At 71.4% G+C, this 57,362-nt stretch carries 50 protein-coding genes (1 of these 50 cut by a window edge); 20 read left to right on the top strand and 30 right to left on the bottom strand.

Annotated elements, in window-relative coordinates; all coding sequences use genetic code 11:
• Positions 1-1,397: the 3' portion of a site-specific recombinase gene (locus tag ABD249_RS00775; protein WP_344339329.1), read on the top strand. The gene continues 4 nt to the left of window position 1, outside the view; only the last 1,397 of its 1,401 coding nucleotides appear in the window; its start codon lies beyond the left edge, outside the window; it ends in the stop codon at positions 1,395-1,397.
• 4 nt (positions 1,398-1,401) lie between these two features.
• Here ABD249_RS00775 and ABD249_RS00770 read toward each other — a convergent pair whose 3' ends face one another.
• The 3 genes from ABD249_RS00770 to ABD249_RS00760 all read right to left on the bottom strand — a co-directional run bounded on the left by ABD249_RS00770 (position 1,402) and on the right by ABD249_RS00760 (position 3,511).
• Entirely contained in the window at positions 1,402-2,313 is a 912-nt protein-coding gene (locus ABD249_RS00770; protein ID WP_344339327.1) for a hypothetical protein, read from the bottom strand.
• A 1-nt stretch (position 2,314) separates the two neighbouring features.
• Positions 2,315-2,890: a recombinase family protein gene (locus tag ABD249_RS00765; RefSeq protein ID WP_344339326.1), complete on the bottom strand. Its 576-nt coding sequence runs from the start codon at positions 2,888-2,890 to the stop codon at positions 2,315-2,317.
• A 135-nt stretch (positions 2,891-3,025) separates the two neighbouring features.
• Complete coding sequence (locus tag ABD249_RS00760) at positions 3,026-3,511, bottom strand: GNAT family N-acetyltransferase (protein ID WP_344339324.1); 486 nt, start codon at positions 3,509-3,511, stop codon at positions 3,026-3,028.
• Positions 3,512-3,639: 128 nt separating this feature from the next.
• On the opposite strand from ABD249_RS00760, the gene ABD249_RS00755 reads away from it, so the two are divergent.
• Together ABD249_RS00755 and ABD249_RS00750 are read left to right on the top strand one after the other, a co-directional pair.
• Positions 3,640-4,233: an SLATT domain-containing protein gene (locus tag ABD249_RS00755; RefSeq protein ID WP_344339323.1), complete on the top strand. Its 594-nt coding sequence runs from the start codon at positions 3,640-3,642 to the stop codon at positions 4,231-4,233.
• Complete coding sequence (locus ABD249_RS00750; RefSeq protein ID WP_344339322.1) at positions 4,217-5,506, top strand: nucleotide-binding domain-containing protein; 1,290 nt, start codon at positions 4,217-4,219, stop codon at positions 5,504-5,506. The genes ABD249_RS00755 and ABD249_RS00750 overlap by 17 nt, the downstream gene beginning before the upstream one ends.
• Positions 5,507-5,689: 183 nt before the next feature.
• Here the strand turns inward: ABD249_RS00750 and ABD249_RS00745 are convergent, their stop codons facing one another.
• The 3 genes from ABD249_RS00745 to ABD249_RS00735 are packed head-to-tail and all read right to left on the bottom strand — an operon-like array spanning position 5,690 to position 8,600.
• On the bottom strand, positions 5,690-7,045 hold the full coding sequence (locus ABD249_RS00745; protein WP_344339320.1) for an MFS transporter: 1,356 nt from the start codon (positions 7,043-7,045) through the stop codon (positions 5,690-5,692).
• Positions 7,042-7,971, bottom strand: coding sequence for an NADP-dependent oxidoreductase (locus tag ABD249_RS00740; RefSeq protein ID WP_344339319.1), 930 nt, complete (start codon positions 7,969-7,971; stop codon positions 7,042-7,044). Before ABD249_RS00740 ends, ABD249_RS00745 begins: the two co-directional genes overlap by 4 nt.
• Complete coding sequence (locus tag ABD249_RS00735; RefSeq protein WP_344339317.1) at positions 7,968-8,600, bottom strand: DsbA family oxidoreductase; 633 nt, start codon at positions 8,598-8,600, stop codon at positions 7,968-7,970. Before ABD249_RS00735 ends, ABD249_RS00740 begins: the two co-directional genes overlap by 4 nt.
• 79 nt (positions 8,601-8,679) lie before the next feature.
• Between ABD249_RS00735 and soxR the strand changes: the two genes are divergently transcribed.
• From soxR to ABD249_RS00720, 3 genes are all read left to right on the top strand, one after another.
• Positions 8,680-9,129: a redox-sensitive transcriptional activator SoxR gene (gene soxR / locus ABD249_RS00730; RefSeq protein ID WP_344339316.1), complete on the top strand. Its 450-nt coding sequence runs from the start codon at positions 8,680-8,682 to the stop codon at positions 9,127-9,129.
• A gap of 220 nt (positions 9,130-9,349) precedes the next feature.
• Complete coding sequence (locus ABD249_RS00725; RefSeq protein WP_344339315.1) at positions 9,350-10,810, top strand: aldehyde dehydrogenase family protein; 1,461 nt, start codon at positions 9,350-9,352, stop codon at positions 10,808-10,810.
• Between the two features lie 117 nt (positions 10,811-10,927).
• The gene (locus tag ABD249_RS00720) at positions 10,928-12,184 is read left to right on the top strand and encodes an MFS transporter (RefSeq protein ID WP_344339312.1); all 1,257 of its coding nucleotides are present in this window, start codon (positions 10,928-10,930) and stop codon (positions 12,182-12,184) included.
• Between the two features lie 73 nt (positions 12,185-12,257).
• Here the strand turns inward: ABD249_RS00720 and ABD249_RS00715 are convergent, their stop codons facing one another.
• Both ABD249_RS00715 and ABD249_RS00710 read right to left on the bottom strand, forming a co-directional pair.
• A complete protein-coding gene (locus tag ABD249_RS00715) occupies positions 12,258-12,995 on the bottom strand; it encodes an SDR family oxidoreductase (RefSeq protein WP_344339311.1) in 738 nt (245 codons plus the stop codon).
• 73 nt (positions 12,996-13,068) lie between these two features.
• A complete protein-coding gene (locus tag ABD249_RS00710) occupies positions 13,069-13,800 on the bottom strand; it encodes an SDR family NAD(P)-dependent oxidoreductase (RefSeq protein WP_344339308.1) in 732 nt (243 codons plus the stop codon).
• 150 nt (positions 13,801-13,950) lie between these two features.
• On the opposite strand from ABD249_RS00710, the gene ABD249_RS00705 reads away from it, so the two are divergent.
• Complete coding sequence (locus tag ABD249_RS00705) at positions 13,951-14,577, top strand: TetR/AcrR family transcriptional regulator (RefSeq protein ID WP_344339307.1); 627 nt, start codon at positions 13,951-13,953, stop codon at positions 14,575-14,577.
• Positions 14,578-14,920: 343 nt separating this feature from the next.
• Here the strand turns inward: ABD249_RS00705 and ABD249_RS00700 are convergent, their stop codons facing one another.
• Positions 14,921-15,607, bottom strand: a complete 687-nt coding sequence (locus ABD249_RS00700; RefSeq protein WP_344339304.1) for a TetR family transcriptional regulator — start codon at positions 15,605-15,607, stop codon at positions 14,921-14,923.
• A gap of 18 nt (positions 15,608-15,625) precedes the next feature.
• Between ABD249_RS00700 and ABD249_RS00695 the strand changes: the two genes are divergently transcribed.
• Together ABD249_RS00695 and ABD249_RS00690 are read left to right on the top strand one after the other, a co-directional pair.
• Complete coding sequence (locus tag ABD249_RS00695; RefSeq protein WP_344339302.1) at positions 15,626-17,293, top strand: amidohydrolase; 1,668 nt, start codon at positions 15,626-15,628, stop codon at positions 17,291-17,293.
• A 48-nt stretch (positions 17,294-17,341) separates the two neighbouring features.
• Positions 17,342-18,793: a Na+/H+ antiporter NhaC family protein gene (locus ABD249_RS00690; RefSeq protein ID WP_344339300.1), complete on the top strand. Its 1,452-nt coding sequence runs from the start codon at positions 17,342-17,344 to the stop codon at positions 18,791-18,793.
• 110 nt (positions 18,794-18,903) lie between these two features.
• On the opposite strand, the gene ABD249_RS00685 is transcribed toward ABD249_RS00690, so the two are convergent.
• The 4 genes from ABD249_RS00685 to ABD249_RS00670 all read right to left on the bottom strand — a co-directional run bounded on the left by ABD249_RS00685 (position 18,904) and on the right by ABD249_RS00670 (position 23,125).
• Entirely contained in the window at positions 18,904-20,043 is a 1,140-nt protein-coding gene (locus ABD249_RS00685) for an MFS transporter (protein ID WP_344339299.1), read from the bottom strand.
• Between the two features lie 366 nt (positions 20,044-20,409).
• The gene (locus ABD249_RS00680; RefSeq protein WP_344339297.1) at positions 20,410-20,817 is read right to left on the bottom strand and encodes a DUF4913 domain-containing protein; all 408 of its coding nucleotides are present in this window, start codon (positions 20,815-20,817) and stop codon (positions 20,410-20,412) included.
• Positions 20,814-22,598, bottom strand: coding sequence for a type IV secretory system conjugative DNA transfer family protein (locus tag ABD249_RS00675; RefSeq protein ID WP_344339295.1), 1,785 nt, complete (start codon positions 22,596-22,598; stop codon positions 20,814-20,816). The genes ABD249_RS00680 and ABD249_RS00675 overlap by 4 nt, the downstream gene beginning before the upstream one ends.
• Complete coding sequence (locus tag ABD249_RS00670) at positions 22,595-23,125, bottom strand: hypothetical protein (protein ID WP_344339293.1); 531 nt, start codon at positions 23,123-23,125, stop codon at positions 22,595-22,597. The genes ABD249_RS00675 and ABD249_RS00670 overlap by 4 nt, the downstream gene beginning before the upstream one ends.
• A 339-nt stretch (positions 23,126-23,464) precedes the next feature.
• On the opposite strand from ABD249_RS00670, the gene ABD249_RS00665 reads away from it, so the two are divergent.
• Entirely contained in the window at positions 23,465-24,817 is a 1,353-nt protein-coding gene (locus tag ABD249_RS00665; RefSeq protein WP_344339292.1) for an MATE family efflux transporter, read from the top strand.
• Positions 24,818-24,857: 40 nt separating this feature from the next.
• Here the strand turns inward: ABD249_RS00665 and ABD249_RS00660 are convergent, their stop codons facing one another.
• Positions 24,858-25,163 carry a hypothetical protein gene (locus ABD249_RS00660; protein ID WP_344339290.1) on the bottom strand — a complete coding sequence of 102 codons (306 nt, stop codon included), beginning with the start codon at positions 25,161-25,163 and terminating at the stop codon, positions 24,858-24,860.
• Between the two features lie 39 nt (positions 25,164-25,202).
• Here ABD249_RS00660 and ABD249_RS00655 point away from each other — a divergent pair, with 39 nt between their 5' ends.
• Positions 25,203-26,399, top strand: a complete 1,197-nt coding sequence (locus tag ABD249_RS00655; RefSeq protein ID WP_344339287.1) for an MFS transporter — start codon at positions 25,203-25,205, stop codon at positions 26,397-26,399.
• The gene (gene nucS / locus ABD249_RS00650; RefSeq protein WP_344339284.1) at positions 26,396-27,091 is read left to right on the top strand and encodes an endonuclease NucS; all 696 of its coding nucleotides are present in this window, start codon (positions 26,396-26,398) and stop codon (positions 27,089-27,091) included. Before ABD249_RS00655 ends, nucS begins: the two co-directional genes overlap by 4 nt.
• 78 nt (positions 27,092-27,169) lie before the next feature.
• On the opposite strand, the gene ABD249_RS00645 is transcribed toward nucS, so the two are convergent.
• The 3 genes from ABD249_RS00645 to hemB form a co-directional block, all read right to left on the bottom strand.
• Positions 27,170-27,502, bottom strand: a complete 333-nt coding sequence (locus ABD249_RS00645) for a hypothetical protein (protein ID WP_344339282.1) — start codon at positions 27,500-27,502, stop codon at positions 27,170-27,172.
• 145 nt (positions 27,503-27,647) lie between these two features.
• The gene (gene hemL / locus ABD249_RS00640) at positions 27,648-28,964 is read right to left on the bottom strand and encodes a glutamate-1-semialdehyde 2,1-aminomutase (RefSeq protein ID WP_344339280.1); all 1,317 of its coding nucleotides are present in this window, start codon (positions 28,962-28,964) and stop codon (positions 27,648-27,650) included.
• Between the two features lie 124 nt (positions 28,965-29,088).
• The gene (hemB, locus tag ABD249_RS00635; RefSeq protein ID WP_344339278.1) at positions 29,089-30,066 is read right to left on the bottom strand and encodes a porphobilinogen synthase; all 978 of its coding nucleotides are present in this window, start codon (positions 30,064-30,066) and stop codon (positions 29,089-29,091) included.
• A gap of 470 nt (positions 30,067-30,536) precedes the next feature.
• On the opposite strand from hemB, the gene ABD249_RS00630 reads away from it, so the two are divergent.
• Both ABD249_RS00630 and ABD249_RS00625 read left to right on the top strand, forming a co-directional pair.
• Positions 30,537-31,601 (top strand): winged helix DNA-binding domain-containing protein, encoded by a 1,065-nt coding sequence (locus tag ABD249_RS00630; RefSeq protein WP_344339275.1) that lies wholly within the window; start codon positions 30,537-30,539, stop codon positions 31,599-31,601.
• A 185-nt stretch (positions 31,602-31,786) separates the two neighbouring features.
• Positions 31,787-32,542 carry a fructosamine kinase family protein gene (locus ABD249_RS00625; RefSeq protein ID WP_344339273.1) on the top strand — a complete coding sequence of 252 codons (756 nt, stop codon included), beginning with the start codon at positions 31,787-31,789 and terminating at the stop codon, positions 32,540-32,542.
• A 126-nt stretch (positions 32,543-32,668) separates the two neighbouring features.
• On the opposite strand, the gene ABD249_RS00620 is transcribed toward ABD249_RS00625, so the two are convergent.
• The 7 genes from ABD249_RS00620 to ABD249_RS00590 all read right to left on the bottom strand — a co-directional run bounded on the left by ABD249_RS00620 (position 32,669) and on the right by ABD249_RS00590 (position 44,523).
• Complete coding sequence (locus ABD249_RS00620; RefSeq protein ID WP_344339272.1) at positions 32,669-39,520, bottom strand: Ig-like domain-containing protein; 6,852 nt, start codon at positions 39,518-39,520, stop codon at positions 32,669-32,671.
• Between the two features lie 304 nt (positions 39,521-39,824).
• Positions 39,825-40,154 (bottom strand): DUF7882 family protein, encoded by a 330-nt coding sequence (locus tag ABD249_RS00615; RefSeq protein ID WP_344339270.1) that lies wholly within the window; start codon positions 40,152-40,154, stop codon positions 39,825-39,827.
• A gap of 72 nt (positions 40,155-40,226) precedes the next feature.
• On the bottom strand, positions 40,227-40,508 hold the full coding sequence (locus ABD249_RS00610; protein WP_344339268.1) for a hypothetical protein: 282 nt from the start codon (positions 40,506-40,508) through the stop codon (positions 40,227-40,229).
• Positions 40,509-40,633: 125 nt separating this feature from the next.
• Positions 40,634-41,971, bottom strand: coding sequence for an MFS transporter (locus tag ABD249_RS00605; protein WP_344339267.1), 1,338 nt, complete (start codon positions 41,969-41,971; stop codon positions 40,634-40,636).
• 71 nt (positions 41,972-42,042) lie between these two features.
• Positions 42,043-42,528 carry a MarR family winged helix-turn-helix transcriptional regulator gene (locus tag ABD249_RS00600; protein WP_344339264.1) on the bottom strand — a complete coding sequence of 162 codons (486 nt, stop codon included), beginning with the start codon at positions 42,526-42,528 and terminating at the stop codon, positions 42,043-42,045.
• Between the two features lie 77 nt (positions 42,529-42,605).
• Positions 42,606-43,493 carry an NAD(+)/NADH kinase gene (locus ABD249_RS00595; RefSeq protein WP_344339261.1) on the bottom strand — a complete coding sequence of 296 codons (888 nt, stop codon included), beginning with the start codon at positions 43,491-43,493 and terminating at the stop codon, positions 42,606-42,608.
• 1 nt (position 43,494) lies between these two features.
• Positions 43,495-44,523 carry an SPFH domain-containing protein gene (locus tag ABD249_RS00590; RefSeq protein ID WP_344339259.1) on the bottom strand — a complete coding sequence of 343 codons (1,029 nt, stop codon included), beginning with the start codon at positions 44,521-44,523 and terminating at the stop codon, positions 43,495-43,497.
• Positions 44,524-44,611: 88 nt separating this feature from the next.
• On the opposite strand from ABD249_RS00590, the gene ABD249_RS00585 reads away from it, so the two are divergent.
• The gene (locus tag ABD249_RS00585) at positions 44,612-45,298 is read left to right on the top strand and encodes an NUDIX hydrolase (protein WP_344339256.1); all 687 of its coding nucleotides are present in this window, start codon (positions 44,612-44,614) and stop codon (positions 45,296-45,298) included.
• 614 nt (positions 45,299-45,912) lie between these two features.
• Here the strand turns inward: ABD249_RS00585 and ABD249_RS00580 are convergent.
• From ABD249_RS00580 to ABD249_RS00565, 4 genes are all read right to left on the bottom strand, one after another.
• Positions 45,913-47,562, bottom strand: coding sequence for a class I SAM-dependent methyltransferase (locus ABD249_RS00580; RefSeq protein WP_344339254.1), 1,650 nt, complete (start codon positions 47,560-47,562; stop codon positions 45,913-45,915).
• Complete coding sequence (locus ABD249_RS00575) at positions 47,559-48,149, bottom strand: HhH-GPD-type base excision DNA repair protein (RefSeq protein ID WP_344339252.1); 591 nt, start codon at positions 48,147-48,149, stop codon at positions 47,559-47,561. Before ABD249_RS00575 ends, ABD249_RS00580 begins: the two co-directional genes overlap by 4 nt.
• Positions 48,150-48,267: 118 nt before the next feature.
• Positions 48,268-48,492, bottom strand: coding sequence for a hypothetical protein (locus ABD249_RS00570; RefSeq protein WP_344339250.1), 225 nt, complete (start codon positions 48,490-48,492; stop codon positions 48,268-48,270).
• The gene (locus tag ABD249_RS00565) at positions 48,492-49,745 is read right to left on the bottom strand and encodes an inorganic phosphate transporter (RefSeq protein ID WP_344339249.1); all 1,254 of its coding nucleotides are present in this window, start codon (positions 49,743-49,745) and stop codon (positions 48,492-48,494) included. Before ABD249_RS00565 ends, ABD249_RS00570 begins: the two co-directional genes overlap by 1 nt.
• Positions 49,746-49,875: 130 nt before the next feature.
• Here ABD249_RS00565 and ABD249_RS00560 point away from each other — a divergent pair, with 130 nt between their 5' ends.
• From ABD249_RS00560 to ABD249_RS00540, 5 genes are all read left to right on the top strand, one after another.
• Positions 49,876-50,580 (top strand): GOLPH3/VPS74 family protein, encoded by a 705-nt coding sequence (locus ABD249_RS00560; protein WP_344339247.1) that lies wholly within the window; start codon positions 49,876-49,878, stop codon positions 50,578-50,580.
• Between the two features lie 86 nt (positions 50,581-50,666).
• On the top strand, positions 50,667-50,936 hold the full coding sequence (locus tag ABD249_RS00555; protein WP_344339246.1) for a hypothetical protein: 270 nt from the start codon (positions 50,667-50,669) through the stop codon (positions 50,934-50,936).
• Positions 50,937-51,038: 102 nt separating this feature from the next.
• The gene (locus ABD249_RS00550) at positions 51,039-51,755 is read left to right on the top strand and encodes a VIT1/CCC1 transporter family protein (protein ID WP_344339243.1); all 717 of its coding nucleotides are present in this window, start codon (positions 51,039-51,041) and stop codon (positions 51,753-51,755) included.
• A 135-nt stretch (positions 51,756-51,890) separates the two neighbouring features.
• Entirely contained in the window at positions 51,891-53,573 is a 1,683-nt protein-coding gene (locus ABD249_RS00545) for a thiamine pyrophosphate-binding protein (protein ID WP_344339242.1), read from the top strand.
• Between the two features lie 237 nt (positions 53,574-53,810).
• Positions 53,811-54,557, top strand: a complete 747-nt coding sequence (locus ABD249_RS00540; protein WP_344339240.1) for a GntR family transcriptional regulator — start codon at positions 53,811-53,813, stop codon at positions 54,555-54,557.
• 573 nt (positions 54,558-55,130) lie between these two features.
• Here the strand turns inward: ABD249_RS00540 and ABD249_RS00535 are convergent.
• Complete coding sequence (locus tag ABD249_RS00535) at positions 55,131-55,832, bottom strand: sugar isomerase domain-containing protein (RefSeq protein WP_344339238.1); 702 nt, start codon at positions 55,830-55,832, stop codon at positions 55,131-55,133.
• Positions 55,829-57,362, bottom strand: a 1,534-nt coding sequence (locus tag ABD249_RS00530) for a PTS transporter subunit IIC (protein ID WP_344339236.1), incomplete at its 5' end; no start/stop codon positions are given. The genes ABD249_RS00535 and ABD249_RS00530, both read right to left, overlap by 4 nt.

Below are 57,362 nucleotides of genomic sequence, written 5' to 3'. Positions count from 1 at the left end.
CCTGGCCCGACGGTCGCATCTGCACGCCCTGCTTCGTCCGGGCGGTCGAGACGTACGGCGCCTGCGCATGGTGCGAAGACGAACGGATGCTGCCGGGTCGCGACGAGCACGACCGTCCGATCTGCCGGATCTGCGCCCGCATCACGACCGACCTCGATTGTCGCCGTTGCGGCGCCGAGGCTGAACTGATCCGCCGGAAGCTCTGCGTCCGATGCGTGCTGCGCGAGGACCTCGAACCACTCCTCGCACCGAACGACCCACCCGACCTACGGCTCAAGCGCCTCGTCAACGTCCTCTGCGCCGTCGACCGACCAGCCAGCATCCGCACCTGGATGCGTGGCGCCGCCGCCAACGCGCTCCTCACCGCGATCGGCCGCCGGGAGCTGGATCTCGAACACGCCGCCCTCGACGCACTCCCCCAGTCGACTGCCGTCGACCACCTGCGCAGCCTCCTCGTCGCCCGCCACATGCTCCCCGACCGCGGGAACGAAGACCTCGCGCGGTTCGATCGCTGGCTCGACCATCGCCTCACCGAGCTCGCACCACGCCCGCGCATCGCCTCGGCGCTCGAACCCTTCGCCCGCTGGCACCACGCGCGGCGACTGCACGACGACGCCGACATCATCCGCAACCTCAACTACGCGACCCGTGGCGCGAAGCAGGAGATCACCGAGGCAGGACGCTTCCTCGCCTGGCTCGACGACACCCACGACGTCGCCTTCATCGACGTCGATCAGCGCCTCATCGACGAGTACCTCGCAGACGGCCCATCCACGAGGAAGACCGCGCGCAACTTCATCAACTGGCACCGATCGATCGGAACGGTGCGCGTGCACGCGGGCCGACGCCGCGATGGACTCTCGACGCCGATGGCCAAAGACATCGAGCGCATCGAACAACTCGGACGACTCATGCGCGTCACCGACATGCCCCTCGCACCACGCGTGATCGGCCTCCTCATGCTGCTCTACGGCACCCCGATCGGGCGCCTCGTGCAGCTGCAGCGCGACGCCGTGACCGAAGCGCCAGACGGGATACGCATCGACCTCGGCGGATCGCAACCTGCCCTCGTGCCTGGCCCCATCTCGCAGCTCATGTACGAGATGACGACGACCACCGCCGCTACTCGGACCGCGACCGTCGACGCCGGCTGGCTCATTCCCGGCGTGCGCATCGGCCGCCACGTCCACCCCGACAGCGTCCGCGAACGTCTACGCGCCATCGGCATCACGGTGCTTGCCGGCAGGAACGCGACGCTTGCCGATCTGACGCAGCAGCTGCACCCAGCCGTCCTGGCCGACGTCCTCGGCATCGGAACACCGACGCTCACCAACCACGCCCTTCGGGCGGGTATGGCGTTCGCGAGTTACCCCAACGCTCCGCGCGCAAGTCGATGATCGGCTACTCGAGACCCAATCGCCTACCGAGCTCCGAGAGGTACGTGCCGTCGTCGCGCTGCGGCGTGACCTGGGCTGCGCGCCAGAGGCCTTCGCGGAGCAGCACCGGGATGCTCGACGTCGACGTCCGCTGGAGATAGCGAATCAAGGCGCGAGAGCCTAGGTCGAGCACGTCCTCGAGCATCGACGTCCAACGTTCGGGATCGAGATGACCCCTGGTCAAGAACTGCCCCGGCCTCCACTCGTTTGCGGTGGACTCGAACACCTGCAACTCGAGGATGGGCCAGTCCTTCCCGTGCGCGGCAGCGGAGCACGCTCGCCAGTGGCCTTCGAACAGATCGGGGTCTAGCTCGAATGAACTGGCAGCCGCCCTGATGAGATCGACCATCGCCGGCAGTTGCTTCACTGCCGACGGGTCCGGGGAGTCCGCCGCATCAGCGTCGAGACGGCTCAGTCGCGCACGGACTTCGGCCGGGTCCCGCCCCATCGCTCTCCAGGCCTTCGCCTGCTCTCCGACATCGCTCCGTGCTATTCGCAGAAGACGTGCCAGTGCCTCAGCTCTGTTCCCGCTCGATGAGAGCCAAGCCGACTGAGCGAAGCCTTCAATCGCTCCACGCAACAGCGTGAAGTACCAGCGGAATCCGCGCGAGTGCACCACCTGGCCCTTGTACTGCACCAACGGAACGGCGTGATCTGCCCAGACCATCAAATGGTCTGACGCCGATCGAAGCCCCTCTCGGCACCACTGGCTGATGGACTCGCGGTCGTAAGCGATCTCGAGCGCGCCGAACGCTGTGTCGACATCGGGAATGGCCGAAGCGAGGAGGACCTCTTCGTGGCCACGAATCTTCAGCGCGCTTTCTGCCCACCTCTGCATGACAGCTGGGTCCACTGGACCGCCAAACTCCTGCTCCACTTCAACGCTCCCGGGTTGTGGCACGTTCGATCGCCCGATAGACGGTCGAGCGAGCAACGCCGAAGAGTTCCGCCAGTTCACCCGACGTGTGGGAACCGGCACGGTGCAGTGAGACGAGGTGCGCCTCCTGGGTCGGCGACAGCTTCGGCTTCTTGCCCCGCAACCGTCCCTTGGCGCGAGCGACGGCCATACCCTCGCGCGTGCGAGCGCGGATCAGGTCGGCCTCGAACTCGGCGACCATCCCGAGCACGTTGAAGAGCAGCCGACCGACGGGGTCGGTCGGGTCGTAGACGCTGCCGCCGAGGCTGAGCCTGACGCCCTTGCTCGCGAGCTCGTCCGCGATGTCTCGGGCATCCGGCAGCGAGCGGGCGAGCCGGTCGAGCTTCGCGACGACGAGGGTGTCACCCTCCCGGCACGCGGCGAGCGCTTCGCGAAGACCCGGGCGAGCACGATTCGTGCCGGTGAGCCCGTGGTCGACATGGACGTTGCGAGGTTCGACGCCGAGCGCGACGAGCGCTTCGCGTTGCGCGGTGAGGTCTTGCGCGACGGTCGAGACGCGCGCGTAGCCGATGAGCATGCCGCGACTGTAGCGTTTGACGCCCCATGACCGGGCACTTCATCGGGCAGGTCTACTGGGACGCCACTCCCCTAGCGGCGAGCAGGATCGACCAACGTCGGATGTGTCGGGTCAGGTGTCCCAGTGAGGGATCGACTACCGGACGCCCGTATCGAGAACCTTGAGGTACCAGCGATCGGAATAGGGTTCGTCGTTGAATGGCCCTACGCGCTCGAAGCCGTTCCGCTCATAGAGGGCGCACGCCTCCCGCAACTCGGCTCGAGTGTCCAAGCGCAGGGTGGTTATGCCCCTGTCCACACACGCCTGCTCAGCCGCCTCGAGCAACCGGCCCCCCAGGCCCTGGCCCCGATGGTCGGGCCGGGTGAATACCTTCGTCAGTTCGGCAAATCCGTCCCCGAAACGCACCCCCGCACAGCCCACCGCTCTGCCGTCCTCCACACCCACGAGGAAGATGCCACCGGTTCCCTGGAGTTCGTCGTAGGGCTCGCTGCGAAAGGCTTCTTCGAGTTCGCCTGGGGTCGCCTGCCGCCCGTACCACCGCGAAGCGACGTCTGACATGTACGCCCGGACGATCTCGTCGGCCAGGGGCGTCCCAGGAAGGACGACTTGAAGTTCGGTCACGTGAGAAGCGTAAAGGGATCGGCTTGCGGGAGTGGCGCGACCGCACTCACCGTCGGTGGTGACACCTACAGTCTCAATTGGAGACATGGCTCCGGCGACCAATTTTGACTCGAGGAGCGCGCACGACGATGGGGACTTCGACTCCCGGCGAACGGGACTTCCTGCTGGCTCAGGCCCGCGAGCTCTACGGCCGGGTCGTGTACTCGCACAAGGCTCATGAGAAGCAAGCCGACATCTACGACGCGCGGCACCGACGCTTTCAGTGGTGCAAGGTGATCCTCGCTGCCGCAAGCTCCGGGACCTTCTTGGCGGCCTTGGCTGGCGTTTTCCTCGAGGCTCAGATCTCCTCGCTGGTGATCTCATTCGTCGCGCTTCTCCTCTCAGCTGCAACCCTCGCCGGGGACACCTTCAAGTACGGCGAGGCGACGCAAAGGCACCGGGACTGTGCCGCGCGCCTGTGGAGCGTGCGGGAGTCCTATCTCTCACTTATCGTGACTCTGCAGTCGAGCGGCGCCGATCTTCCTGCGGCCCGCCAGAGGAGAGACGATCTTCAGGCCGAGCTCGAGGAGGCGTACGGCAACGCGCCGCGCACCTCCCCTCGCGCGTATCGCAAGGCGCAGCAAGGCTTGCAGGATCAGGGAGACATCAGCTTCGATCCAGGCGAACTCGACCGTCTTCTGCCAGAGCAGCTTCGACAGGGCCGTAATGACGCAGACGTCTGAGATCTTTGACGGCTTCTTGACGAACCTGGGCGTCGACAACGGAGCCACGATCGCGGTGCGACGCGACGAGATCACCAAGGCGCTGAACAAGGACTTCCGCGGCATCGAGAGTTCGACCGATCACAAGTTGATGGTCGGCTCCTACGGCCGTTGGACCGCCATCCGGGGCGTGTCCGATCTTGACCTGCTTTTCATCGCGCCCGCTTCGCTCCGAAGCGACTACGACAAGGACGGCGGGGCGGCGCGCATCCTGCAACGGACAAAACGAGCGATCCAGAACCGCTACCCCGCGACGACCGTCCGCGTCGACCGACTCGTCGTCGTCGTCGAGTTCACCTCGTTCTCCTTCGACGTGCAGCCCGCGTTCGCGAATGACGACGACTCCTACTCGTACCCGGACACCTACTCCGACGCCTGGAAGGTGACGAAGCCCCGTGCCGAGATCAAAGCCATTCGGGAGGAAAACGAGACAGCGCGCGGCAACCTTCGCAGGCTGTGCCGAATGACCCGTTCCTGGAAGAACAAGCACGGCGTCGTCATGGGCGGGCTGCTGATCGACACCCTCGCGTCACGATTCTTCAAGGCGGAGCCAGACTGGGCCGCGGAGGGCTCCGACGGATTCGGCCTCATGTGCGAGGCGTTCTTCGACTTCCTCGCGCAGGAACCCGACCACGAGTTCTACGCAGCAATCGGCAGCGGCCAGCGCGTCAAGGTCAAGAAGCGCTTCCAGCCGGCGGCAGCCCACGCGCGCGATCTTGCGAACATCGCTATCGGAGCTCGTGACCAGAGGAACGAGTACGCCAAGTGGCGAGCAGTCTTTGGCCGCTCCGTACCGAAGATCCAGCACGCTGGCGAGGAAGCTTCGTTCTCAAAGTTTCGCGACACCGAGGAGTTCGTCGAGGATCGGTTCCCCGTCGACATCCGTGCGTCGCTCGAGATCGATTGCACCGTCACGCAGGACGGATTTCGGCCACAGTTTCTGCGGACGCTACTCCGGAAGGCCCTACCTCTGCGCCCGCAGAAGAAGTTGCAGTTCACCATCGTGGAATGCACGGTGGTGGAGCCGTATGACGTTCGATGGAAGGTCCTCAACCGCGGCGCCGAGGCGGAACGACGAGACTGCATCCGCGGCACGCTCGTCGAAGCCAACGAGGGGCGTGATCGTACGGAGTACACCGTGTTCAGAGGCGAGCACGTCGTCGAGTGCTACATCATCAAGAACGGTGTGGTCGTCGCGCGCTCCTCAATCGAGGTACCGATCTCTGGCAGCTAGCCGCGCCGCGGTCGGGAGCTGCGCGAGGTGGAGGCTGTAGTTCTAGGCTCACGACCTACGTTGATATCCCCGATTTCCAGTCGAAGCGGGTGGTACCCCCTACCCGCACGTCCGATATCCAAGTCGCCGGCCGCAACTCTGTAGCGAAATGGGCGCTGATGAGTGTTTCAGCACGACGGACCCTTACCGTCGCAGACGGACCGATACTAAGGCCGCAGCGCAGCCGGTGATCGTCAACGCGGCGTAGACGATCGGGAACGACTGTCCAGGAGGTGTCGCGGCAAGAACGGCGGCAACGACGGCGAGCATTCCTGCAGACGCCATGCCTTCTCCGGCCTGCAGGGCGGAGCTGTAGGCGCCCTGCTCATCAGATCGCGCGAGCGTCAAGGTCGCAGCAGAGATCCGCGGGTAGGCCATCCCCATCCCAACACCCATCACGACGCATCCGGCAACGGTCATCGCCACCGGTGCGTGACCGAGCGTCAGGAACAACACGCTCGTCGGACCGACCAGCACAAGGATTGCTGCGATTCGTATGAGGCGGACCTGCATGTGAGCCGATTCGCCAACGCGCGCCTGCAGCCAGGCTCCCAACGCCCAGCCGACGGCTCCGATTGCGATGACGAGCCCCGCCGTGGTCGGCGCGAAGCCACGCTCGCTCTGCAGGTACAGAGTGAGGTACACGTCGGTTGCGGTGACAGTCGCGCCGAGCATCGCTCGGAGCGCGACGAGCCGCTGTGGTGCTCCCCGCAACCGGAGCGTGCCAGGCGGCAGCACGCGGCCGATGATGACCACGATGACCAGCGCGATGACGGCAGTGGCGACAGCGAGCGCGACGTACGGCATCGGCAGCTGACTTCCAAGGTGCAACGCGAGTAGCAGGAGCGCCGCGACGGTCGTGAACGCGCCGCGCCGGCCAAGCACGGTGCGTGTCGATCCGCCCTGTTCTGGAGTGCCCGTCCTAGTGGCGAGAAGCAGGCCGGCGAGCGCTGCAGCTGCGCCGACAAGGACGAGGCCGAAGACGGCCCGCCAATCCGCGAGCTGGGTCAGGATGCCAGCGATGACGGGGCCGACCATCGATGGCAACAGCCAGGCGGTAGTGAGGAGGCCGAACATCTTCGCTCGGGGCCCCGGGGGGACGCGTTGTGCGATGAGGACATAGAGCACGACGGAGTCGATGCCTCCGCCGATGCCCTGGAGCAGGCGCCCGACGATGAACGTGGCGGCGCTCGGGGCAAGCGCGCAGAGCGCGAGTCCGAAGACGAAGAGGGCGCCGCCCACGATCAATGGTCGACGGGTTCCGGATCGGTCGGCCCAGTTCCCCCCGACCACCATGCCCACCAGTGCGGTCGTGATGGTTGCGGCGTAGGCGAGCGAGTACCACTCTGAGCCGGCGAGATCGCGCATCGCGGTGGGGAGCACGGTGGAGATGGCGAAGGACTCGAACGCGATGCACGTCATGAGCGCCAGGACGCTGACGACGAACGCTCCCCTCGCCCGAGTCCACAAGCGCACCGCGTCGTCGTGCCCGACGCTCACCGAGCGTCCCCGATGCTGAGGACGACCTTGCCCCGCCCGTGCCCGGTTTCGACCTCACGGTGAGCGTCTGCGACCTCGTCGAGCGCGTAGATACGACGAACGTGCACGCGCAACCGAGCGGCGCCCGTCAGCGCGGCGAGGGTGGCAAGTCGTTCCGCCGAGCGCTGACTGCGGATCACCCGGCACCTCAACTCCCCCGCGAGCTGCATATCGACAATCGTCGCGACGCGGCGACGGTCTTCCACGAGATGGATGGCGTCTCGCAGGTTGTCGTGGCCGGCCGCATCGAACGCGACGTCGACCGCTGGAGCGAGAGCCCGGATGCGGTCGAGCTGACCGTCGCCGTAGACGACGGGATCGGCGCCGAGCGCTCGAACGTAGTCCTGGTTGGCGGCACCGGCGGTTCCAACGACCCGCGCTCCTGCCCATACAGCCAGCTGGGTGAAGATCGTGCCGACACCTCCGGCCGCTCCATGGACGAGAACCGTGTCACCCTCGCCGATCCCCAGCGCCTCGATGGCGGTGTGCGCCGTCTGCCCGGAGGCCGACAGGGCGCCCGCCTCCTCCCACGGCATGCCCCCAGGCTTCGGCACAATCTGCGACGCCGGCACTGCGACGTACTCCGCGTAGCAATCGAGCACGCGGAAGCCGAGCACCGCATCACCCGACGCGAAGCCGGTGATTCCAGCGCCGACCTTCTCGATGACGCCCGCGAACTCATTGCCAAGGATCTGCGGGAACTGGATGGTCGCGCCCGGCGGGGTCCATCCCGAACGGATCGCCGCATCGGTGCGCTGCACTCCCGCTGCCATCACCCGCACAAGCACCTCGTCCTCCTGCGGATCGGGACGGCGCATCGAACGAACCGTCAACACCTCGGGAAGGCCGAACGCGTCGATCGCCGCAGCACGCATCGACACGCTCACGCCGCAGCCAACGAGAAGTGCGCGGCAAGATCAGCCACGGAATGGCTGCCAGCGAGTAGACGACCTCCGGACCGTACCGTCGGAACAGACTGGATACCGAGATCGCGCGCCACTGCCAGGTCGTCGACGACACTCGCGGCGAAGTCATCGCCCGCGAACATGTCCCGCACCGCGGCCACCTCGAGGCCGAGATTGGCAGCGAGCTCAGCGACCCCCTCGGTCGACGAGAGGTCGACGTTGCGCCGGAAGTGCGCATCGAACGCCACCTCCCAGGCGTCACCAGCACCCTCCGGTTGCAGCGACGTGGCGAGCTTGAGGATGCGGTGCACAGGTCGAGAGTCGAAGGTCACCGCCGTGTCGACGTTGATCTCGAGACCCTCCGCCGCACCTGCGGCCCGGATCGATGCACTTTTCGCACTCCACTGCGCCGGCGTCATCCCCCACTCCTCGACGGCCACCTCAGCCATCGGTCGACCAGACCTCGGCGGACCATCGGGTTCGAGGAGGAACGCTCGGTACCGAACCGTCGGCTGCCGAACGGCGCCCCTGGGCGCCTCCCTCAGTCGCTGGAGCCCGATCCAGCACCACGGGCACCGGACATCAGCCCACACATCAACAACGGCCGTCATAACACTCCCCTTCGTCGACCTCACTTGACGTAGTCGACTTCATCAAGTGCACTTGACGTCAAGAGACGAGAGGATCCTGATGCCGCAGATCCACGAGGACGTCGTCTGGCTGCGACCAGGCGAGGTCGCCGACCGTGCCGGGCTCAAAGTGTCGGCGCTGCACTTCTACGAGAGCATCGGTCTCATCCGCAGCCGACGAACCGCCGGCAACCGCCGCGAGTACCGGAGAGACACGCTGCGAGTCCTGGCCTTCATCCGCGCCTCCCAGCGAGTCGGCATCTCGCTCGAACGGATCAAGGACGCTCTCGACGGCCTACCCCGCGACGGCGTCCCGACGACACGAGATTGGGCTCGCATCTCGCGACAGTGGAGCGATGACCTGACGCAGCGCATCGAGTACCTCACCGCACTGCGCGATCGCTTCTCGACCTGCATCGGCTGCGGCTGTCTGTCGCTGAAGTCATGCCCATACTCCAACCCAGACGACGTCATGGGCGCTCAAGGGCAGGGCGCGATGCGGTTCCCGTGATCTGAAGCCAGCACACCGCCGAGCGGGGAGCTGACGTCGAGCAATCCCGAGCTGCTGGAATCCGCCGACGGTCGATATCGACTCAGTAGCCGGTGTAGGTCAACGAGCGTCCAGCAGCAGAAGGGGCCACAGCAAGGCGAGGGCCCCGCTGTAAACGCGAAGCCGCAATAGAACGCAACGTACAGTACACTCTAGGTTCGCACCTTTTGAAGGAGATGTCATGACGGATCGAACGATCCCCGAATATGGCGCGTTCATCGACGGTCGGTTCCGCGAGCTAGGGCCAGTGTGGTTCGAGGCGCGGGAGGCCGCTACAGGTGAGATCCTCGCCCGCCTGACGCGCTCTGGACCCGCCGAAGTCGATGACGCCGTTGAAGCCGCCGATCGCGCCTTCCCTGCGTGGGCAGCGCTCACGGCCGAGCATCGCGCGGCCCTGCTCATGCGATTCGCCGCCGCCATCGAGGAAAACGCCGAGACGCTGGCGCGACTCGAGTCCGTCGACACCGGACGCCACATCCGAGAGATGCGCGAGGACTACGCCGCGACCGTGACGCAGCTGCGGTACTTCGCGTCTGTCGTGCTCGCGCACGAGGGGTTCGGGCGTCAGCTTGCGACCGGATACCTGGTTGCGAAGCGCGTGCCGCTTGGCGTCTGTGGCCAGATCATCCCGTGGAATGATCCTGCGGTCATGATGGCGTTCAAGATCGCGCCTGCGCTGGCCGCAGGCAACACGGTGGTGTTGAAGCCGGATCGCAACGCGTCGGTGTCCGTGATGGAGATCACAAGACTCGCTGCCGACATCTTCCCTCCCGGGGTCCTGAACGTGGTGCCCGGATACGGCACAGAGGTCGGCTCGGCTCTCACTGCGCATCCGAAGGTCCGCAAGCTGGCTTTCACCGGCAGCACCGAGACCGGACGCACCGTCGCCGAGGCTGGAGCGTCGCGTCTGGTCTCCTCCATCCTCGAACTGGGCGGGAAGAGCCCGAGCATCGTCTTCCCCGACATCGAGGACATGGATGCCGTGGTCGCGAACGCCACCTTCGGCGTCCTGATGTGCAACGGGCAGTCGTGTCTGGCCGGCACGAGGCTCTTCGTCCACGCCGACATCTACGATCGCTTCCTGGAGTTGCTCGTCGCGCGATTCGAGTCCCTTCAGGTGGGTCCGCCGCTCGACGAAACCACCGACCTCAGCGGCATGATCCATGCGGAGCATGCCAAGAAGGTGCTCTCGATGATTGAGGCGGGGATCGCGGAAGGCGCGAGGCTGGTGACCGGCGGGCACCGCGCACACGTGCCCGGCTTCGAGCAGGGGAACTTCATCGAGCCCACCATTCTCGAGGCGACGAACGCCATGTCCGTCGCCCGGGAGGAGATCTTCGGCCCGGTGCTGTGCGTCATCAGGTGGGACGACTACGAGACGATGATCGCCGAGGCCAACGACACGCCCTACGGCCTGGCGTCGGGCATCTACACGTCGAACCTCCGTCACGCGATGGACACCGCGGACCGGCTCGATGCCGGCAGTGTGTGGATCAACGAGTACTTCAACCTCTCAGGTGGCGTTCCCTTCGGTGGTTTCAAGGACAGCGGCCTCGGACGCGAGTTCTGCTTCGACACGCTGAACGAGTACACCCAGCTGAAGTCCATCACCATCGCGACCTCGACGAAGCCCGCAGCGTAGTCGAAGCAATGGGCGTCGCTCGCGTACACGACGAGCGCGCCGTCCCGATGCCGAGTCCGAAGAGGGACCTGTGCCCTGCGCACGGGTCCCTCTTAGGACTATGTCTCCTTGGAGCCCATGACTGGCGAAACCGCGCCCCTCCCGCACGACGGACCGATCAGGCTTGCGCGCTCCGGCCGATGGGCATCGTCCGGCCTCGCCGCCATGGCGATCACGTCCTTGGCACTTCGGCCTCCGCTCACCGTCGTCGGCCCTCTCACTCCCTCCATGCTCGCCGACGGCGAGCTCTCCATCGCGCAAGTTGGATTGCTCGGCTCGGTACCGCTCGTGGTGTTCGCAATGTTCAGCTGGCTGGTTCCGGCGCTGCTGCGCGGCATGCGGATCACGACCGTGCTGGCGACCGCGATGGCGGCCGTCGTGGCGGGCAGCGCGCTGCGCCTGGTGCCCGAGACTGCGCTGCTCTACCTGGGCACGGCGCTGGTGGCTGCCGGGCTGTGCGTCACGAACGTCTTGCTCCCGGTCGCCGCACGGACGTTCTTCCCCGATCAGGTCGGCCGTGTGACGGGTATCTGCACGGCTCTGATTTCGGCCGGCGGCGGTGCAGGCGTCGCGCTCGCCCTGCCACTTACCGACGGCCTGGACATCCAGTGGCGCATGGTGCTCGCGGTGACGGCGGCAGTCTCGGTCGTCGCGGTCCTGGCGTGGCTCGCGCCAAGCCTCCGCGCCTACGAGACCGCACTACCGCGACCTCAGGCCGCGTCGACACCACAGCTCACGAGAGTCGGCGATGTGCTGACGGCCGGGATCTTCTTCGGGGCGCAGGCGTCGTTCTTCTACCTCGCTGCCTCATGGCTGCTGCCGCTGCTCATGGAGAAGTCGCTCAGCATCGAACAGGCGGCCTTCGGCGTCGGCGCGTTCAGCCTGGCGGGTGTCGTCACGTGCCTCGTCACGCCGTCGCTCGCGCTCGGCCGGGTCGGGCTGCGCGGGATGGTCGTCGTTGCCGCCGTCCTGCAGTGTGCCGGCGCAATCGGAGTGCTCCTGGGCTCGGGAGGCATCGCGCTCGGCGCCGCCGTCGTGCTGGCGATTGGGGTCACCTCGGCGTTCTCGCTCAGCATCGTGATCTTCAGCATCACGGCGGAGTCCGCCGCTGCGACGCTCGCGCTGTCGGGCCGAGCGCAGAGCGTCGGATATGTCGTCGCCGGAGGACTTCCCTTCACCGCCGGTCTCGTCCGTACGCTCACCGGCTCCTGGATCGCCGTCGAGGTGACCATGCTCGTGCTCGCAGCGGTGACGTTCGTCTGCGGCCTCCTCGCGATCGGCCGTCGACGGGGTGGAGGGACGAGCGCCTCACGGGGTGATGTCGCGGGCACATGAACGACGAGGCCGGCGCAGGATGCACCGGCCTCGTCTGGATTTCGCGGCGGGTGCCGCGGGTCGACGTCTCGCGTCAGCTGAGCATCGCGAGCATCTCGTCGTAGTTGCCATTCGCCTCGGCGTACCGAAGGCCGGCAGCGGCCTCCACGATGATCTCCTTCGCCTCCGGGTTCGCCTCAAGCAGGGCGATGACCTCGTTGACGAACGCGTCGAGCGGCATCGCGGCCTCAGAGTCCTCCTGACCCATCAGGGTCGTGCGCACTCCGGGGGGTGCGATCTCGATGCACTGGATCGAGGTGTCCGCCAGCTGCACACGCATGCTCTCGGTGAACGAGTGGATTGCGGCCTTCGACGCGTTGTAGGTCGGGGTCATCGGCAGCGGGACGAAGGCCAGGGCCGACGTCACCGTGATGATGGTTGCGGCCTCCTGCTCGCGCAGGAAGGGGATGAACTGCGAGGCCAAGCGAATGGTGCCGAGGATGTTCGTCGTCACGGTGCGCTCGGCGATCTGCAGCGAGTCGGGCGACGTGAGGTCCTCGGGGTGCATGATGCCCGACATCGTCACGAGGACGTTCAGCGCCGGGTGGGAGGCGGTCACGTGCTCGAACGCGCGACGGATGGATGCTGTGTCGTCGACGTCGATCTCGACCGTCCCCAGCGCGGGATGCGCGGCCGTGATCTCCTCGAGACGGTCGCGACGGCGTCCGCCCACGATGACGGCGTTGCCCTCCTTCGAGAGTCGGATCGCGAGCTCGAGGCCGATGCCGGACGTGCCGCCGGCGATGAAGATGGTGTTGCCAGAGATTCTCATGTGTTTGTTCCTTGCTGTCGTAGAGGTGGAGGAATGGGTGAAGTCGGGAGGCGCGACGCTCCGCGCCGGAGCGCTAGTGCAGGCCGCCGCCGATGACGATGGTCTCTCCGGTGAGCCAGGAGGACTCCTCGGAGATGAGGAAGCAGGCGGCGCCTGCCAGGTCGGCGGGGACGCCGATCCGGCCGAGGGGTGTCCGCGCCTCGATGTCACGCACGAAGGCGTCGGCAGAGAACTCGCTCCGTTGCATGCCGGGGGTCGCGGTGAGTCCAGGGTTGATCGAGTTGACGCGGATGCCGCGCGGGCCCAGCTCGTTTGCGAGCGTGCGAGTGATCGCGTCCACGGCGCCCTTGCTGGCGTTGTATACGACTGAGCCTGCGGGCGTGAACGAAGACACGCTCGATCCGATGTTGACGACGCTTCCACCTCGCGGGGAGAAACGTGCCATCGCCTCCTTGATCGCATGCGTCAGGCCGAAGACGTTGAGGGCGAAGTGGTAGGCGAACGTGTCGTCGGTGACCTCCTCGAGCGGAGCCGTCTCGAAGACCCCGGCAGAGTTAACGAGTGCGTCGATGGTGTCCACGCGCTCGGCGACTCGCTCGAAGAGCTCGCGCACGCCCCGCTCCGTGGCGAGGTCTGCCTGGAACGCCGCAGCACCTGGTGTCAGAACCTCGAGCTCTCGCACCGTGCTCGCCGCCGCGGCGTGGTCGCCGCCATAAGCGATGAGGGTCCTTGCGCCGCGTGCGGCTGCCGTGCGGGCGATCTCCTGCCCAATGCCCTTGCTGCCTCCGGTGATGAGGATGGTCATGCCTGTCAACTGCGCCATGGTGCCTCCGCGTCTCTCACGCTACTGTACTGTACGTTGCGTACATATACAACTTACGAACGGGGCGGGGCGGGCCAGGTCGGCAATACTTGGACGTGAGGCCTGCACGGGCGCTGAGCAGAAGGAGAACCCATGGGGCATCGGCCTCTCGACGAGGTACGGGCGGAGGTGGCGCCACTTCCGCAGGGCGCGCGCAGCGCTGCCGTGCACGAGCGGGCGCTGCGCGCGGCGGCGGATCTGCTGGCAACGGGCGGCTTGCGGGCAGCAACGGTCGAGGCGGTGTCAGACTTGTCCGGGGTGAGCAAGGTCACGTTGTACCGACACTGGCCGTCGCGTCAGGCCATCGCTGCCGAGGCGTTCGGGCAGCTCATGTCAGAACAACTGGTGGTCCCAAACACCGACAACCCACCCGCCGATCTCGTGGCCTACCTAACGGACATCGGGGCCTTCTACCGCGGGCCGCTCGGCGTCACCTTCGCGGAACTGGTCGGTGCCTGCGCGAACGATGCGACGACCGCGGCCTACTTCCGGACGTTCTTCCTCGACGAGCGTCGCAAGGGGTTCGCGACCATCGTCGAGCGATGCATCGAGTCAGCCTACTTCCGGGCCGACGTCGACATCGATGAGGCGATTGATCTCTTCTTCGGACCCCTCATCTACCGGACCCTCGTTGGGCATGCGAGCGTCAACAACGCAGCGGTGCAATCGATCATCGACCACGCGGTCCGTGGACTCCGGACGGACTCCCATCCTGCGTAAGGATTGATCGATGGCACCCCGGAGCAGATGCAGGCGGTGGCGGAGCGGACATCAGGAGCTCGTGCATACGGGCAGGCATGCGACACCCACTGCCAGAGCGCTTGCCGTCCACGATGGCGGTCACGACCGGTCGGCGCATCTCTTCCGAGCCGCGACCGCTGCCGCGCCAGAGGGCGGCGACGCGCCCGACTCTGGTTCACTCAAGGCGGCGCTGCCCCGCCGGCGCGACGCGGCAGCCCGGCGACTTCCGCGCGATGCTCATCCCCCACGAGGACGAGCAGAAGCAACCCGCCTCGACGCTCAACGCGCGACGCGCTGCCATCGCCCGTCGCACAACACCTCGTCAGCCCAGCGCCCACTCCCGCAGACCCGCCACGAGCGCGCGCAGCCCGATCTCGAAGGTGCGCGCAGCTGAATCGCCACCGGCTGCGTCCCGCGCCATCTCGGCGCGCGCGAAGGTCGGGACAGCATCCGCGTACGCGCCCGGTCGCATGTTCCCGGCGGGCGCGAGCGCATCGAGTGCCGAGCCGAGGATGAACGACTCGATGGCGACGATGGTGTCGAGCGTGCGCTCGATCGGCCACCCCTCCGAGACGAGCCTGCGCGTAATCAGCTCGTACTCGTCGAAGGACTCGAGGTCGGCATCGATGGGCAGCGTCGCGAGCAGCACGATGCTCTCGGGCGTGGAGGCGAAGGCGGCCCGATAGGAGCGACCCCAGGCGACGAAGGCGTCGACGATGGGCTCGTGCTCAAATGGCGTCCGGTCGATCGACGCCGACACGCGCCTGCGCATGCGTCCGATGAGGGCGTCGCGACCGGGCACGTGATGGTAGATCGCCGACGGCCGGACGCCTAGATCCTCTGCGAGCGCCGTCATCGTGAAGCCGCGCGCACCACGAGCTCGCACGAGGCCGAACGCGGCCTCCACGATGCGCTCGCTCGAGAGCACGGCCGTGGACGGTCGCCCGACCCGCCGCTGCTCCGCCATCGCCCCGTCCTCGCGCCCGCCGTTGTGCGAAACGTCCGTCAAGCGTATGCTCCAACATAATTGAAGCGCATTCAATATATCCGCATCGTCGCGGAGCAGGGAGCCAGGATGCCGTCGCCGGCCGCAGACACGATCCTCACGAACGCGAACGTCGTCACGATGGACCCTCGCCGTCCGCACGCCGAGGCGATCGCCATCCGCGGCGGTCGCGTGCTCGCCGTCGCGGATGCCGCGGCCATGACCGACCTCGTCGGAGACGTGACCGAGGTGCGCGACCTGCGCGGCCGCACCGTCACGCCCGGTCTCATCGATGCGCACCTCCACCCGATCCAGGGACTCGACCTCGCAGCCGGATGCGACCTCGCCGGCATCGTCACGGCCGACGCGCTGCTGCGTGCGCTGCGCGCGGAGGCCGACCGCGTCGTAGGCGACGACGATCCCTGGGTGCGGGCGTGGAACCTCGACTACGACGTCTTCCACGACCTTCCCCGCACGGCAGCGGCCATCGACGACGCCGTCCGCGGGCTCCCCGCGCTCATCGTGCTCTTCGACGGGCACACGGCGCTCGCGAGCACTGAGGCGCTCCGCCGCACCGGCATCGACCGCGCCATCGCGTTCGCAGACACCGCCGAGGTCGTCGTCGACGCCGACGGACGTCCCACGGGCGAACTGCGCGAGATGAGCGCGTTCTGGCCGGTGATCGACGCCGCCCCCGCGTGGTTGCGCCAGGAGCGTCTCGACAGGGCCCGCACCCTGCTCGCCGGCCTCGGCGCCTCCGGGCTCACGGGAGGCTGCATCATGGACGGCACAGCGAGCGACCTCGACCTCCTGAGCGACCTCGACGCGCTGGGGCTCCCTGTGCGCATCGTCACGGCGATCGATCACCAGCCCGGCTTCGACGAGGCACGCACCCAGGCGAACATCGCCCTCCGCGACCGCGCAGGGAGCCGCTGGCGCGCGGGGCTCGTGAAGCTCTACGCCGACGGCGTCGTCGAGACGGGCACCGCCTGGCTGTACGAGCCCGACTCCGCAGGCGGCGGCAACACGCCGTTCTGGGGTGACGTCGCCACCTACGAGCGCACGGTGCGGCGCTATGCGGAGGCGGGGTTCCAGATTGCGACGCATGCGATCGGCGACCGGGCGATCGGCAGCGCGATCGACGCCTATCTCGCCGTCGAGCGACCCGCGTCCGGCGCCTCCCACCGCATCGAGCACCTCGAGACCCTCGCGGACGCCGATCTGGCGCGCCTTGCGGCAGCGGGCATCACGGCGTCGATCCAGCCCCTCCACATGCAGTGGCGCAAGCCCGACGGCAGCGACGACTGGTCGACGCGACTGGGCCCCGAGCGCAGCGCGCGCGCGTGGCGCGCCGGCGACATGCTGCGTGCCGGCGTCCCCCTGGCGCTCGGCTCCGACTGGCCGATCGCGCAGTCCGACGCCCGCGTCGGGCTCGCGTGGGCGATGCTGCGACGCACGCCCGGCGACCGGGACGCGTTCGTCTTCGAGCCCGAGCAGCGCCTCACGGCCATGCAGGCGCTCCACGGCGCCACGCGCGGTGCGGCGCTCGCACAGGGCGATGCCGACCTCGGCATTCTCGCGCCGGGCACCCGCGCCGACTACGCCGTCTGGGAGGAGAGCCCGCTCGAGGTCTCCCCGGACGACCTCGTCTCGCTCCCCGTCCTCGAGACGGCGATCGACGGACGTCCGACCTCCGGCCCCACCGCCTGAGCCGACCACCCCTATGCACGCCCCCATCCGCTCCGGACAGGATTCCCCATGACCGATCTCGGAGCGCTCGCGCTGCTGCCCGTCGCCGTCGTCCTCATCGTGTCCGTGGCGACGAGGCGCACGCTCCTCGCCCTGCTTTGCGGCACGATCGTCGGTGCCGCGCTGCTCGGCGGCTGGAACGCCGTCGACGTGTGGGTGGCGTTCGTCGGCCGCTCGCTCGCGAACGAGACGACGCAGTGGCTGCTGCTCATCGTCGCGCTCTTCGGCATCCTCATCACGCTGTTCGAGCGGTCGGGCATCGTTCGCGACTTCGCGAGCTGGACGGAGCGCTTCGTCACGACGCGGCGCCGCTCGACGGTGCTGTCGTTCGTGCTCGCCGTCGTGCTGTTCGTCGACGACTACTTGAACGTGCTCACGGTGGGGGCCTCGATGCAGGGCGTCACAGACCGCTACCGCGTGCCTCGCACCGAGCTCGGCACCATCATGAAGCTCACGGCGGCGCCCATCGCGGTCATCGTGCCCTTCTCGACCTGGGCGCTGTTCTTCTCGGGACTGTTCGAGGCCGACGGCGTCACGGCGGGCGGATCGGGGTTCGGCGCGTACCTGCAGGCGATCCCGTACGTCTTCTTCGGCTGGCTCGGCGTGCTCCTGGCCTTCCTGCTCGCGATGGGATGGCTGCCGCGATGGGGCGCCATCAAGCGCGATGGCCTGCGGGCGGCGGCCTCCGGCGATGTCTTCCCGGCGGGCACGGTGGCACCGGCCGACGGCACGGTCGCCGCTGGAGCGGTAGGCGGGGCGGCAACGGCCGAGGGCGACGAGACAAGCGTCGACGAGTCGCGAGCCGTCATCGCGACCGAGGCGCCGCCGCGGCCGACGCACAGACCGCAGCCGTGGCCGTTCCTCGTCGCGATGCTCGTGCTCGTCGGCGTCACGATCGCCACGGAGGCGAACATCGTGCAGGGCACGATCGCGGCGCTCGCGGTGACGATCGTGATCACCCTCGTGCAGCGACGCCTCGGCATCCGCAGGCTGCTCGATGCCGCGCTCGACGGTCTCGGCAGCATGCTCGCGATCTTCGTGCTCGTGCTCCTCGCGTTCATGCTCCAGGAGCAGAACGTCGACCTCGGGCTGGCGAGCCTCGTCATCGACGCCGTCGAGCCGCTACTCGCCCCCGCCTTGCTGCCTGCGCTCGTGTTCGTCGTGTGCGGCGTGTACGCCTACGCCACCGGGTCGTTCTGGGACCTCGCGGCCGTCGTGACTCCGGTCGTGCTGCCGCTCGCGATTGCCGTCGGCGCCGACCCGATCGTCGCAGGAGCCGCGGTGTTCTCGGGCGCCGCGCTCGGTAGCACCACGTGCCTTTACGGCGACGGCATCATCCTTGCGTCGAAGTCGATCGGCATCACGCCGTTCCAGCTGATGGTCGCGATCCTCCCCTACGCCGCCATCGGGTTCGCGGCGAGCGCCTTGCTGTACCTCGTTGTCGGGTTCGCTGGCCTTTAGGGCTTCGAGCTCGGGCCCAGACTCGTCACGACGTCGCGATTCGGTTGCTACGCCAGCTGAAAATCGGAAACGATGCTGCTTTCAACCGGTCAACGCACCACCCTTGCTGGCTAGGGCCGGCGTGCAATCGCGAACGTACTGAGGACGGCCGCGCACAGCGCGAGCACGGCGCCGACCCCCAGCACGCCCGCAGGGCCGAACGCCACCAGGGCGGCGCCCGCAGCAAGAGGCCCGGCGAGCGCTCCCATGTTGAGTGCGGCAGTCGCGTATGCCCCGCCCATGACGGGTGCGTTCGTCGCCTCGCGGACGATGCGTCCGATGAGTGTCGCACCGACGGCGAACGACACGATGCCGCCAACGGCGGCCATGACCACGATGCCCCACGACACGCTTGACACTGCAGCAAACACTGCCCAGACCATGGCCAGCAGCACGGATCCGGCGACTACCCAGAGACGCTCCCGCACACCAGCCCACCGCGCGGTCGCAGAGACGCCGAGGAACGAGCCGACGCCGAACGCTGCCAGCAGCAGCGGGATCGCGGCACCTTCGAGGCCGCTCTCTTCCCCGATGAGCCCGAGGTAGGTGAAGACGCCGAACGTGCCGGCGTTGACGAGCATCGCGAGCACCACGACTCCGAGCACGGGCCAACGGCGCAGCTCGGCGAGCTCGACGCGAACGTCGAACCGCGGGCCGACCCCGCTCAAGCGCAGCGAACGATCAAGCAGCAGTCCAACGATAGCTGGCACGCACAGCACCGCGACGCCCCAGAACGTGGACCTCCACCCGGACGCCTCCGCGAGGGCCGCGCCGGCCGGCACGCCGGCGATCGCCGCGAGCGTCGTGCCCGCGAGCAGCACCGACACAGCACGAGTCACCGCGGCGATAGGGACGACTCTGCGCACGGTGCCGAGCGCGATGGCAAGGAATCCCGCATTCGCTAGCGCAGCGACGACGCGCGTCGCCAGCAGCAGCTCGAACGACTCGGCGAACGCGCCAACCGCGTGGACGCTCACGAATACGAGCAGCAGGATGACGAGCGAGCGGCGTGCCGGCAGGCGGGCGCCGAACGCTGCCATGAGTGGTGCTCCGACGACCATGCCCGCGGCGAACGCCGAGGTGAGGGTGCCCGCGACCGCGGGAGAGACGTCGAGGTCGGTGGAGATGTCGGTGAGCAGGCCAGCGAGCATGAACTCGCTAGTGCCCTGGGCGAAGGCGGCAAGAGCCAGGACGTAGATCAGGATGGGCATGAGGGTGTGCTTCCAGACGTGACGGATCGCACGTCGGCGGAGCCGACGGCGACGCGAGATGAGGGTCGACGGAGCACGGAACGGAACGCAGGTGCGTCCCGACCGCGGTCGGTCAGTGTCTGGAAGCCTCAGGACTCACGATCACTACCCTAGCGACGCCGCGATGACGCGCCACAACCCGTAGCGTTCTCAACTGATATTGCATCCCCCAGCGCCGACGCCTGCTGCGAATCGGCCAGCTTATGGAGATCTTGTTCGCGGTTGCCTGCAAGGTGCCTCACGGAAATGGCTTCGGCGTCTGTCGACGAGCGCTGTCCAGTGTCGCTGAGCAACCTCGGGTGCATTCCTGACGCGCGTAGCGAGGGTCTACGCCGCGGCGCGCTCGTCGACGAACATGCCAGCAGGCGGAGCCTCGTGAGGCAGCCCGCCGTCCTTCGCGCCGTATCGATCGTCGAGGTGCGCGAACGGGCCGGCCGACGACGTCAGCACGGCCATGTGGTAGTCCATGTGGTCGCGTAGCCAGGTCGAGCCGCCGAGGGCTGCGTCGAGCCTCAATGACTCCCATGCGCGCCACATTGCGTCGATGCGATACACGGCTTCGGCGCTCTCCCACCAGCGCGGCGACCAGTGCGTTTCGCGGCCGTTGATGCTGCGGACGTAGATGCGACGGAGGAAGCCGTCGAAGAACTCGGCGCAGTTGCCGTAGATGAGCTGTGGTGTCTCCGGTGCCGCGACCTCGCCGGTGGCGAGGTCGGCGTCGACGTCGTCGCTCATGCTGCCTCCTGCTGCTCACGGTCGGCCGCCTGCATGCTCGCGAGGCTCACGTACGCGTCCTCGAGCGTCGACGCGCTGTGCGGGTCGTGCGCCTGGATCGACGCTCGGATCGCGTCGGCGTGCTGGCCTGCCATCCACGGCAGGCTGCGGACGAGCGTCGCGCGCGAGCCCGACGCGAGGACGACTGCGCGGCCCCTAGGCAGTGCAGAGAGCTCATCGACGTCGAGGATGCGATCGCGCTGCAGCGATCGCGACACCGACGTGCGCTGGCCGGACGTCACGGACGAGGTGACGCGGTCGTACGAGCCGACGAGCTTGGAGAGGTCCTCGAGGAAGCCCGTCTCCTTCACGCCACCGAGGTACGTCGCGATGTTCGCGGCCGACCACAGCTTCTTCATGCCCGACTCGGTCCAAACGTCGACGCCCTGCGACCACGACTGCAGCACGGTCATGAGGATGATGCCGCGCGAGCCATAGTGCGAGTAGAGCGATGGCAGGTCGCGCCAGCGGCACACGTTCGCGGCCTCGTCCAGCACGCCGAGCATCGGCGTGACAAGGCGGCCGTTCGGCGACCGCTTCGCGAGATCCTCGGCGGCCTCGATGACCGCGACGGTGAGTGCCGTGACGAGCAGACCGGCGTTGCCGGCGCCCTCCTTCGACAGCGCATAGACCGTGTCGGTGTGCTGCACGAACGCGTGCGGGTCGAACGCCTGCCGAGTCCACTTGTCGGCACCCTCCGGCGGCGTCACCCACGGCAGGATGCGCGAGTTCGTCAGGCACGCTGCCATCTGCTGCGCAGTGCCGTAGATGCCGCCACGCTGCTTCTCGGGTGACTGCATCGCACCGAGCAGCTGGTCAGAGATCACCGGGTAGCGCTCGCGCAGCACGTCCGCGGCCGTCTCGTCCGTGGGGCGCGTGAGCCACCGGTAGACGTCGGTGATCGGCCGTCGATCGACAGCCGCGGCCAGCAGCAGCCCGGCGAGTAGAACGAGGCCGGCGCCGTCGAAGTACGCGTCCGTCTTGGCGGAGGCGTCGCGGCTGCCGGTGGCGAAGTGGGTCGCGAGCGTGCGCGCCTTCTCGTCGTCGGTGACGTACGACAGCGGATCCCACCACCAGGTCGCGGGCTCCTCGGCGACGCCCTGCGGGTCGAACACCCACACCTGGCCGCGCTTGGCGCGGACGTCGCGGGTCGCGTCGACGACGTCGCGCTTGTTCGACGTCGTGACCACTGCGCCGGGGGCCTCCACGACGGCTGGGGTGACGAGGGAGGTCGTCTTGCCGGTGCGTGGGCCGGCGATGACCACGTGCAGGTCTTCCCACGAGCCGTAGAGCGTCGCTCCGGTCGCGACGGACTTGCCGACCACGACGCCGGGCGCGGCGTCGACGCCGAGCCGTTTGGCGATCGCCACCGCGTTCTGCTTGGTCAGGCCCTCGACGTCGCGGCCGCGGCCCATGTGCCGAGCCGCGACATCGACGCGCGAGCGCTTGCCGCGCGCGCGGCCGATGAGGAACGCCCCGTCGATGACGACGACCGCGACGAGCACGGTGGCGGCGATGCCGAGCATGAGCGCCGACGGCGCCCACGCCAGCGAGCCTGCCGTGAGGGCGGCGACGAACTCGATCGGGTTTACGGGGACGTCAGCGCCGGTGCCGTCGAGCTGGTGCGACAGCGACATAACGCCCCACACGGCCGCATAGAGCCCAAGGCCTGCGAGCACGAGGATGAGGAGCACCGCTCCCCCGGCGTCGCCGCCCGGCGACGTCTTGCGGGTGCTGCTCATCGTGCGCCGATCCTCGAGGCTTCGGTCCACCGACGATTCGAGTTGGCGAGGCCGAGCTCGAACGACGTCAGCTTGACCTCGATCGGGATGCCGGGCCGGCCGCCGACCTTAATGAGGAACCGGCCGCGACCAGGCGGAGGCGGCGCCTCTCCCCCGAACTGGTCGAGCGTCCACGGGGGCGCGTCGTTCCACGACACGAGCAGATCCTGCTCGGTCTGCGAGAAGTCCACGACCGACGTGAGCCTCACCATCTCAGAGCGTGAGAGCGCCCCGCACATGACCATGCCGGCGCGCTCGACGAACCCGCGTGCGATCGCGCGGTCCTCCTCGTTGCTGAGCGAGTCGAGGTCCTTCATGGTGTGGAAGATCATGATCTGGCCGATGCCCTCGCGCCGGTTGAGGCGCGTGAGGACATCGATGCGTTGTGCCATGCCGTGGCCGACGCGCAGCGCCTGCCACAGCTCGTCGAGGACGACGACGTAGTGGCGGCGTCGCTCGAGGCCGGTGTCGGCGAGCGCTTGCGCCACCGAGACGGTGCCGAGACCGGCCGATCAGCACGCCGCAAGACCGGCAGCGCGCACGTCCGTGTCCGTCTCGGCGATGCCCGACAGGCCGCATGCCTCTGGCGCGTCGCGGCGCCTCGGCTCGCTCATGCGGAATGAGCTGAGGCGGTCGCGGGTCGAGCCGCCGTTGAGGCTGAGCATCAGGCCGCGCGTGCGCTGAAGTGACCGTCCTCGTTATCCCCTCCGCGACCCCCTCTCGCCGCCCACCCGCCCAGCGCTTCGACCGGCTTTGAGGCTCGCTGCACTCCCACCTCAGCCCCACGGGGTTCGGGAGGCGTCGACCGTCTGCCATAGCCTCGACCGGTGAGCGAGCGGACGACTTCCACGCGCGCCGAGCGGCGGCTGCTCGACCGCGACATCGTCGCCCTCGCGCTGCCCGCGCTCGGCGCGCTCGTCGCCGAGCCGGCCTTCCTGCTCGTCGACACCGCGCTCGTCGGCCATCTCGGGGCGGCGCAGCTCGCCGGCGTCGGCCTCGGCGCCACCGTGCTGCAGACGGCCGTGGGCCTGCTCATCTTCCTCGCCTACGGCACGACGCCCGCCGTCGCGAGACGCCTCGGCGCCGGCGACCGCCCCGGCGCGATCCGCGCCGGCATCGACGGCATCTGGCTCGCGATCGTCGTCGGGGCCGTGCTGCTGCTCGCCGTCCCGCTCGCGCGGCCGCTCGTCGCGCTCTTCGGCGCGGCCGGCGACGTCACCGGTCATGGCGCGACGTATCTCGGCATCTCGATCCTCGGCCTCCCCGCCATGCTCGTCGTGCTCGCCGCCACCGGGCTGCTGCGCGGCCTGCAGGACACGCGCACGCCGCTCGTCGTCGCCGGCGCGGGCTTCACGGCGAACGCCATCCTCAACGTCGTGCTCATCTACGGGCTCGACCTCGGCGTCGCCGGCTCGGCGATCGGCACCGTCGTCGCGCAGTGGGGCATGGCGGCGTTCTTCCTCGCGTTCGCGATCCGCGAGGCTCGGCGCGAGCGGGTGTCGCTGCGCCCGTCGCTCGCCGCCGTGGGACGCGTCGCGGGCGTCGGGGTGTGGCTGCTGCTGCGCACGCTGTCGCTGCGCGTCGCGCTCATCGCCACGACGGCGGTCGCGACGCAGCAGGGCACCGAGGTGCTCGCGGCGACGCAGGTGGCCTTCGCGCTGTTCTCGACGCTCGCCTTCGCGCTCGATGCGCTGGCCATCGCCGGGCAGGCGATGCTCGGCAAGGCGCTCGGGGCGGGCGACGCCGCCCTCGCACGGCGCATCACGCGGCGACTCGTCCGCTGGGGGCTCGTGAGCGGGTGCATGCTCGGGGCCGCGATGCTCGCGCTCGCGTGGGTCGTCGGCGGCGCCTTCACGTCCGACCCCGCCGTCATCGGGCTGCTGCCGTGGGCGCTCGTGCCGCTCGCGCTCGCCCAGCCGCTCGCGGGCTTCGTCTTCGTGCTCGACGGCGTGCTCATCGGCGCCGGAGACGCCCGGTACCTCGCATGGACGGGGCTCGTGAACCTCGCCCTCTACCTGCCGCTGCTGCTGCTCGCGCTGCTGCCCGCGGTGCCGCACGGCGCCGCGGCCCTCGCCGTCGTCTGGGTCGCGTTCGGCTTCGGGTTCCTCGGGGCGCGGGCGCTCACGCTCGGCCTGCGTGCCCGGTCGGATGCGTGGATGATGCTGGGCGCGACGCGCTGACCTCGACGACCGCCTCGGCCGGCTCGCCGCCGATCGCGCGTCAGCCCTCGCGCTCGAGCTGCTCGCGCGTCCTGTCGCAGAGGTCCTTCGCCTGCGCGAGCCCGAGTCCCGTCTCGACCCGAATCTCCTTGATGGCCTGGATGTGCTTGCCTGCACGGATGAGATCCACGACGGCGGGCGAGACGGCATAGGGCCACGGCGGCTCGGCCGGCGGCGCGATCGTGCCGTTCGGCGGCTGGTAGCCCGCCTGCACGAACAGCCAGTCGAGCTGCTGCTCGAGGGTCGCGATCCGCTGCTGCAACGGCGCCACCGCGGCGGCCACCGCCTCGTCCACGTCACCGGTCATGCCGTCCACCGTAGGCGCGACGGATGGGAGGATGGTGGGATGCGCGAGCTCGTCCGGTGGAGGAACGCCGTCTTCGCCGTCTTCTTCGCGATGGGCTTCGGCTTCGCCTCCATCGCGGCGCGCTTCCCGACCGCGCGCGACATGCTCGACATCTCCGTCGACCAGCTGGGGCTGGCGCTGCTGGGCATCTCGGTCGGCTCGATCGCCGGCCTCGCGACCGCGAGCCACGTCGTCGCGCGGCTCGGCACGCGCGTCGTCATGGTGGTCGGCCTGACGATCTTCGCCTCGGGGCTCACGGTGGCCGGCTGGGGCATCGAGGCGCGCAGCATCCCGCTGCTCATCGGCGGGCTGCTCGTCACAGGGCTGTCCACGGGCATCACCGACGTCGCGATGAACCTCTCGGGTGCCGCGAACGAGCGCGCCATCGGCCGGGCGATCATGCCCGTCTTCCACGCGTTCTTCTCGTTCGGCACCGTCGCCGGGGCGGGCTTCGGCGCGCTCGGCGAGGCGACGGGCCTCGGCATCGGCCCGCAGACCACGATCGCGCTCGTCGGCGTCGTCGTGCTCGCCCTGCTCGTGCGACGCCATCTCGTCGAGCAGCCCGTGCAGCCGGGCGACCACGTCGGGTTCCGCGAGCGCCTGTCGGTGTGGACGGATGCGCGCACGTGGCTCATCGGCGGCCTCGTGCTGGGCATGGCGCTCACCGAGGGATCGGCGAACGACTGGCTCACGCTGCTCATGGTCGACGGCCACGGCTTCGACCAGGTGAGCGCCGCCCTCGCCTTCGCCCTCTTCCTCACGGCGATGACCGCCGGCCGGCTCGCCGGCGTGCCGCTCATCGAGCGCTTCGGGCGCGTCGCGATGCTGCGCGCCACCGCCGCGCTCGCCGCCGTGGGCCTCGTGCTCGTCATCGTCGTCGACAGCCAGGCCGTCGCCCTCGTCGGCACGGCGCTATGGGGGCTCGGCGCATCCCTCGGCTTCCCCATCGGCATGTCGGCCGCGGCCGACGACCCGCGCATGGCCACGGCCCGCGTCGGCGCCGTCGCCACCATCGGCTACGTGGCGTTCCTCGCCGGACCGCCGCTGCTCGGCTTCCTCGGCGAGCACCTGGGGCTCCGCCCGGCCATGTGGGTCGTGCTCGCCTTCGTCGTCCTCTCGCTCGCGACGTCGGCCGTCGCGCGCGAGCCGCGCACCGCATCCGGTGCGCCCGATCCTGCCGCGGAGGTCCGTCCATGAGGCTCGTCGTCGCGAACTGCTCCGTCGACTACACCGGTCGACTCACCGCCCACCTGCCGCTCGCCACGCGGGTGCTCATGCTGAAGGCCGACGGCTCGCTGCTCGTGCACTCCGACGGCGGCTCGTACAAGCCGCTCAACTGGATGTCGCCGCCGTGCGTCGTCGAGACGGCCGCGCCGAGCGACGACCAGGCCGCCGCGGGCGTCACCGAGGTGTGGACGGTCACGCACCAGAAGACGGGCGACGCGCTCGTCGTGCGCGTGCACGAGGTCCACTCCGACACGGCGCACGAGCTCGGCATCGACCCCGGGCTCACGAAGGACGGCGTCGAGTCGCACCTGCAGGCCCTGCTCGCCGACCAGATCGAGCTGCTCGGCGACGGGCACGAGCTGTGGCGTCGCGAGTACATGACGCCCATCGGTCCGGTCGACATCCTCGCGCGCGACGGCTCCGGGGCGACGGTCGCCGTCGAGATCAAGCGACGCGGCGGCATCGACGGCGTCGAGCAGCTGACCCGCTACCTCGAGCTCATGAACCGCGACCCTCGCATCGCGCCCGTCGTCGGGGTCTTCGCGGCGCAGGAGATCGCGCCGCAGGCGCGCGTGCTCGCCGAGGACCGCGGCATCCGCTGCCTGCTGCTCGACTACGACGCGATGAAGGGCATCGAGAGCAAGCGTCCGACGCTGTTCTGACGCGCGGGCGCCGGCGCGGGGCTCACGCGGCGCTCGCACCGGGCGCGGACGCCCTCCCGGCGCCCGCGCCGGACGCGATCACCCGCGCGACGAGTACGGGTCGACCTGGTCGGGCGTCGGAGCGGGCGCCGAGCCGGGTCCGCCGTCGTCGCGGGAGGCGTAGGGGTCGACGTGGTCGGGCAGCGCGACCGGCGACGTGCGCGGTGCCTCGTCGTCGCGCGAGGCGTACGGCTCGACATGGTCGGGCAGCGCGACCGGCGACGTACGGGGTGCCTCGTCGTCGCGGGACGCGTACGGCTCGACGTGATCGGGCGTCGCGTCACGCGCGGCGTCGCCACCGAAGTCGTGATCGACGAAGGGGGCGGACTCGCCGGCGTCCGGGGTCTCGCGGATGGCGTCTTCGGCACTCATGGATCGCACGATACGCCTGGATGCACCGATCACCGCACGGGTCGACGGCATCCGCGCCGCCGCGGCCCGGCGAGATGTGCGCGGATGCGGCGCGGCGGGCCCGCATGCGCGATGCCGGCCCGCAGCCGCGCACATCCCGCCGGCGTCAGCCCGGCTGCGCCGCCGCAGCCGCGCGCGCGGCGGCCGGCAGCGCCGCGAGCACGCGCTCGATCGCCGCGTCGTCGTGCGACGCCGTGACGAACCACGACTCGAACAGGCTCGGCGGCAGCGCGACGCCGCCGTCGAGCATCGCGTGGAAGAACGGCGCGTGGCGGAAGATCGCCTGCGCCTTCGCGTCGTCGTACGTGCGCGGCGCGGATGCGGCGAAGGCGAGCGAGAAGAGGCTGCCGACCCGCGGGATCGCGTGCTCGACGCCCTCCGCGGTCAGCGCATCCGACAGCCCGGCCGTGATGGCATCCGCGACCTCGTCGAGTCGCGCGTAGACGGCGTCGTCGGCGAGGCGCAGCTGCGTGAGGCCGGCCGCGACGGCAAGCGGATTCCCCGAGAGGGTGCCCGCCTGGTAGACGGGGCCGAGCGGGGCGAGGAGGTCCATGACGTCGCGTCGCCCGCCGAGCGCCGCGAGCGGCATGCCGCCGCCGACGACCTTGCCGAACGTGAGGATGTCGGGGGCGTCGTCGCCCGTCGTGCCCTCGATGCCCCACATGCCCGACGGATGCACGCGGAAGCCCGTGAGCACCTCGTCGCTGATGAGCAGCGCCCCATGCGCGTGCGCCGTGCGAGCGAGGAAGGCGTGGAAGCCGGGTCGCGGCGCGATGAGGCCGATGTTCGCGGGCGCCGCCTCGACGATGATCGCCGCGATGCGGTCGCCGTGCTCGGCGAACGCCGCCTCGACGGCGTGCTCGTCGTCGTACGGCAGCACGATCGTCGTGTGGGCGATCGCATCCGGGATCCCGGACGAGCCCGGCATGGCGAGGGTCGCGAGGCCCGAGCCGGCGGCGACGAGGAGCGCGTCCGAATGCCCGTGGTAGTGCCCGTCGAACTTGATCAGCAGGTCGCGACCGGTCGCGCCGCGGGCGAGGCGGATGGCCGTCATCGTCGCCTCGGTGCCCGTCGAGACGAGGCGCACGCGCTCGGCGATCGGCACGCGGCGGGTGATCTCCTCGGCGAGGTCGACCTCGCCGCCCGTCGGCGCCCCGAACGACAGCCCGCGCGACGCCGCCTCCTGCACGGCCTGCACGATCGCCGGATGCGCATGGCCGAGCAGGGCGGGACCCCACGACGCGACGAGGTCGACGCGCTCGACGCCCTCGACGTCGGTGATGTACGGACCGGAGGCGCTGCGGATGAAGCGAGGCGTGCCGCCCACCGACCCGAACGCGCGGACCGGCGAGTTCACGCCGCCGGGGATCGCCCCCTTGGCGCGATCGAAGAGCGCGTCGTTCGTGGTCTGCTGCTCGGTCATCCTGCGTCCTCGGTCTCGGTCCGGTGGTGCTGCGGTGTGCGCATCGCAGGCGATCGGGGGTGGCTGAGGGGAATGCTCCCTGCGGCCCTCGGGATCGCCTGCGATGCGCGAGGGGCGCCGCGCGTCAGCGCAGCGAGCGCGCCAGCTCGACCGCCCAGTACGTCAGCACGGCGTCGGCGCCGGCGCGCACGATCGACGTGACGGACTCGGCGATCGCCCGCTCGCGGTCGATCCAGCCGTTCGCGGCGGCCGCCTCGACCATCGCGTACTCGCCCGACACCTGGTACGCCCACACGGGCACCTGCGCCTCGTCGGCGACGTCGCGCAGCACGTCGAGGTAGAACGACGCGGGCTTCACCATGAGCACGTCGGCGCCCTCGGCCTCGTCGAGCGCGGCCTCGCGCACGCCCTCGCGTGCGTTCGCCGGATCCTGCTGGTACGTGCGGCGGTCGCCCTGCAGGCTCGAGCCGACGGCCTCGCGGAACGGGCCGTACAGGGCGGACGCGTACTTCGCGGCGTAGGCGAGGATCGCGGCGTCCTCGTAGCCGGCGTCGTCGAGCGCGTCGCGCACGAAGGCGACCTGGCCGTCCATCATGCCGCTGAGGCCCACCATCGCCGAGCCTGCGTCGACCTGCGCGATCGCCATCTCGGCGTAGCGCTCGAGGGTCTCGTCGTTGTCGATGCCGCCCCACTCGTCGAGCACGCCGCAGTGGCCGTGGTCGGTGAACTCGTCGAGGCACAGGTCGGTCTGGATGACGGTGTCGTCGCCGAAGCGCTCGTCGAGCGCGGCGGTCGCACGGTTGAGGATGCCGTCGGGGTCGATGCCGGCCGAGCCCGTCGCATCCTTGTCCTCGTCCCTGGGCACGCCGAAGAGCATGACGCCGCCGATGCCCGCCTCGATGGCCTCCTCGACGGCGTGGCTCGCGGAGTCGATCGTGTGCTGCACGACGCCCGGCATGCTGCCGATGGGCCGCGCCTCGGCGATGCCGTCGGCGACGAACATCGGCAGGATGAGCTGGCTCGGATGGATGCGGGTCTCGGCGACGAGACGCCGCAGCGCCGGGGTGCGTCGGAGCCTGCGCGGACGGATCGTTGGACTCACCTGCCCAGCCTACGCGCGGTCGCGCGGCGGCCGACGGGGGTGGCGTTCGCCCTGCGCGCACGTGCCGTGGCTGCCTTCGCGGGTTCGGGTGCTGGTGCTGGTGCTGGTGCCCAGCCGAAGCGAGACGTGACCGACCGGCGGGAACCCGAGGCATGACTGGTCACTGTTGCACCTAGAACACGCGCTTCGAGGTGCAACGGCGCCCACTGTCGGTGCAACGTCGACCAGTCAGGGTGCGACGGCGACCGGTCGAGGTGCAACGGTGACCAGTCGACGCGGAACGTGACCGATCGGCAGGACCTGGGACATGACTGGTCACTGTTGCACCCAAGACACGAGCTTCGAGGTGCAATAGCGACCGGTGCAGGTGCAACTGTGACCAGTCGGGGGGCGATCGTGACCAGTCGGGGTGCGACGGTGACCAGCGGCCGGGGTCGGCCGGCGTCGGGGGTGCAGGGCATGCTGGGCGCATGGTGCGCAGGCTCGAGTCGGACGAGCGTCGACTGCTGGGCATGCGGCTGCGCGCGCAGCTGCTCGCCGAGCCGGCCGCGACGCCGGCCGACGCCGTGCGGCACCTGCTCTCGATGCAGGCGCAGGACTGGTTCGGGTCGCTCTGGGCGGTCGCGCTGCGCAGCGGCGCGACCACGGCCGACGTCGAGGCGGCGCAGGCGGCCGGCGACGTCGTGCGGTCGTGGCCCATGCGCGGCACGCTGCACTGGACGCCGGCGGAGGACGTGCGCTGGCTCGCGACGCTCACGGCCGAGCGCATCGACCGCCGCGACGCCACGCGCATGCGGCAGGTGCTCGAGCTCGACGGCGCCGCGCTCGGCCGCGCCCGCGACGTCGTCGAGCGCGTCCTCGCCGACGGTCCCGCATCCCGGCAGTCGCTGCTCGATGCGCTCGTCGCCGCCGGCCAGCCCGTCCACGCGCAGCGCGGTCCGCACATCCTCGGCTGGCTGGCCCGCCACGGGCACGTCGTCATGGTGAGCCGCACGCACTACGCCCTGCACGACGCATGGGTGCGGGCTCCGCGCGACCTGCGCGGCGACGAGGCGCTGGCGGAGGTCGCGCGGCGGTACCTCACGAGCCACGGTCCCGCGACGGTGCACGACCTCGCGTGGTGGACGGGCCTCACCGTCACCGACGCTCGACGAGGCGTCGACGCGGTCGGCGGCGCGCTCGAGGCGATGGAGGTCGACGGCACGACCTTCCTGCACGCTCCGGGGCTCGAGCCCGCCGAGGGCGTGCACCTCGTCGCGCCGTTCGACGAGATCGTGCTCGGCTACGCGGATCGCTCGCGCACGCTGCGCGGCGAGCCGCTCGAGCGCATGGTGCCGGGTGCGAACGGCCTCTTCCTGCCCGCGGCGATGGTCGACGGCGCGGTGTCGGGCACGTGGACGCGCACGCAGGGCCAGCAAGGGCTGTCGGTCGCCATCGACCCTTGGGCGCCGATCCCGCAGCGGCGCGCTCCGGCGCTGCGTCGAGCCGTGCGCGCCTATGGAGCAGCGCACGGGACCGTCGCCAGCCTCGCCTGATCGACGCGCCGCTCCGACGTCGGCGAGCGGACGGGCGCTCGGCAGGCATCCGCGGCCCATCGTTCCCGGCGCACCACGGCATGCCGGACGCACCCGACGCCCCACGGCGCACCCGACGCACCCGACGCACCCGACGCACCCGACGCACCCGACGCACCCGACGCACCCGACGAGAGGATGGACGCATGTCGTTCGTGAAGCAGGTGCGCTGGGGCGCCGACGCCGCCGCGTGGGAGGTGGCGAGCCTGCGCTGGCTCGCCGAGACCGAGCCGCACGGCGGCGCGCGCACCGTACGGGTGCGCGCGCACGACGGCGCCACGATCGAGCTCGACGAGCTCCGCCCGGCTCGGCCGTCGCGCGACGACGCGGCGGCATTCGGCCGAGCCCTCGCCGCGACGCACGCCGCCGGCGCCGACGGCTGGTGCGCTCCCCCGCCAGGCTGCGAGGGCGACGGGTGGATCGGGCGCCAGCGCCAGGGCATGCAGCCCGCGGCGACGTGGGGCGAGGGGTTCGCCGAGCAGCGCGTCCGCCCGTTCGTGCGCGCAGCCGTCGACGCCGGCCACCTCGGCGACGCGGATGCGAGGGTCGTCGAGCGCGTGTGCGACCGCATCGCGGCCGGCGAGCACGACGACGATCGACCGCCGGCGCGCATCCACGGCGACCTCTGGAGCGGCAACGTGCTCTGGACGGCCGACGGCGCCGTGCTCATCGACCCGGCCGCGCACGGCGGGCATCCGCTCACCGACCTCGCGATGCTCGCGCTCTTCGGGCTGCCGCACCTCGACGTCGTCCTCAACGCGCACGCCGAGGTCGCGAGCCTCGCGCCCGGCTGGCGCGACCTGCTCGGCCTGCACCAGCTGCATCCCCTCGCGGTCCACGCCGTCTCGCACGGGCCGTCGTACGGCGCCGAGCTCGCGGCGGTCGCGCGGCGCTACGCCTGAGCACGCCGCTTCGTCCGAGCCCCGCGCCACACCCACGCCCGCGCACCGCGCAGGATCGCCGGGACGCACGACGACGGCCCCGGAGGTCTCCCTCCGGGGCCGTCGAGCGTCAGCCGTTCAGCGGCCTCAGAAGTCCGCATCTCCCGTGCGACGGCGTCGCAGCACCATCGCGACCGCGCCGACGAGCAGCAGGCCGAGGCCTGCGAGCAGCGCCCACATGGTCAGCTCGCCGCCGGTGCGCGGCAGGTCGGGGAACGGACCGGGCGCCGAGGGCGCCGGGGCGACCGCGTCGTAGCCGATCGTGACCGTCGACTGCGTCACCTCGCCCTCGACGTCCGTCACGCGGTAGTCGATGGGCGTCGGGCTGCCCTCGAAGCCGCGCTCGGGCGTGAACGTGATGGCGCCCGTGATCGGGTCCACCGTCCAGGTGCCCTCGCCGGGCACGACGACCGTCGAGCCCCACCCGCCGGTCTGCGGATCGCGGATCTCGACCGTCGTCGGGTCGAGGTCGCCCGCGTCGTTCGCGAGCGGGTCGACCGTCACGGCCGTGCCCGGCGCGTTGCCGCTCGACACGTCCGGCGCGGCGACCGGCAGGTAGGTCACGACGACCGTCGCCGTCGTCACGTCGCCCGTGACGTCGGTCACGGCGTACGCGATCGGCGTCGGGTTGCCCGTGAACCCGTCCTGCGGCGCGAAGGAGATCGCTCCGGTCGCGGGGTCGACGGTCCACGTTCCCTCGCCCGCCACGACGAGCTCGAGCACGAGCTCGTCGCCGCTCACGATGCGCACCGACGCCGGGTCGAACTGCCCGAGGTCGTTCGCCAGCACGTCGACCACGACGGTCGTGCCCTGCGCGTTGCGCAGCGACGCGTCGTCGACGGCCGTCGGCCCGTAGGTGATCGTGACGATCGCCTGCGCCGTGTCGCCGGTCGAGTCCGTGACGCGGTACGTCACGGGGGTCGGGTCTCCGCCGTAGCCGGGCTCCGGCGTGAACGTGACGGCGCCGGTGGCGGGGTCGATCGACCAGGTGCCCTCGCCCACGACGACCAGCGGCTGGCCGGCCTCGAGCTCGACGCCGTCGGCATCCACGAAGCGCACCGTGGTCGCGTCGAAGTCGCCGACGTCGTTCGCGAGGACGTCGATCGTCACCACCTCGCCGAAGGCGTTGGCCAGGTCCTCGTCGTCGTTCGCCACGGGGAGGAAGGAGACGGTGACGGTGGCCGAGACCACGTCGCCCGCACGATCCGCGACCTGGTAGCGCACAGGGGTCGGGTCACCGAGGTAGCCCGCCTGCGGCGTGAACGTCACGGTGCCCGCGACGGGGTCGATCGTCCACGTGCCCTGGTTCGCGATCACGAGCGACGCGCCGGGCGCCAGCGGCACGCCGAGGGCATCGACGAACGCGAGCGTCGCGGGGTCGAGGTCGCCCTGGTCGTTGTCGAGCACCGGCACGGTCACCGGCTGCCCGATCGGCTGGTCCAGCAGCGCGTCGTCGGCGGCGACCTGCAGGTAGTCGACCGTGACGGTCGCGCCGGTCTGCGTGCCCGAGCGGTCCTCGACCACGTAGGCGATCGGCGTGGGATCGCTGACGAAGCCGACCACCGGGGCGAACGTGATCGCGCCGGTCTCCCGGTCGATCGTCCACGTGCCCTCGCCCTCGACGACGAGCTGGGCGCCTGCCGCGAGCGGCTCGCCCGTCTCGGGGTCGACGATCGCGACGGTGGCCGGGTCGAGGTCGCCCGAGTCGTTCGCGAGGACGGGCACGGTCACCGTGGTGCCGAGCGCGTTGCCCAGCGACTCGTCGGCGGTCGCGACCGGCTGGTAGTCGACCGTGATGGTGGCGTCCGTCAGGTCGCCCGACAGGTCGGCGACCTGGTAGCCGACGGGTGTCGGGTCGCCCTCGAAGTCGGCCACGGGCGTGAAGGTCACGATGCCGGTGACGGGATCGATCGTCCACCTGCCCTCGCCCGTGACGACGAGCGCGGCACCCGGCTCGAGCGCCTCGCCGGTCTCGGGGTCGAGGAAGGCGATCGTGGTCGGGTCGAGGACCCCGGCGTCGTTCGCGAGCACGTCGATCACGGCCGGCTGGCCGAGCACGTTGCCCTCGGACGCGTCGTCGACCGCGACGGGCAGGTAGCCCACCGTGATCGTCGCGCCCGTGACGTCGCCGGACAGGTCCGCCACCTGGTAGCGGACGGGAGTCGGGTCGCCCTCGAAGCCCGCCGCGGGCGTGAAGGTGACCGCGCCGGTGGCGGGGTCGATCCTCCACGTGCCCTCGTTCGCGACGACGAGCGCCGCGCCGGGCGCGAGCGCCAAACCGGTCTCCGGGTCGAGCAGCGCGACGGTCGCGGGCGAGAAGACGCCCGTGTCGTTCGCGAGGACGTCGATCGTGACCGGCTCGCCGATCGCGTTGTCGAGGTCCGCATCGTCGGCCGCGACGCCCACGTAGCCGACGGTGACCGTCGCCCCCGTCTGGTCGCCCGAGCGGTCCTCGACGACGTAGTCGATCGGGGTCGGGTCGCCCTCGAAGCCGGTCTCGGGCGTGAAGGTGATCGCGCCGGTGGTCGGATCGATCGTCCACGTGCCCTCGCCTGCGACGACGAGCTCGACGCCGGGCTCGAGCGCCTCGCCGGTCTCCGGGTCGACGATCGCCACGGTGGCCGGGGTGAGGACGCCCGCGTCGTTCGCGAGCACGTCGACCGTCACGGCGGCACCCACGACGTTGTCGACGTCGGCGTCGTCGGTCGCGACGGGCAGGTAGGTGACCGTGATGGTCGCGGTCCCCACGTCGCCCGACAGGTCGGCGACCTGGTAGGTCACGACCGCCGGGTCGCCCTCGTAGCCCTCGGCGGGCGTGAAGGTGACGGCGCCGGTCGTCGGCGCGATCGACCAGACGCCCTCGCCGACGACGGTCAGCGACGCACCCGGCGCGAGCGCCGTGCCCGTGGCCGGGTCGATCAGCGCGACGGTCGCCGGGTCGTAGACGCCGACGTCGTTCGCCAGGACGTCGACCGAGACGGCCTCGCCGATGACGTTGCGGAGGTCCTCGTCGTCGACGGGGGACGGCACGTAGCCGACCGTGATCGTCGCCGACGTGACGTCGCCGGACAGGTCCGCCACCTGGTAGCGCACGGGGGCGGGGTCGCCCTCGTAGCCCGTCGCAGGCGTGAAGGTGACGGCGCCGGTCGTCGGTCGGATCGACCAGACGCCCTGGCCGACGACGGTCAGCGACGCACCGGGCGCGAGCGCCGTGCCCGTGGCCGGGTCGATCAGCGCGACCGTCGCGGGGTCGAGGACACCGGCGTCGTTCGCCAGCACGTCGACCTGCACCGCGTCGCCGATGTCGTTGACGAGGTCGGCGTCGTCCTGCGCGACCGGCAGGTAGCCCACCGTGATCGTGGCCGACGTGACGTCGCCCGAGAGGTCAGCGACCTCGTAGTCGACCGGGGTCGGGTCGCCCTCGAAGTCGGCCAGCGGGGTGAAGGTGACGGCGCCCGTGGTCGCGTCGATCGTCCAGGTGCCCTCGTCTGCGACGACGAGCTCTGCGCCGGGCGCGAGCGCCTCGCCGGTCTCGGGGTCGACGAGCGCGACCGTGTCGAGGTCGAGGACGCCCGCGTCGTTCGCGAGCACGTCGACGCGCACCGCCGAGCCGATGGCGTTGCCGACGGAGGAGTCGTCGACCGCGACCGGCAGGTAGTCGACCGTGATGGTCGCGGTCGCGAGGTCGAGCGGCGGATCGGCCACCTGGTAGCGGATCGGCGTCGGGTCGCCCTCGAAGCCGGTCGCGGGCGTGAAGCGGACGATCGGCCGGAGCGGATCGATGGTCCAGATGCCCTCGCCGACCACCTCGAAGCCCGCTCCCGGCGCGAGCACCGTTCCGGTCGCATCGATGAGCGAGAGCGAGGTCGGGTCGAGGTCGCCCGAGTCGTTCGCGAGCACCGCGATCGAGACGACGGAGCCGATCGCGTTGTCCTGCGACTCGTCGTCGCGCGCCTGCGGCAGGTAGTCGACCGTGACGGTCGCGCTCGTGCGCTCCCCGTCGACGTCGTCCACGAGGTAGCCGATCGGCGTCGGGTCGCCCTCGAAGCCCGCCGCGGGCGTGAAGGTCACGAGTCCCGTCACGGCGTCGAAGACCCAGGCGCCCTGGCCATCGACCACGAGCCGCTCGCCCGGAGCGAACGTCTGCTGACCGTCGGGGTGGATGAGCAGCACCGACGTCGCGACGAAGTCGCCGGCGTCGTTGCCGAGGATCGACAGGCTCACCGGCGCACCGATCGTGTTGCTGCGCGACACGTCGTCCGCGGCGAGGGGCGAGACCTCGAGGGTGATCGTCGCGCCGGTGGTGCCGCCGGGCCCGGAGACCACGTAGTCGACGGGCGTCGGGTCCTCGAGGAACCCGGGCTCGTTCGTGAAGACGACGAGCTGGTTGGCCGGGTCGTACGTCCAGGTGCCCTGACCCGGCACCACCAGCGCAGCGCCGGGAGCGAGGGGCAGGTCCGTCGCGGGGTCGACGAAGGCGAAGGTCGCGGGGTCGAGGTCGCCGCGGTCGTTCGAGAGCGGGAAGGCGACGTTGATCGGGACTCCGGGCGCGTTGCCGCTGCTGACGTCGTCGGCCGCGACAGGCTGGAACGTGACCGTCACGGTCGCCCGGGTGGGAGTGCCGGCGGCGTCGCGGACCTCGTAGCCGATGGGCGCGGGGTTCGCCGTGGAGCCGGGCGCCGGGGTGTACGAGATCGAACCCGTCTCGGGGTCGACCCTCCAGGTGCCGCCTGCGACGACGACGGGCCCGGCGACGGGAGCACCGGTCGTCGGGTCGAGGAGCTGCACCGTGCCGGGCACGACGCCGCCCAGGTCGTTCGCGGTGACGGGCACGACGACGATCGCGCCGAGCAGGTTGCCGTTCGACGTGTCGTCCACTGCACCGGGTGCGTAGTCGACGGTGACCGTCACGGGTGCCGAGTCGACCCCGTTCGGGCCGGCGACGACGTACCGGATGGGCGTCGGGTCTCCCGAGAAGCCGGGCGCGGGCGTGAAGGTGATGGCGCCCGTGGTCGGGTCCACCGTCCACCGCCCCTGGTTCGCGACGACGAGGGCCGCGCCCTGCGCGAGCGGCAGGCCGGTCGCCGGGTCGACGATGCGCACGGTCGCGGCGTTCGCGCCGGGATCGTTGGCGAGCACGTTCACCGTGACGGGCTGCCCGATGACGTTGCCGTTCGACGCGTCCGGCGCCGCGGCGGGCGCCGAGCGGTCGGGCGTGAACGATGCGGAGTCGCTCGCCGTGGTGGGGGCGCCACCGGTCGGCGTCTGCTGCGTCGTATACGAGACCGTCGCGGTGTTGTCGACGGTGCCGGTGCCCTGGAAGTCCGCGGCGGTCGCAGGTCGCGTCGCCGTGCACGTGACCGAGTTCACGGTGTTGAACTGGCCGATCGGGTTCACGGTCGTCGCGCCGGCGGGGCACGTGACCGTCAGGCCGGGTGCGGGATCGGTCACGGCGACGTTCTGCAGCGGCACGGTGCCGGTGTTCGTCACGGTGATCGAGTAGGTGAGCTGCTGGCCGATCGCGGTGACCGTCGCCGGGCTCACGAACGTCTTGTCGATCGTCGCTGCCGAGACCGCCTCGCGGTTGCTGAAGGAGCAGACGACGTTCGAGCCGATCGCCGGGTTCCGCGGCACGACGAAGGACGCCTGGCTGCCGAAGCCCGAGCTGACGATGGCGTTGCCGTACGCGGTGTCGCGGCAGACCCACTCCTGCGCGTACTCGGACGCCGGCGTGGCGCTGCCGGCCGCCGGCTGCTGCGTCACGGTGGCGGTGTCACCGGGCAGGAGGATGACGGGGCCCGTGACCGGGTTGTTCGTGACGGTCGTGCCGGTGCCGGTCGTCGTGCCGGTCGTGGACGGGTCGGTCGGCAGCAGCCCGCCGCCGCCGATCGACACCTGGACCTGGTCGGTCGGGTCCTGACGCGGCTCGTCGAGCACGACCTCGCCGCGCACGGTCGAGGGCGAGGCGCACGACGCGAGGTCCGTGGCGCCGGTCGTCGCACCCGTGATGGTGGTGCGCGAGACGATGTCGCCGTTCGACGGGTTGACCTTGATGAGCTGGGCGGCGAGGGTCGTGGGATTCGTGCCGAAGAGGTACAGGTAGCCGTCGGCACCGAAGGCGATCGAGTTGAGGCCGCGCACCTGGTCGATGCGGCCTCCGAGGGCGACAGCGGTGAGGTTCGTGGTGCCGGTCGTGGGGATGCCGCCCGTGACGCGGTAGAGCTGCGCGTCGTCGAGACCGCCGTTGGCTCCCGCCGTCGTGTTGCCACCCGAGACGACGTACATCGTGCCGGCCGGCGAGAACGCCAGGTCGCCGTTGCCACCGGCGGCGTTGGGCAGGGTGATCGTGGCGACGCCGCCCGTGACGACGTTGCCCGTCGGGTTGTACGAGTGCACGACGAGGTTCGTCGGGGTGTTCGGCACGAACGTCGCGCCACCGAAGACGTAGCGGTTCGTCGCGAGGTCGTAGCCGCCCATGGTGTTGCCGGACGCCGCCGCGGCCCCGCGGACCGTGGTCTCCTGCACGCCTGCGCCCGCACCGCCGCCGGGCGTGTACTCGTAGATCGAGCTGGTCGCGGTCGCGCCATCCGTCCAGAACAGCTGCGTGCCGTCGCGCGACGTCGCGAGCTGGTTGAGCGTGCCTGCTGCGATCGCCGGGGTCGGCGCGTACGCGAGGGACGCGGTGGCCGAGTTGGCGTCGAGCTGGAAGATGCGTCGCTCGTTCGCGACGTTCGACGTCATGTACAGCTGCGGTGCACCGGGTGCTCCGCACACGAAGTTGGCCGCGGCGCTCGCCGCGGGCGCCTGCACGATGGGCGCCGCGACGCTCGCGGCGACGAGGCCGCCCGCGACGAGCATCGTCGAGAGCGCTCCGGCGAGGACGCGACGGAGCCGCCCGGATCGCTGGCCGATGGTGGTCTGGGCTGCCGTCTCGCGCACGATGGCTCTTTCGCTGATGCCGTCACAGTGTTGGCGCTCTACGTCGCAAGAGATGCGCGACGGGGGACAGAGCGGTCGCTGGATGCTATCCAGCGGCTGTGTTTCGGCGCGCGTTCGCGTATGGATTGCCGCGAGTCTCTCGGCGTGTCGCGGCCCCTCGGTCTGCGTATCGCGCGTTGTCCCCCGCGGCCGTGGATGTCGCGCCTCTAGCGTCGTCAGCGCGACGCCGTGCCTCGACTCCCCGTGCCTCGACCCCGTGCCTCGGCGAGCGCTCGAGACCTGGCGAGCGCTCGCCTAGCCTCGCCTACGCCTCGGCGGCGTCCTCGGCGGGCTCGAGCAGCGTCGCCTCGCCGACCAGGAGACCCTGCGCGGACGACGAGGCCCGCGACATCTGCTCGAGCAGCGTGCGGTCGAGCTCGATGGCCTCGTGCGCGTCGTACTTGTAGTGGAGGTCGCACGACTGGTGCAGCCACACGGCCGAGCGGCCGTCGCCGATGGCGTCGGCATCGAGCCACGACAGCAGGAAGGGCTCGTTGCGTCGCAGCTTCGCAGTCACGATGGCTGCCACATGCGCGAGGGTGCGGTCGTCCATGTGGACGCGCGTGCGCCCCGCGCCGTAGTACAGATCGCCCATGCCGGTCCCCTCGTCCTCAGGGCGAGGATATCGAGGGGCTCGTCGCCGCGCCGAGCAGCGACGCGCCGGAGGCTACGAGCCGTCGCGGCGCGGCCCGACGAGCCGCGCCTGCCGCTCGCGCAGGTCGTCGATCGCGAGGTCGGCACCGACGACCTCCGTCAGCGGATCCGCCACGGGTCCGACGCCGATCGCGATGCCCGCGCCGACCAGGAGGTCGAACGAGTCCGCTCCCCCGTCGCCGACGATCGGGATCGACACGACGTCGACCGCACCGCGGTCGGCCAGCGACTTCGCGTAGGCGAGCAGCTCGATCGCGACGCGGTCGGAGGAGGTGACCGCCTGACCTGCATACATGATCGCTCGCATCGCCGTTGCTCCCATCGCTCGTCGTCCCTGCGGACAACGCTCCGCCTGTCGGCCGCGAGCCGCAAGCCCTCGGCCCGATGTTGCGGCTCGGGAGGGAAGGTGCCACGCGCGCGTCAGCGGCGGCTGGTCTGCGCCTGCCGGATGGTGTTCGCATCCTCGTCGAGCCGGTCGTCGACGAGCACGACGGGCTCGGCCGGAGCATCGCCCGCTGCCGCGGGCAGCACCTGCTCGTCCGCGGCCTCCGCGGCGGCGACCGCCTCGGACACGCGGTGGCCGGATGCGACGAGCAGCGCGATGGCACCCATGATGGCGACGACGGCGATCCAGAACGGCACGTGGATCGTGAGCGCCGTGCCGACGACACCGGCCACGAACGGGGCGAGGCCGCCGCCGAAGAAGCGCACGAACGAGTACGCGGCGCTCGCCACGGGGCGCTCGACCGGGGCGACCTGCATGACGGCCTGCGTGACGAGCGTGTTGTTGAGGCCCGAGCAGATGCCCGACACGATGACGGTCGCGACGAGCACCGCGGCCACGTCCGTCCAGATGGCCATGGCGGCCAGGTCGAGCGCCATGAGCACGAACGCGCCGATCAGCACGGGCACGAGCCCGAAGCGGCGCTCGAGCCGCGGCGCGACGACCACCGCGAACACCGCGACGAGCACGCCCCAGCCGAAGAAGACCATCCCGAGCGCGATGGCGTCGAAGCCCAGCACGAGCGGGGCGTACGCGAGCACGGTGAAGAACGCCCAGTTGTAGAGGAGGGCGACGAGGCTGAGGATGAGCAGGCCGCGGTGGCGCAGCGCCTTGAGCGGTGCCGCGAGCGAGAGCCGCGTCGCCGAGGTCGGCGTGTTCGGCACGAAGAGGAGGGTGCCGACGAGGCCGACGACCATGAGCGCGGCGACGCCGAGGAAGGGCCACTGCCATCCGGCCGAGCCGAGGATGCCGCCGAGCAGCGGGCCGACCGCGATGCCGATGCCCATCGCCGCCTCGTAGATGGCGATGGCGCCGGGCACGCCGCCCGTGGCCGATCCGACGATGACCGCGAGGCTCGTCGCGATGAAGAGCGCGTTGCCGAGGCCCCAGCCGGCGCGGAAGCCGACCATCGCGCCGATCGTGGGCGACAGGCTCGCGAGCGCCGAGAACGCGACGATGATGACGAGGCCGAGGATGAGCGTGCGCTTGCCGCCGATGCGGCTCGACACCCATCCGGTGCCCAGCATCGCGACGGCCGTGACGAGCAGGTAGCTCGTGAAGAGCAGCTCGACCTCGGCGTGGCTCGCGTGCATCTGCTCGCCGATCGCGGGGAGGATCGGGTCGACGAAGCCGATGCCCATGAACGAGATGACGCACGCGAACGCGACGGCCCAGACGGCCTTCGGCTGACGCCAGATGCTGGGGGCGGGGGCGGTGCCGGCGCGATCCGTCTCGGTCGTGGTGCTGGCGCGCATGGGTGACTCCTCTCGAACGACGCGGCGGCGTCGCGAGAGGCGCCGGGGCTGGATGGCTGGGGTGCGGGCCGCTATCGGGCGGATGCCGGTGCGGTGGATGCTGACGCGGCGCCCGATGCGGCGACCGGCGCGGTGCGGATAGGCGCGGCGGCGAGGTGCTCGAGCGCGGGCACCGCGGCGGCGAGCGCAACGAGCTCGTCGGGGCCGAGGTCGTCGAGCACGGCCGCGAGCGCGCCTGCGCGGGCCGCGCGGCGCTCGGCGGACAGGGCGGCGCCCGCATCCGTGATCGTCACGAGCACGGCGCGACCGTCGGCCGGATCGGGCAGCCGCTCGACGAGCCCGTCGCGCTCGAGGCGCTGCACGAGCTGCGTCATGGCGGGCTGCGTCACGTGCTCGGCGGCGGCGAGCGCCGTGAGCCGCACGGGCCCGTCGACCGCGAGCGCGTAGAGCGCCGACGCGGCGACGGACGAGAGGCCGCCCGGCAGGTCGGCGGCGCGGACGAGCCGCGTGATGCGCTCGAGCGCGGCGCTCAGCCGTACGATCTCCTGCTGTTGCATGCATTCATTATATAACCTGTGCATGCAATGTCCAGTCGAAGGCCGAGCTGCCTGCGAAGCGGCCCCCGCCCGCGCGGTCAGCGCACCGTCCGCAGCGTGCGATCCGCGACGCGCACCTCGAGCCGCTGGCCCCACGTCGGCTGCAGGCGGTCGGCCTCGATGCCGTCGCCGAAGACCACCAGCGCATCCGACTCCACGCGCAGCGCGAGCACCGCATCCCCCTCGAGCCGGCCCGCGACGAGGTCGGCGCCCGTGGACGGCGACGGCCACGGCTCCCGCGCGAACCAGGCGAGCGCCTGCTCGGTCGGCGCCGGCAGCCTCAGCGACGGCGCCTGGAGGCGGGCGATCGAGCGGCACCATCCCGTGGCCCCCGTGCCGCTCGACACGATGACGCCCGACGACGACTGCCGCTCGCTCGCTCCACCGACCTCGAGGGCGTAGCGCGCCGACTGGTGCCCTGCCTGCCCCACGAACACCTCGTTGAGGGCGACGAGGGTCTGCCCGTCGTCGAGCCGCACCTCGACCATCGCGCGCTCGTCGACGGTCGCGGATCCGTCCGCCGCGGCCCGGATGAGGCCGGCCGCATCGGCGGGCGCGTGCGGCACGAGCACGCCCGCGTTGGCGCCGGGCAGCGGATCGATGCCGATCACCGGCTGGCGGTCGAGGTACTTCGCCGCGTTCGCGACGAGCCCGTCCTGCCCCACGACCACGACGACGTCCGCCGGCTCGAACACGAAGCGCGACAGCTCCGATCGCTCGACGGATGCGCGGCGCCAGTCGGCTGGGACCGCCGCCGCCACGGCGTCGAGCGCCGCGGTCGTCGCACGATGCCGCCGCTCGACGGGCTCGAGCGACTGCCCGCGCGTCGAGAGGAAGAACCCCGCCTGCCCGAGCGTGCCGTGGGCGGCGACCAGCTCGTCGCGCTCGGTCGCGCGGCGCACCACGACGACGCGCGGGGTCGCCATGTCAGCGTCCGCTCGTGGTCGCGAGCGCCGCGCCGCCGCCGCCGCCGAGCCTGCCGAGCACGTCGGTGAGCAGGTCGGGCGTGATGGTGAGGCGCTCGATCGACGGCAGGCTCGCCGCGAGCTGCTGCAGCGCGAGCGATGCGAGGACCTCGGGTGCGACGTCGCGGTAGGCGTCGAGCCGCGCCCGCTCCCCCGCGGCCTTCGCCTCGCCGAGCACGCGGTCGGCGTCGGCACGGGCCTCGGCGACGGTGCGCACCTTCGCCGCGTCGGCGTCGGCAGCGATCGCGCCGGCCGCCGCCGCCTCCTCCGCCTCGCGGCGCGCGTTGGCGCCGCGCCGAGCGATGAGGTCCTCCTGCCTGCGTGCGAGCTCGATCTGGTTCGCGAGCTCGTTCTCGCCGATCGCGGCCTCCCGCTCGACCGCGAGCGCGCGCCGGGCGAACGTCGCCTTGTCGGCATCCTGCTGGATGCGCTCGCGCGCGGGGGTCTGCATCGCGCGCTCGACGTCGGGCTCGGGCCGCAGGAGGCCGAAGCGCACGCCGACGATCTCGAGGCCGACGGCGGCGATGCGTGCGTCGGCGCGCAGCGCCTCGGTGACGCGGCGATCGAGCTCGACCGGGTCGGCCCGCAGCGCACGCTCGAGGGGGTCGGCGGCGAGCAGGGCGACGACGGCCGAGGCGGTCGCGCCGTGCAGCATGGCCGCGATGGTCTCGAGCGGCTCCTCGAGCCAGACGCCGGAGGCGAGGTCGATCGAGAAGTCGACGCGACGGGCGGCGAGCTCGGGATCGGCGACGCGGAACGTGACGGTCGCGGGTGCGGTGAGCTGCTGCAGGTCCTCGGTGCGCAGCGTCACGAGCAGCGGCAGCTCGCGGTCGTCGATCGGGATCTCGCTGATCGTGGCGTCGATCGCCCGGAACCAGAACGCCTGGCCTGCGCCGGCGTGCCGCACGACGCCGCGCGTCATGTGGTGCACGTAGGCGGTGGGGCCGGTGCTGCAGTGCCGGAGCACCGGGATGCGGGTGATGGTGGCCATGGGGTCGTTCCTCTCCTTGTTGTCGTCACTTTGACGATAACCCCGTGCGGCTTTGTCGTCAAGGTGACGAGATAGGTAGGCTCGGCGCGTGCCCCTCCCCTCCGCGAGCGTGACCGTCGACCTCGTCGTGCTGACCATCCGCGACCGCGCCCTCCACGTGCTGCTCGTCGAGCGGGGCGTCGAGCCGTTCGCCGGCGCATGGGCGCTGCCGGGCGGATTCGTGCTCGACGACGAGGACCTCGCGGAGGCCGCCTACCGCGAGCTCGCCGAGGAGACGGGCGTCGCGCACGGCATCCACCTCGAGCAGCTGCGCACCTACGGTGCGCCGGGTCGCGATCCGCGCGGGCATGTCGTGACCGTCGCGTGGCTCGCGCTCGCGCCAGACCTCGGCGAGCCCGCCGCGGGATCGGACGCGGCGGGCGCCCGATGGTGGCCGATGGACGACGTCGCCGCCGGCCGCGTGCCGCTCGCATTCGACCATGCGGGCATCGTCGCCGACGGGCTCGAGCGGGCACGGGCGAAGCTCGAGTACTCGTCGCTCGCGACGGCGTTCTGCCCTCCGGAGTTCACGGTCGCGCAGCTGCGTGCCGTCTACGAGGCCGTGTGGGGGGTGTCGATCGACCCCCGCAACTTCCACCGCAAGGTCACGGGCACGCCCGGCTTCGTCGAGCCCACCGGCGGCACGGTCGCCGAGGGTGCGGGTCGCCCGGCCCGCCTCTTCCGCCGTGGCCACGTGACGACCCTCGTGCCGCCGCTCACCCGTGCGGAGCCCTGACCGACGGTTCGTGCTGGCCGCGCACGGCGTCGATTGATCGCGTCCTGCGCCGACCGGTCACCTCCTGCGCCGACTGGTCGACATCGCACGTCGACTGGTCGCTGTTGCACCTCGGAAGGCCTCTCGGAGGTGCAACCGTGACCAGTCAGCGCCGAACGTGACCAGTCGACGCAGAACGTGACCAGTCGGCCAGTCGACGCAGAACGCGACCAGTCGGCGCGCAACGTGACCTATTGGCGCGAATGCGACCGCGCCCGTGGCCCGATGAGCGCCTCGAGACGCGCTCGAGCGCTGGCCTGGGCAGCGGTCGCCCTACCGCTCGTGCTGGCGATGGGGGCCACGGTCGCAGCAGCCGTGGGCGTCGACGTCCCGCAGCCGTTCTGGGACGTCCTCCTCAGGATCACGCCGTTCTGCCCGGCCGGAGCCCTCGCCGTGGCGGTCGCCGGGTCCATCGCGACGCGCGCCGTTCGCGATCGCAGACCCGATGTCCCGAATCCCGCCTCGAACGAGTGACCGCCAGGTGACCACGGCGACGCCCCTCCCGATCCGCTGCTCGCCAGTCCGGCCGTGGTCGGTGGGGCGCTGCGCGGTCGATCGAGCCCCGGGGTCTCCGATCAGTGCGGGCGGCGCGCGACGAGCAGCACGTGGGTGTCGGGCCACGGGATCGGATCGCCGGAGGCAGCCAGCAGGGTCGCGTCGGGGTCGAAGCGGTGCTCGACCATCCAGTCGTTGCGCCACGGGCCCGAGCGCTCGTCGACCTCGAGGCCCACGCGCTCGACGAGGTCGACCCAGTCGCCCCACGACAGCGCGCAGAAGCGCTCGTGCATCTCGGACAGCCAGTTGCCCGTGTAGTGCACCTTCGTCATGAGCTCCATCGCGTCGCCCTGCGCGAGGGCGATCGTGCGCTCGTCGACGACCTCGTACGGCCAGTGGCTGCCGCTCGCGGCGCGGAAGTCCTGCGCGAACTGCGCCACCCGCGAGCCCACCGGCAGCGCATCGAGCGCGGCAGCCACCTCCGCGTTCGTGCCCGACAGCATCCGCGCCGGCGTGCGCACGTCGCCCTCGGCGAAGCGCAGCCGCACGGGCAGTGCGAGGTCGGCGGGGCCGCACACGTCGGAGTTGATCCACACGCCGCCCGGCTGCGTCTGCGCGGCGATCGCCTCCGCGAACCGCTCGAGCGACGGCAGCCCATCCCCGTAGGAGACGATCTCGTGCGTGAGCGCGAAGGTCAGGGTCGTCGCGATCGACCGGTCGGGGAAGAGCGCACCCGCCATGATGTTGCGGCGGTAGAAGAACGTGCTGGGGTTGGCGAACGCGCCCTGCGACAGCTTGTGCACGCACTCGTCGTAGAGGGGCGCGGCGACCTCGATGCCGATGAGGTCCGACTCGGCGAGCGCGGGCTCGCGGGCGGCGCGCTCGAGCATGCCGCCGGTGGCGCAGCCGACGTCGACGATGCGCCCCGGCACCACGAACGGCCGCGCCTGCGCCCACTTGCGCTCCGCCGCCGCCTCGAACGAGCGGCTGTACGAGCGGTAGTCGCGCGTCTCGGTGAGCCCCCCCTCGTCGCCGACGACGGGATCCGAGGCCACCATGCGCGCGAGCGCGTCGAGGGCGTAGCGGTCGACGATGTCGAGGCTCGCCGCATGCACGCCGTCGCGCCACGACTCGTCGCCGGGCTCGGATGCCATGAGCGCGTCGAGGTGCTGCCACGGCGTGGGCGGCGCATCGGCGACGCCGGCCTCGAGGGGCGCGATGCGGTACCCGAGGTCGCGATACATCGCCGCGACGGCCTCCGTCGAGCAGGCGACGACGGCGGTCTCGGGCGTCGGCAGCAGGCGGCTCGCGGTCGCGTGCTCGACGGCCTTGAGCGTCAGCGCCGCGAAGCGCGGCGTCGGCGGCACGTCGACGACGGGCACGACGACGGACGGGATGCCCTCGACATGGGCGAGGATCTCGATCGCCGCCTCGCGTCGATGCCCGGGGAACGGGTTGCGACGCGTCGACGCCTGGTTGGCGCTCGTGAGCGCCCACACCACGACGGCGTCGTCCGCGACGCGGATCGGCGCACCGGCCTCGTCGACCTCGTCGCCGGCGAGCAGCCGCCGCAGCGCCGCGACCTGGAACGCGGTGAGGAGGTGGTGCCTGCCGGGCACGATCACCATCGCGACGGCGGGTGCCACGGTGCGGGCGTCGGCTGCGCCGTCCGCGACGCCGGTCGCAGCCGCGCTCACGGCCCCCTCGGCCGAGGTCGTCGTGCTCGTCACGCCTTCGCGGCCTTCCCGGCCTTCGAGGCTGCCTTCGCCGCCTGCTTCGTCGCGCGCACCTGCCGCAGCGACTCGGCGTCGACGATGTCGGCGACCGAGCGGTACGCGCCCTCCTCGCCGTAGGCACCCGCGGCAGCCCGCCAGCCCGCACCCTCGAAGCCGCGCTGCTTGCCCAGCAGCGCGAGGAAGATGCGCGCCTTCTGCTCTCCGAAGCCGGGCAGCGCCTGGAGGCGACGCAGCACCTCGGCGCCGTCGGGCTCGCCCCGGGTCCAGATGGCGGCGGCATCCCCGTCCCACTCGTCGACGACGGCGCGGGCGAGATCCTGCACGCGCGTGGCCATCGATCCGGGGAAGCGGTGCACGGCCGGCCTCTCGGCCATGACGTCCTTGAACGCGTCGGCGGACATCCCGGCGATCCGCTGGGGCTCGAGGTCGCCGATGCGATCGTGCAGCTTGGCGGGGCCGGCGAACGCGGCCTCCATGGTGATCTGCTGGTCGAGCAGCATGCCGGTGAGCAGGGCGAACGGATCGTCCGAGAGCAGTCGGTCGGCGGCCTCGTCGCCGGTGATGTGCAGCGTGTGCGTCATGCCCTCAGCACACCACATCCCGCGCCCCGAGGTGCGCCTCCTGCACCCGGGTGCGGTCGCATCCGCCCCTCGGCGCAGCACGCGCACCTCGGAACGCCAGGGCAGAGCCCAGCGGGCGTCAGATGCCGAAGAGCGCCTTGCCCCACACGATCATCACGATGCCCATCGCCGCGAGCAGCACGCACACGCCCATCGCGGTCCAGCCGAGGGCGCGGCCGCGCGGAGTCTGCAGCTCGAGCTGCGCGGCGCCGAGCGCGTAGATCGTGGGGATGCCCGCGCCCAGCACGATGCCCACGACGAGCACGGAGACGATGGAGGTCAGCAGCGCGGCGACGTCGAACATCAGCCGTCCTTCCTGCGACGGCGCTTCGCCGGCTTCGTCACCGGCGCGATGCCCGAGGCGACGGTCGAGAGCTCGCGGTCGATGGCGCGCTTGCGCTCGCGCTTGAGCTCCTTGCGCTCCTCCTTCGGCGCGGCATCCCACTCGGCCGACACGTTGGCGTGGTCGACGTGCGAGGCGCGGCTGCGCAGCCACATCGCGCCGCACGCGATGACGAGCACGACGGTGATGACGATCGCGCCCCACAGGTGGCCGAACAGCCCGGCGACGAGGTAGCAGACCGCGCCGACGGCACCGGCGGCGGGCAGCGTCACGATCCAGGCGAGCAGCATCTTGCGCGCGACCGACCACCGCACCGTCGCATCCGTGCGGGCCATGCCCGAGCCGATGACGGATCCCGAGGCGACGTGCGTCGTCGACAGCGGCAGGCCGAGGTGGCTCGAGGTGAGGATGATCGACGCGCTCGAGAAGTCGGCGGCCATGCCCTGCCTCGGCGAGATGTCGACGATGCCCTTGCCGAGCGTGCGGATGACCCGCCATCCGCCCATGTACGTACCTGCCGCGATCGCGAGGGCGCACACGATGCGGATCCACAGCGGCATGTCGGCATCCGGGTCGAGCGAGCCGTGGGCGACGAGGGCCAGGAAGATGACGCCCATCGTCTTCTGCGCGTCGTTGGTGCCGTGCGCGAGCGACATGAGCGACGCCGCACCGATCTGGCCCCAGCGGAACCCGTTCCGCGCGGTGCCGTCGGAGATGCGACGCGTGACCTTGTGCACGAGCCACGTGCCCGTGAAGGCGACGAGCCCGGCGATGATGGGCGCGAGCAGCGCGGGGATGAGGATCTTCTGCGCGACGCCGCCCCACAGCACGCCCGTGACGCCGAGGGCCGCGACCGTGGCGCCGATGAGGCCGCCGAACAGCGAGTGGCTCGACGACGACGGCAGGCCGAACAGCCACGTCAGCACGTTCCAGATGATGGCGCCCGTGAGGCCGCACAGCACGATGAGCATGAGGCTCTCGCCGTCGACGCCCGTGAGGTCGACGATGCCCGACCCGACGGTGCGCGCCACCTCGATCGACAGCATGGCGCCGACGAGGTTGAGGGACGCCGAGAGCGCGACCGCGACCTTCGGCTTGAGGGCACCGGTCGCCACCGAGGGTGCCATGGCGTTCGCCGTGTCGTGGAAGCCGTTCGTGAAGTCGAACGCCAGCGCCACGAGGACGACGATCACGAGGATCGCGAGCTCCTGCATCGCCACCGATCATTCACCATCCATTCACCCCCTGTCGACCTCGACGCGCCACCGCGCCCGCGGGATCCGTCGCCCGGGGTCGGCCGAGCGGCGGATGCGGCCTCGCGGAGCGCTGCGTAGCGTCGCAGGCATGGACATCCAGGCGACCATCCCCGAGACCGTGCTGCTGCTCGCCCTCGACGACGCATCCGGCAAGCCCGTGCTCGACGCGTCGACGCTCGGCCAGGCCCTCGGCGGTGCCGGGCTCGCCGAGCTCGTCGTGCGTGGCAGGCTGCGCATCGCCGGCGAGGGCGAGGCCGTGAAGCCCGGCCGCTTCCTGACGTCGACGGCCGTCGTGGAGCCGACGCTCGAGGCGTTCGTCGAGCACAGCGACGGCCGCACGCCCAAGGATGCGCTCGCGCGCGTCGTCGGATGGGGCGGGAAGAGCGCTCCCGTGCAGCGCCTGCGCGCCGAGCTGCTCGGCGAGCTCGTCGCCGAGGGCGCCCTCGCCCACTCGGAGACGCGGTGGCTCGGGATCGCCTGGTCCGAGCGGTGGGAGCGCGGTGCGCGCACCGATCGCGAGGATGCGATGCAGGCCCGTGCGCGCGAGCTGCTGCAGGGCGCCGAGCCGACGGCCGCCGACGAGCACCTCGTCGCGGCGCTCGCCATCCTGCATGGCGCGAAGGCGCTGCCGAAGGTCTTCCCCGACCTCGACGCGAAGGCCCTCGGCGAGCGCGCCGACGCGCTCTCGCTCGGCTCGTGGTCGAGCGCCGCGGTGCGGTCGGCCATCGACGAGCTGCAGGTGGCGCTCATGACGACGATGATCGTCGTGCCGATCGTCACGTCCTCCAGCTGACGACCGCGGAGCGCACGCGCTACGCCGGGCGCGAACCGGCGCCGCATCCCAGGCTCCCTGCAAGGTTCGCGCACCAGCATGGAGGCATGGACACCACCGCACGCCGCCGCGCCAACCCCACGGCCTGGTTCGCCTTCTGGGCCGGCCTCGCTGGCCTGCTGCTCATGCCCATCCCCCTCTTCATCGGGCTCATCCTCGGTGGCGGCCTGTCGCTCATCGCGGCGGTGCTCGCGGTCATCGCGCTCTTCAAGGGGCTCGCTCGCGGCGGCGCCGGCATCGCGCCGGTCGTCTTCGCCGCGATCTTCATCGCCCTCACGTGGGGCGGGATCTCGATCGGCGGCGGCACGATCTGGTAGCCGTGCTCGCCGCGGGCGGTCGCCCGCGACGTGCCTCGCGACGGGCGGGCGCAGCCCGCGTCGCGGTCCGCGAGCACCGCATCCGCGTGCTTGGATCGCGACATGGGCGACACGCACGCACGGCCGGAGCCGCATGACGACGGCTGGCTCGGCAGGCTGAGCTGGCTGCGCGCCGGGGTGCTCGGCGCGAACGACGGCATCGTGTCGGTCGCGGCCGTGCTCGTGGGCGTCGCCGGCGTCACGACCGCGTCGGGGCCGCTGATCACGGCGGGCGTCGCAGCCCTCGTGGGCGGGGCGATCTCGATGGCGCTCGGCGAGTACGTGTCGGTGTCGTCGCAGCGCGACGGCGAGCGGGCGCTCATCGAGCTCGAGCGACGCGAGCTCGCCGAGGATCCCGAGGGCGAGCTCGCCGAGCTCGTCGGCCTGTGGGAGGAGCGCGGGCTCGACCACGAGACGGCGACGCTCGTCGCGACGCGGATGACGGAGCACGACGCGCTCGGCGCCCACCTGTCGCTCGAGCTCGGCATCGACGAGGAGACCACCACGAGCCCGTGGACGGCCGCGGCGGCCTCGCTGCTCGCGTTCACGATCGGCGGCGCCCTGCCGTTCGCCGCCATCCTGCTCGCCCCGACCGACGTGCGCGTGGTCGTCGCGGTCGTCGTCGTGCTCGTGGCGCTCGGCATCACGGGCGCCCTCGGGGCGCGGCTCGGCAGGGCGCCGTGGCGCATCGCGACGCTGCGCGTCATCGTGGGCGGCGGCGTCGCCCTCGCCGTGACGTACGCGATCGGCTCGCTGCTGGGGGTCGCGGGCGTCGGGTGAGCCCGGAGTAGGATGCTCCAGTCAGGCGGCGACGACGCCGCCGGTGCTCGGAAAAGGGGCACTGATCCGCTGACCTGCATGGTGCGCGGCGAGACACACACGGAACCCATCCGTCCCTGCTCTCGAGAGGCCTCCATGCCCATCGTCTCCGCGCACGTCGCGCACGCCCTCGCCGCCCACGCCGACACCGTCTTCGGGGTCATGGGCAACGGCAACGCCTACCTGCTCGACGCGATCGAGCGCGACACCGCCGCGTCGTTCGTCGCCGTGCGGCACGAGGCCGGCGGCGTCGTCGCCGCCGACGTGCACCACCGCTCCTCGGGCAGGCTCGCCGTCGCGACCGCCACCTACGGCGCCGGGTTCACGAACACCCTCACGCCGCTCGCCGAGGCCGTGCAGGCGCGCGTGCCGCTCGTGCTCGTCGTCGGCGACGAGCCGACCACCGGCGCTCGCCCGTGGGACGTCGACCAGGTCGCCCTCGCCGCAGCCGTCGGCGCGCGCACGTGGGTCGTCGGCATCGGCGACCCCGCGGGCGCCACCCTCGATGCGATCGAGCACGCGCTCACGCACCGCACGGCCGTCGTCGTCGCGATCCCGTACGACGTCGCGACGGTCGACGCCGGCGCGCTGCCCGCGCTGCGCGACCTCGTGCTGCCCGCGCCCGTGCCGCCCGCGGCATCCGAGGTCGCCGCGATCGTCGACGCGCTCGCCGGCGCCGAGCGCCCCGTGCTGCTCGTCGGTCGCGGCGCGTGGCTCGCGGGTGCCGGCGAGGCCCTGGATGCCGTGGCCGCCGCGACGGGGGCGCTCACGACGTCGTCGGCGCTCGGCCGCGGCATCGCGAGCGCCGTCGAGCACGACCTCGGCGTCGCCGGCGGCTTCGGCGCCGACGATGCGATGGCGCTCGTGCACGAGGCCGACGTCGCGCTCGTGGTGGGCGCGTCGCTCAACCAGTTCACGATGCGCTTCGGCGCGCTGTTCGGCGCGGACGCACGCGTGCTGCAGATCGACGTCGCCCCCGCCGCGACGCATCCGCGCGTCGACGTCTTCGCACGCGGCGACGCCGCCCTCGCGCTGCGCGCCGTCGCCGACGAGCTCGCCGCCCGCGGCGCGACCTCGAGCGGCTGGCGCGAGTCGGTCGACGCCCTCGCGGCGCAGGGTCGCGAGCGCGGCGACGGCACGGCATCCGACGGCCGCCTCGACCCCCGCACCGCCGCGGCCCGCATCGGCGAGCTGCTGCCCGCCGACCGTGTCGTCGTCTCCGACGGCGGCCACTTCCTCGGCTGGTCGAACATGCACTGGCCCGTCGCCTCCCCCGACCGCATGCACATGGTCGGCACGGCGTACCAGTCGATCGGCCTCGGCTTCCCGAGCGTGCCCGGCGCCGCCATCGCGCATCCCGACGCCACGATCGTGCTCACGACGGGCGACGGCGGCGGCCTCATGGCGCTCGCCGACCTCGAGTCGGCCGTGCGCGTCGCGGGCGGACGCGGCATCGCCGTCGTCTGGAACGACGCCGCCTACGCCGCCGAGACGACCCTGTACGGCGGCAAGGGCCTCGCCCAGCCGCCCATGCTCATCCCCGAGGTCGACTTCGCCGCACTCGCCGCCGCCGTCGGCGCCGAGGGCGTCGTCGTGCGCACGATGGACGACCTCGAGCGGCTCGGCGCGTGGGCGCGGGAGGACGTCGCCACGCGCCGCTTCCTCATGCTCGACCTGCGCATCTCGCGCGAGGTCGTCGCGCCGTACCAGCGCGAGATCATGCACGTGAACCAGTCGCCGACGCGCGAGCAGATCGTCGCGGAGCCCGTGCACGCGTAGCGAGCCCGTCGTGGCGGATGCCGTGCACGCGGGGCGAGCAGATCGTCGCGGACCCCATGCATGCGGAGCGGGACGAACGTCGCGAACCCGCGCACGCGTCGCAGTCCGTCGTTCTCGCTTCGCAGGCGATCCGAGGGTCGCGAGGGAGCATCCCCCTCGACCCCCTCGATCGCCTGCGACGCGCGAGGGTCGGATGCCGGCGGCGGCGCCCACAGGCGCGGGTGGAAGGATCGACGGGTGACCGACGAACGCCCCAAGTACCAGCGGCTCGTCGACCATCTCCGCAGCCTCATCGCCGACCTGCCGGTGGGCGCGGCCGTGCCGAGCGAGCGCGCGCTCGCCGACGACTCCGGCGTCTCGCGCATGACCGCGAGGAAGGCGCTCGCCGCCCTCGAGCGCGAGGGGCTGCTGCGGCGCGAGGTGGGCCGTGGCACGTTCGTCTCCCGGCCCGCCGTGAGCCTGCCGCTCATGCTCACGAGCTTCACCGAGGACATGCGCGCCCGCGGGCTCGAGCCCTCCTCGCGGCTGCTGGGTCGTTCTGCCCTCGCGGCGGATGCCGAGCTCGCCGTGGTCTTCGACGTCGCGGTCGGCGAGCCGCTCGTGCGCATCGACCGCCTCCGCCTCGCCGACGGCACGCCGTTCGCGATCGAGCGCACGACGCTGCTCGACCGCGCCGTGCCCGGCATCCTCGACGTCGACCTCGTCGCCGCCTCGCTCTACGACGTCCTGGAGCGCGAGCACGGCATCCACTTCGATGCGGGCAGGCAGAGCATCCGCGCCGCGATCGCCCGCCCCGACGACGCGACGACGCTCGAGCTCGCGCCGGGCGACGCCGTGCTCGAGCTCGTCCGCACGTCGATCGCGGGCGGCACCGTCATCGAGCACACCGTCTCGACGTACCCGGGCGCCCGCTTCGAGCTGTCGGCGAGCATCGCCCCCGTGACAGCCGCCGGCACGTCGCGCAGCGCGCTCCGCGCCCGCTGACAGCGCGGCGTCCGCCCGTCCGGGCTTCGGCACTGGCCCCACCGCCGCATCCACGCGTGAGCGGGACGCCAAGCGGAATGCGCAGCCGACGACCCGCTCAGGCGTGGATCCGGCGGTGACGCGGTCGCCAGCTCGCCCTCACGCTGGCATCGCCACCGCATGCGCGGCTGAGCAGTAGGCCGCGTGCACCATGCACGCGGCGGGCCGCCCAGCCGCAGATCCGGTCGCGGCCAGCGATCCACGGCCTCGCAGGCCTGGCAGCTCCGCCGCATCCACGCGTGAGCGGGACGCCACGTGCAATGCGCAGCCGACGACCCGCTCAGGCGTGGATCCGGCGGTGACCCGGTCGCACATCCGCCGTCACGCTGGCATCGCCCCCACATACGCGGCCCCGGACGCCTGGCAGCTCCGCCGCATCCACGCGTGAGCGGGACGCCACGTGCACTTTGCAGCCGACGACCCGCTCACGCGTGGATCTGGCGGGGCCGGACCTGCCGATGCCCGCGGCCGAGCGGACCGCGGCCGAGCGGACTGCGGCCGGGCCGGCAGCGCCCGCCCGCGGCGGCCGCCGCCTCAGCGCAGCTCGGGGATGCGCGCGACGAGCTCGTCGAAGAGCGCCTGGTTCGCGCCGTCGGAGCCCGCGACGTTCGCCGAGCGCCACCTCGGCGCGTCGGGCCAGCGGTCGTGCACCTCGCGCAGGATGGCCGTCCAGAGAGCGGTCGTGACGAGGCTCGACGTGGGCGCGGTCACGGGCGCGTCGAGCGGCCAGGACGCGTCGCCCGCGCGCACCTGCGTGTCGAGGACGATCGTCGCGACGTCCGCGAGCCGCACGGGCGCGCGGTCGGTGGGTGCGGCGGCGCTCGACGCCAGCGACGTGAGGGCGACGACCGTCGCGCCCGCCTCGATGCCGGCCTGGGCGATCTCGATCGGATACGGGTTCGCGCCCGAGTTCGAGAACACGACGATCGTGTCGCGCGACTCGATGCCCGCGGCGTCGGCGACGCCGCGACCGAGGCCCGGCTCGCGCTCGGACGTCGTCGAGGCCGATGCCCCCGCGAAGGGCAGCACGCGCTCGTGCCACATCGGTCGCACGAAGGCGATGCCACCGGCGCGGAAGAACGTCTCGAGCACCGCCGCGAGCGAGTGGCCGGCGCCCGCGGGTCGCACGAGGCCGCCCGCCCGGCCGGTCGCGACGATGGCGTCGGCCGTCGCGCGGATGTCGTCGGCCGCGTCGTCGACGACGGTCGCGAGGTGGGTGAGGAGGTCGTCGATCACAGCCAGCCCTTCGTTCGGAGCGCCTCGGCGATGCGCGCCTGCACGTGCGCGCGATCGACGAAGGACTCGATGGGAACCATCACGGGAGCGAGGTCGCCCAGCTCGCCGAGGTAGGTCTGCTGGGCCACGACGACGTCTGCCGTGGCGCTGCGCGCCGACGAGACGTCCGTGTGGTCCATCGTGGCAGCCACGCCGAGGTCGGCGAGCGCCGCCTGCGCGGTCGTGCGCAGGATGAGGCTCGACCCCATGCCGGCGCCGCACACCGCGAGCACGCGCAGCTCCGCGGGCCGTGCGGCATCGGCGGCCGCACGTCGCTCGGGCGAGGGCTCGCCGAGGGTGGCACCCGAAGCGCCCCCGGGCCCGGCGTCCGCGCCTCCACCATCTCCCGACCCCGCGCCGACGAGCGCGGGCTCGCCCTGCACGTCGGTGCCGGGTGCGGGCGCCTGCCGCCCCAGCACCACGAGCACGACGACCGTGATCGCCACGACGACGGCTGCGATGATCCAGACGCCCGCGGCGCCCATCGGCGCGAGCAGCGAGCCGAGGCCGAGGAGGATCCAGCCGACGGCGTACCAGTCGGGGTCGGCGAGCGTCGCGAGCTCAGGCGCGGTCTGGCCGTAGAGGCCCCAGCCGATCCACTGCCCGAACGCGAGCACGACGCCGTTCAGCACGCCGCCGAAGACCGCACCGCGCCAGCCTGCGACCGCGTTGCCGAACACGCCGCCGGCGCCGCCGCCGAAGAACAGCATGATCATCGGCGGCACGAGCACGAACCAGCCCGCGAGCGCGAAGACGGCCATGAGCACGAGGAAGACGACCGTCGAGGTGATGAAGCCGACCATGACCGAGGTCGGCGCCTTCGTGAACGTCACCGGGATGTCGAGCGCGGGCTTCGTGCCCGGCAGCACCTTCTCGGAGAGGCCGCGGAACGCGGGCACGATCTCGGCGAGGAACATGCGGACGCCGAACAGCAGGATCGCGATGCCGGCGGCGAAGCGCAGCGCCTGCAGCAGGCCCCACACCCACGGCAGCACGGCGGAGCCGGCCATCTGCGCCTCGACGACCGCGGCATCCGCGAACGCGATTGCGACGAGCATGATGAGGCCGGTGATGAAGGCCGTCGACACGGTGATGTCCTTGAAGAACGACAGCGCCTTCGGCAGCCGCAGGCGCTCGGCGTCGTGGCGCACGGGGTCGCCGAGGCGGAGGGCACGGGCGCCGTAGCCGGCGGCGAGCGCGAGCGTCGAGGTCGTGTGCGCGAGGCCGACGGTGTCGTCGCCCATGACGCGGCGCATGAGCGGCTGCGTCCACAGCGGCTGCAGCACCCAGTAGCAGCCGATGATGAGGGCGCCCGCGCCGGCGACGACCCAGCGGTCGACGTCGCCGAAGGCCTCGACGATCGTCGCGGCGAGGACGACGGCCATCCAGTACATGAGGTGGCCCGTGAGGTAGACGAAGCGCGCGGCGGGGAAGATGCGCACGATCGCGAGGTGCACGACGAACCCGCCGGCGATGATGAGCGGCACGACC

Origin of the sequence: Agrococcus versicolor, assembly GCF_039531815.1 — a bacterium.
Classification (GTDB): domain Bacteria; phylum Actinomycetota; class Actinomycetes; order Actinomycetales; family Microbacteriaceae; genus Agrococcus; species Agrococcus versicolor.
The sequence above is the reverse complement of the archived record's forward strand: the minus strand, read 5'-3'. Positions and strand labels throughout refer to the sequence as shown.

Excerpts from the sequence above, each read along its gene's own strand:
- ABD249_RS00720 (WP_344339312.1), top strand. The coding sequence starts at position 10,928 with ATGACTGGCGAAACCGCGCCCCTCCCGCACGACGGACCGATCAGGCTT.
- ABD249_RS00550 (WP_344339243.1), top strand. The coding sequence starts at position 51,039 with ATGGGCGACACGCACGCACGGCCGGAGCCGCATGACGACGGCTGGCTC.
- ABD249_RS00570 (WP_344339250.1), bottom strand. The coding sequence starts at position 48,492 with ATGTTCGACGTCGCCGCGCTGCTGACCTCCATCGTCTCCGTGCTCGTC.
- ABD249_RS00615 (WP_344339270.1), bottom strand. The coding sequence starts at position 40,154 with ATGGGCGATCTGTACTACGGCGCGGGGCGCACGCGCGTCCACATGGAC.
- ABD249_RS00625 (WP_344339273.1), top strand. The coding sequence starts at position 31,787 with ATGTCGTTCGTGAAGCAGGTGCGCTGGGGCGCCGACGCCGCCGCGTGG.
- ABD249_RS00630 (WP_344339275.1), top strand. The coding sequence starts at position 30,537 with ATGGTGCGCAGGCTCGAGTCGGACGAGCGTCGACTGCTGGGCATGCGG.
- ABD249_RS00655 (WP_344339287.1), top strand. The coding sequence starts at position 25,203 with ATGCGCGAGCTCGTCCGGTGGAGGAACGCCGTCTTCGCCGTCTTCTTC.
- ABD249_RS00675 (WP_344339295.1), bottom strand. The coding sequence starts at position 22,598 with ATGAGCAGCACCCGCAAGACGTCGCCGGGCGGCGACGCCGGGGGAGCG.
- ABD249_RS00560 (WP_344339247.1), top strand. The coding sequence starts at position 49,876 with ATGGACATCCAGGCGACCATCCCCGAGACCGTGCTGCTGCTCGCCCTC.
- ABD249_RS00725 (WP_344339315.1), top strand. The coding sequence starts at position 9,350 with ATGACGGATCGAACGATCCCCGAATATGGCGCGTTCATCGACGGTCGG.
- ABD249_RS00590 (WP_344339259.1), bottom strand. The coding sequence starts at position 44,523 with ATGGCCACCATCACCCGCATCCCGGTGCTCCGGCACTGCAGCACCGGC.
- ABD249_RS00555 (WP_344339246.1), top strand. The coding sequence starts at position 50,667 with ATGGACACCACCGCACGCCGCCGCGCCAACCCCACGGCCTGGTTCGCC.
- ABD249_RS00735 (WP_344339317.1), bottom strand. The coding sequence starts at position 8,600 with ATGACGGCCGTTGTTGATGTGTGGGCTGATGTCCGGTGCCCGTGGTGC.
- ABD249_RS00690 (WP_344339300.1), top strand. The coding sequence starts at position 17,342 with ATGACCGATCTCGGAGCGCTCGCGCTGCTGCCCGTCGCCGTCGTCCTC.
- ABD249_RS00575 (WP_344339252.1), bottom strand. The coding sequence starts at position 48,149 with ATGACGCACACGCTGCACATCACCGGCGACGAGGCCGCCGACCGACTG.
- soxR (WP_344339316.1), top strand. The coding sequence starts at position 8,680 with ATGCCGCAGATCCACGAGGACGTCGTCTGGCTGCGACCAGGCGAGGTC.
- ABD249_RS00710 (WP_344339308.1), bottom strand. The coding sequence starts at position 13,800 with ATGACCATCCTCATCACCGGAGGCAGCAAGGGCATTGGGCAGGAGATC.
- ABD249_RS00600 (WP_344339264.1), bottom strand. The coding sequence starts at position 42,528 with ATGCAACAGCAGGAGATCGTACGGCTGAGCGCCGCGCTCGAGCGCATC.
- ABD249_RS00545 (WP_344339242.1), top strand. The coding sequence starts at position 51,891 with ATGCCCATCGTCTCCGCGCACGTCGCGCACGCCCTCGCCGCCCACGCC.
- ABD249_RS00565 (WP_344339249.1), bottom strand. The coding sequence starts at position 49,745 with ATGCAGGAGCTCGCGATCCTCGTGATCGTCGTCCTCGTGGCGCTGGCG.
- ABD249_RS00685 (WP_344339299.1), bottom strand. The coding sequence starts at position 20,043 with ATGCCCATCCTGATCTACGTCCTGGCTCTTGCCGCCTTCGCCCAGGGC.
- ABD249_RS00715 (WP_344339311.1), bottom strand. The coding sequence starts at position 12,995 with ATGAGAATCTCTGGCAACACCATCTTCATCGCCGGCGGCACGTCCGGC.
- ABD249_RS00755 (WP_344339323.1), top strand. The coding sequence starts at position 3,640 with ATGGGGACTTCGACTCCCGGCGAACGGGACTTCCTGCTGGCTCAGGCC.
- ABD249_RS00605 (WP_344339267.1), bottom strand. The coding sequence starts at position 41,971 with ATGCGCGCCAGCACCACGACCGAGACGGATCGCGCCGGCACCGCCCCC.
- ABD249_RS00660 (WP_344339290.1), bottom strand. The coding sequence starts at position 25,163 with ATGACCGGTGACGTGGACGAGGCGGTGGCCGCCGCGGTGGCGCCGTTG.
- ABD249_RS00680 (WP_344339297.1), bottom strand. The coding sequence starts at position 20,817 with ATGAGCGACGACGTCGACGCCGACCTCGCCACCGGCGAGGTCGCGGCA.
- ABD249_RS00705 (WP_344339307.1), top strand. The coding sequence starts at position 13,951 with ATGGGGCATCGGCCTCTCGACGAGGTACGGGCGGAGGTGGCGCCACTT.
- ABD249_RS00750 (WP_344339322.1), top strand. The coding sequence starts at position 4,217 with ATGACGCAGACGTCTGAGATCTTTGACGGCTTCTTGACGAACCTGGGC.
- ABD249_RS00765 (WP_344339326.1), bottom strand. The coding sequence starts at position 2,890 with ATGCTCATCGGCTACGCGCGCGTCTCGACCGTCGCGCAAGACCTCACC.
- hemL (WP_344339280.1), bottom strand. The coding sequence starts at position 28,964 with ATGACCGAGCAGCAGACCACGAACGACGCGCTCTTCGATCGCGCCAAG.
- ABD249_RS00595 (WP_344339261.1), bottom strand. The coding sequence starts at position 43,493 with ATGGCGACCCCGCGCGTCGTCGTGGTGCGCCGCGCGACCGAGCGCGAC.
- ABD249_RS00610 (WP_344339268.1), bottom strand. The coding sequence starts at position 40,508 with ATGTATGCAGGTCAGGCGGTCACCTCCTCCGACCGCGTCGCGATCGAG.
- ABD249_RS00645 (WP_344339282.1), bottom strand. The coding sequence starts at position 27,502 with ATGAGTGCCGAAGACGCCATCCGCGAGACCCCGGACGCCGGCGAGTCC.
- nucS (WP_344339284.1), top strand. The coding sequence starts at position 26,396 with ATGAGGCTCGTCGTCGCGAACTGCTCCGTCGACTACACCGGTCGACTC.